Source organism: Burkholderia sp. IO2 (genome assembly GCF_029522185.1).
GTDB classification, from domain to species: domain Bacteria; phylum Pseudomonadota; class Gammaproteobacteria; order Burkholderiales; family Burkholderiaceae; genus Burkholderia; species Burkholderia cenocepacia.
Genome location: NZ_JAKWFH010000048.1, coordinates 1 through 56,957, shown reverse-complemented (window position 1 = coordinate 56,957; position 56,957 = coordinate 1). Strand labels below are relative to the sequence as shown.

At 68.1% G+C, this 56,957-nt stretch carries 53 protein-coding genes (1 of these 53 running past the window's edge); 36 read left to right on the top strand and 17 right to left on the bottom strand.

Going from position 1 to position 56,957, the window contains the following annotated elements; all coding sequences use genetic code 11:
* The 15 genes from MMB92_RS26535 to MMB92_RS26465 form a co-directional block, all read left to right on the top strand.
* Positions 1-457, top strand: partial view of a DUF389 domain-containing protein gene (locus MMB92_RS26535; RefSeq protein ID WP_006485862.1) — the end only. It extends 941 nt beyond the left edge of the window; only the last 457 of its 1,398 coding nucleotides appear in the window; the start codon falls outside the window, past its left edge; the stop codon is at positions 455-457.
* Positions 458-517: 60 nt separating this feature from the next.
* Positions 518-1,435, top strand: coding sequence for a LysR substrate-binding domain-containing protein (locus MMB92_RS26530; protein ID WP_006497915.1), 918 nt, complete (start codon positions 518-520; stop codon positions 1,433-1,435).
* 183 nt (positions 1,436-1,618) lie between these two features.
* Complete coding sequence (locus MMB92_RS26525) at positions 1,619-2,947, top strand: MFS transporter (protein ID WP_200061840.1); 1,329 nt, start codon at positions 1,619-1,621, stop codon at positions 2,945-2,947.
* A 90-nt stretch (positions 2,948-3,037) separates the two neighbouring features.
* Positions 3,038-4,021 carry a succinylglutamate desuccinylase/aspartoacylase family protein gene (locus tag MMB92_RS26520; protein WP_006484839.1) on the top strand — a complete coding sequence of 328 codons (984 nt, stop codon included), beginning with the start codon at positions 3,038-3,040 and terminating at the stop codon, positions 4,019-4,021.
* A 363-nt stretch (positions 4,022-4,384) separates the two neighbouring features.
* Positions 4,385-5,245, top strand: coding sequence for a transporter substrate-binding domain-containing protein (locus MMB92_RS26515; RefSeq protein ID WP_058903821.1), 861 nt, complete (start codon positions 4,385-4,387; stop codon positions 5,243-5,245).
* 92 nt (positions 5,246-5,337) lie between these two features.
* Positions 5,338-6,060: an ABC transporter permease subunit gene (locus MMB92_RS26510; protein ID WP_006481063.1), complete on the top strand. Its 723-nt coding sequence runs from the start codon at positions 5,338-5,340 to the stop codon at positions 6,058-6,060.
* A gap of 12 nt (positions 6,061-6,072) precedes the next feature.
* A complete protein-coding gene (locus tag MMB92_RS26505; RefSeq protein ID WP_006484844.1) occupies positions 6,073-6,819 on the top strand; it encodes an ABC transporter permease subunit in 747 nt (248 codons plus the stop codon).
* A gap of 27 nt (positions 6,820-6,846) precedes the next feature.
* A complete protein-coding gene (locus tag MMB92_RS26500) occupies positions 6,847-7,638 on the top strand; it encodes an ATP-binding cassette domain-containing protein (RefSeq protein ID WP_006484818.1) in 792 nt (263 codons plus the stop codon).
* A gap of 7 nt (positions 7,639-7,645) precedes the next feature.
* Positions 7,646-9,139, top strand: coding sequence for a histidine ammonia-lyase (gene hutH, locus MMB92_RS26495; RefSeq protein WP_006484825.1), 1,494 nt, complete (start codon positions 7,646-7,648; stop codon positions 9,137-9,139).
* 50 nt (positions 9,140-9,189) lie between these two features.
* Complete coding sequence (gene hutC / locus MMB92_RS26490) at positions 9,190-9,945, top strand: histidine utilization repressor (protein ID WP_277563039.1); 756 nt, start codon at positions 9,190-9,192, stop codon at positions 9,943-9,945.
* Between the two features lie 234 nt (positions 9,946-10,179).
* The gene (locus tag MMB92_RS26485) at positions 10,180-10,752 is read left to right on the top strand and encodes a hypothetical protein (protein WP_062911526.1); all 573 of its coding nucleotides are present in this window, start codon (positions 10,180-10,182) and stop codon (positions 10,750-10,752) included.
* A gap of 253 nt (positions 10,753-11,005) precedes the next feature.
* Positions 11,006-12,355, top strand: a complete 1,350-nt coding sequence (locus MMB92_RS26480; RefSeq protein WP_200061841.1) for a reverse transcriptase family protein — start codon at positions 11,006-11,008, stop codon at positions 12,353-12,355.
* A 325-nt stretch (positions 12,356-12,680) separates the two neighbouring features.
* Positions 12,681-13,010: an H-NS histone family protein gene (locus tag MMB92_RS26475; RefSeq protein WP_011549287.1), complete on the top strand. Its 330-nt coding sequence runs from the start codon at positions 12,681-12,683 to the stop codon at positions 13,008-13,010.
* Positions 13,011-13,296: 286 nt separating this feature from the next.
* On the top strand, positions 13,297-14,544 hold the full coding sequence (locus tag MMB92_RS26470; protein ID WP_034203911.1) for an MFS transporter: 1,248 nt from the start codon (positions 13,297-13,299) through the stop codon (positions 14,542-14,544).
* Entirely contained in the window at positions 14,541-15,146 is a 606-nt protein-coding gene (locus MMB92_RS26465; protein WP_034203912.1) for a DNA-binding protein, read from the top strand. Before MMB92_RS26470 ends, MMB92_RS26465 begins: the two co-directional genes overlap by 4 nt.
* 72 nt (positions 15,147-15,218) lie before the next feature.
* Here the strand turns inward: MMB92_RS26465 and MMB92_RS26460 are convergent, their stop codons facing one another.
* The 4 genes from MMB92_RS26460 to MMB92_RS26445 all read right to left on the bottom strand — a co-directional run bounded on the left by MMB92_RS26460 (position 15,219) and on the right by MMB92_RS26445 (position 18,956).
* Positions 15,219-16,325, bottom strand: a complete 1,107-nt coding sequence (locus MMB92_RS26460; RefSeq protein WP_058903983.1) for a polyamine ABC transporter substrate-binding protein — start codon at positions 16,323-16,325, stop codon at positions 15,219-15,221.
* A 238-nt stretch (positions 16,326-16,563) separates the two neighbouring features.
* The gene (locus MMB92_RS26455; RefSeq protein WP_077057161.1) at positions 16,564-16,785 is read right to left on the bottom strand and encodes a hypothetical protein; all 222 of its coding nucleotides are present in this window, start codon (positions 16,783-16,785) and stop codon (positions 16,564-16,566) included.
* A gap of 368 nt (positions 16,786-17,153) precedes the next feature.
* Positions 17,154-17,843, bottom strand: coding sequence for a pentapeptide repeat-containing protein (locus tag MMB92_RS26450; RefSeq protein WP_006497926.1), 690 nt, complete (start codon positions 17,841-17,843; stop codon positions 17,154-17,156).
* Positions 17,844-17,975: 132 nt separating this feature from the next.
* Positions 17,976-18,956 (bottom strand): helix-turn-helix domain-containing GNAT family N-acetyltransferase, encoded by a 981-nt coding sequence (locus MMB92_RS26445; RefSeq protein WP_043205865.1) that lies wholly within the window; start codon positions 18,954-18,956, stop codon positions 17,976-17,978.
* Between the two features lie 244 nt (positions 18,957-19,200).
* Here MMB92_RS26445 and MMB92_RS26440 point away from each other — a divergent pair, with 244 nt between their 5' ends.
* On the top strand, positions 19,201-19,578 hold the full coding sequence (locus MMB92_RS26440) for a sugar ABC transporter ATPase (protein ID WP_077056920.1): 378 nt from the start codon (positions 19,201-19,203) through the stop codon (positions 19,576-19,578).
* 81 nt (positions 19,579-19,659) lie between these two features.
* On the opposite strand, the gene MMB92_RS26435 is transcribed toward MMB92_RS26440, so the two are convergent.
* The 4 genes from MMB92_RS26435 to MMB92_RS26420 are packed head-to-tail and all read right to left on the bottom strand — an operon-like array spanning position 19,660 to position 23,120.
* A complete protein-coding gene (locus MMB92_RS26435; protein ID WP_006484826.1) occupies positions 19,660-20,835 on the bottom strand; it encodes an ABC transporter ATP-binding protein in 1,176 nt (391 codons plus the stop codon).
* Positions 20,832-21,485 carry an ABC transporter permease gene (locus tag MMB92_RS26430; RefSeq protein ID WP_059721462.1) on the bottom strand — a complete coding sequence of 218 codons (654 nt, stop codon included), beginning with the start codon at positions 21,483-21,485 and terminating at the stop codon, positions 20,832-20,834. Before MMB92_RS26430 ends, MMB92_RS26435 begins: the two co-directional genes overlap by 4 nt.
* A gap of 10 nt (positions 21,486-21,495) precedes the next feature.
* The gene (locus MMB92_RS26425) at positions 21,496-22,407 is read right to left on the bottom strand and encodes a glycine betaine ABC transporter substrate-binding protein (protein WP_200061843.1); all 912 of its coding nucleotides are present in this window, start codon (positions 22,405-22,407) and stop codon (positions 21,496-21,498) included.
* Complete coding sequence (locus tag MMB92_RS26420; protein WP_006484827.1) at positions 22,404-23,120, bottom strand: ABC transporter permease; 717 nt, start codon at positions 23,118-23,120, stop codon at positions 22,404-22,406. The genes MMB92_RS26425 and MMB92_RS26420 overlap by 4 nt, the downstream gene beginning before the upstream one ends.
* On the opposite strand from MMB92_RS26420, the gene MMB92_RS26415 reads away from it, so the two are divergent.
* Entirely contained in the window at positions 23,119-23,301 is a 183-nt protein-coding gene (locus MMB92_RS26415) for a hypothetical protein (RefSeq protein WP_006484836.1), read from the top strand. The genes MMB92_RS26420 and MMB92_RS26415 overlap by 2 nt on opposite strands.
* A gap of 382 nt (positions 23,302-23,683) precedes the next feature.
* Here MMB92_RS26415 and MMB92_RS26410 read toward each other — a convergent pair whose 3' ends face one another.
* On the bottom strand, positions 23,684-24,613 hold the full coding sequence (locus MMB92_RS26410; protein WP_006484846.1) for an agmatinase: 930 nt from the start codon (positions 24,611-24,613) through the stop codon (positions 23,684-23,686).
* Positions 24,614-24,661: 48 nt separating this feature from the next.
* Complete coding sequence (locus MMB92_RS26405; protein WP_006484820.1) at positions 24,662-25,963, bottom strand: MFS transporter; 1,302 nt, start codon at positions 25,961-25,963, stop codon at positions 24,662-24,664.
* 164 nt (positions 25,964-26,127) lie between these two features.
* Between MMB92_RS26405 and MMB92_RS26400 the strand changes: the two genes are divergently transcribed.
* Positions 26,128-27,078, top strand: a complete 951-nt coding sequence (locus MMB92_RS26400; protein ID WP_006484834.1) for a LysR substrate-binding domain-containing protein — start codon at positions 26,128-26,130, stop codon at positions 27,076-27,078.
* A gap of 10 nt (positions 27,079-27,088) precedes the next feature.
* Here MMB92_RS26400 and MMB92_RS26395 read toward each other — a convergent pair whose 3' ends face one another.
* Positions 27,089-28,183, bottom strand: coding sequence for an AraC family transcriptional regulator (locus MMB92_RS26395; RefSeq protein ID WP_006484842.1), 1,095 nt, complete (start codon positions 28,181-28,183; stop codon positions 27,089-27,091).
* Between the two features lie 252 nt (positions 28,184-28,435).
* On the opposite strand from MMB92_RS26395, the gene MMB92_RS26390 reads away from it, so the two are divergent.
* Genes MMB92_RS26390 through MMB92_RS26380 form a run of 3 tightly spaced genes read left to right on the top strand, consistent with a single transcriptional unit; the run spans position 28,436 to position 32,742 of the window.
* Positions 28,436-29,824, top strand: a complete 1,389-nt coding sequence (locus tag MMB92_RS26390; RefSeq protein WP_154641164.1) for an APC family permease — start codon at positions 28,436-28,438, stop codon at positions 29,822-29,824.
* A 50-nt stretch (positions 29,825-29,874) separates the two neighbouring features.
* The gene (locus tag MMB92_RS26385; RefSeq protein ID WP_212066641.1) at positions 29,875-31,272 is read left to right on the top strand and encodes an aspartate aminotransferase family protein; all 1,398 of its coding nucleotides are present in this window, start codon (positions 29,875-29,877) and stop codon (positions 31,270-31,272) included.
* Positions 31,273-31,302: 30 nt separating this feature from the next.
* Positions 31,303-32,742, top strand: coding sequence for an aldehyde dehydrogenase family protein (locus MMB92_RS26380; protein WP_062885936.1), 1,440 nt, complete (start codon positions 31,303-31,305; stop codon positions 32,740-32,742).
* A 78-nt stretch (positions 32,743-32,820) separates the two neighbouring features.
* Here the strand turns inward: MMB92_RS26380 and MMB92_RS26375 are convergent, their stop codons facing one another.
* Positions 32,821-33,678 (bottom strand): FCD domain-containing protein, encoded by an 858-nt coding sequence (locus tag MMB92_RS26375; protein WP_006497935.1) that lies wholly within the window; start codon positions 33,676-33,678, stop codon positions 32,821-32,823.
* Positions 33,679-33,907: 229 nt separating this feature from the next.
* Here MMB92_RS26375 and MMB92_RS26370 point away from each other — a divergent pair, with 229 nt between their 5' ends.
* The 10 genes from MMB92_RS26370 to MMB92_RS26325 all read left to right on the top strand — a co-directional run bounded on the left by MMB92_RS26370 (position 33,908) and on the right by MMB92_RS26325 (position 46,197).
* Positions 33,908-35,116, top strand: coding sequence for an ABC transporter substrate-binding protein (locus tag MMB92_RS26370; protein WP_062885938.1), 1,209 nt, complete (start codon positions 33,908-33,910; stop codon positions 35,114-35,116).
* Between the two features lie 70 nt (positions 35,117-35,186).
* Positions 35,187-36,047 carry a branched-chain amino acid ABC transporter permease gene (locus tag MMB92_RS26365; RefSeq protein WP_006497936.1) on the top strand — a complete coding sequence of 287 codons (861 nt, stop codon included), beginning with the start codon at positions 35,187-35,189 and terminating at the stop codon, positions 36,045-36,047.
* Positions 36,044-37,087: a branched-chain amino acid ABC transporter permease gene (locus tag MMB92_RS26360; RefSeq protein ID WP_058903831.1), complete on the top strand. Its 1,044-nt coding sequence runs from the start codon at positions 36,044-36,046 to the stop codon at positions 37,085-37,087. The genes MMB92_RS26365 and MMB92_RS26360 overlap by 4 nt, the downstream gene beginning before the upstream one ends.
* Positions 37,084-37,851, top strand: coding sequence for an ABC transporter ATP-binding protein (locus MMB92_RS26355; protein ID WP_034203918.1), 768 nt, complete (start codon positions 37,084-37,086; stop codon positions 37,849-37,851). The genes MMB92_RS26360 and MMB92_RS26355 overlap by 4 nt, the downstream gene beginning before the upstream one ends.
* Entirely contained in the window at positions 37,848-38,549 is a 702-nt protein-coding gene (locus MMB92_RS26350) for an ABC transporter ATP-binding protein (protein WP_006485194.1), read from the top strand. Before MMB92_RS26355 ends, MMB92_RS26350 begins: the two co-directional genes overlap by 4 nt.
* Before the next feature lie 34 nt (positions 38,550-38,583).
* Positions 38,584-39,873 (top strand): Zn-dependent hydrolase, encoded by a 1,290-nt coding sequence (locus MMB92_RS26345; protein ID WP_060213397.1) that lies wholly within the window; start codon positions 38,584-38,586, stop codon positions 39,871-39,873.
* Positions 39,870-41,372 (top strand): M81 family metallopeptidase, encoded by a 1,503-nt coding sequence (locus MMB92_RS26340; RefSeq protein WP_080322379.1) that lies wholly within the window; start codon positions 39,870-39,872, stop codon positions 41,370-41,372. The genes MMB92_RS26345 and MMB92_RS26340 overlap by 4 nt, the downstream gene beginning before the upstream one ends.
* A gap of 127 nt (positions 41,373-41,499) precedes the next feature.
* Entirely contained in the window at positions 41,500-42,687 is a 1,188-nt protein-coding gene (locus MMB92_RS26335; RefSeq protein WP_034203920.1) for a beta-propeller fold lactonase family protein, read from the top strand.
* A gap of 644 nt (positions 42,688-43,331) precedes the next feature.
* Complete coding sequence (locus MMB92_RS26330; RefSeq protein WP_200061848.1) at positions 43,332-45,827, top strand: glycoside hydrolase domain-containing protein; 2,496 nt, start codon at positions 43,332-43,334, stop codon at positions 45,825-45,827.
* Positions 45,828-45,876: 49 nt separating this feature from the next.
* On the top strand, positions 45,877-46,197 hold the full coding sequence (locus MMB92_RS26325; protein ID WP_185716441.1) for a beta-mannosidase: 321 nt from the start codon (positions 45,877-45,879) through the stop codon (positions 46,195-46,197).
* Here the strand turns inward: MMB92_RS26325 and MMB92_RS26320 are convergent.
* Entirely contained in the window at positions 46,151-46,285 is a 135-nt protein-coding gene (locus tag MMB92_RS26320; RefSeq protein ID WP_006767081.1) for a hypothetical protein, read from the bottom strand. The two genes, MMB92_RS26325 and MMB92_RS26320, sit on opposite strands and share 47 nt — an antisense overlap.
* Before the next feature lie 410 nt (positions 46,286-46,695).
* Here MMB92_RS26320 and MMB92_RS26315 point away from each other — a divergent pair, with 410 nt between their 5' ends.
* Positions 46,696-47,181 carry a hypothetical protein gene (locus MMB92_RS26315; RefSeq protein ID WP_200061849.1) on the top strand — a complete coding sequence of 162 codons (486 nt, stop codon included), beginning with the start codon at positions 46,696-46,698 and terminating at the stop codon, positions 47,179-47,181.
* Between the two features lie 72 nt (positions 47,182-47,253).
* The gene (locus MMB92_RS26310; protein WP_048988535.1) at positions 47,254-48,063 is read left to right on the top strand and encodes an alpha/beta hydrolase; all 810 of its coding nucleotides are present in this window, start codon (positions 47,254-47,256) and stop codon (positions 48,061-48,063) included.
* Positions 48,064-48,109: 46 nt separating this feature from the next.
* Here MMB92_RS26310 and MMB92_RS26305 read toward each other — a convergent pair whose 3' ends face one another.
* The 3 genes from MMB92_RS26305 to MMB92_RS26295 are packed head-to-tail and all read right to left on the bottom strand — an operon-like array spanning position 48,110 to position 52,196.
* Positions 48,110-50,098, bottom strand: a complete 1,989-nt coding sequence (locus tag MMB92_RS26305; protein WP_233633718.1) for a DUF4034 domain-containing protein — start codon at positions 50,096-50,098, stop codon at positions 48,110-48,112.
* Between the two features lie 14 nt (positions 50,099-50,112).
* A complete protein-coding gene (locus tag MMB92_RS26300) occupies positions 50,113-50,895 on the bottom strand; it encodes a DUF1266 domain-containing protein (protein WP_200061852.1) in 783 nt (260 codons plus the stop codon).
* The gene (locus MMB92_RS26295; RefSeq protein WP_163122446.1) at positions 50,889-52,196 is read right to left on the bottom strand and encodes a hypothetical protein; all 1,308 of its coding nucleotides are present in this window, start codon (positions 52,194-52,196) and stop codon (positions 50,889-50,891) included. The genes MMB92_RS26300 and MMB92_RS26295 overlap by 7 nt, the downstream gene beginning before the upstream one ends.
* 611 nt (positions 52,197-52,807) lie before the next feature.
* Here MMB92_RS26295 and ampC point away from each other — a divergent pair.
* The 3 genes from ampC to MMB92_RS26280 all read left to right on the top strand — a co-directional run bounded on the left by ampC (position 52,808) and on the right by MMB92_RS26280 (position 56,255).
* Complete coding sequence (gene ampC, locus MMB92_RS26290) at positions 52,808-53,977, top strand: class C beta-lactamase (protein ID WP_006485212.1); 1,170 nt, start codon at positions 52,808-52,810, stop codon at positions 53,975-53,977.
* 264 nt (positions 53,978-54,241) lie between these two features.
* Positions 54,242-55,153, top strand: a complete 912-nt coding sequence (locus MMB92_RS26285) for an NAD-dependent epimerase/dehydratase family protein (protein ID WP_006497951.1) — start codon at positions 54,242-54,244, stop codon at positions 55,151-55,153.
* A 199-nt stretch (positions 55,154-55,352) separates the two neighbouring features.
* Positions 55,353-56,255, top strand: a complete 903-nt coding sequence (locus MMB92_RS26280; protein WP_200061853.1) for a LysR substrate-binding domain-containing protein — start codon at positions 55,353-55,355, stop codon at positions 56,253-56,255.
* Between the two features lie 104 nt (positions 56,256-56,359).
* Here MMB92_RS26280 and MMB92_RS26275 read toward each other — a convergent pair.
* Positions 56,360-56,957, bottom strand: a 598-nt coding sequence (locus tag MMB92_RS26275; protein WP_277563038.1) for a TolC family protein, incomplete at its 5' end; no start/stop codon positions are given.

Here is a 56,957-nt window from a genome sequence, read left to right as displayed (position 1 = left end):
GGCGGACAAACTGCCGGCCTACGGTTTGCCGAACAGCCGGCTCGTCGTGCGGCAGGCCGGCGACGAACGCATCGACACCGGGGCGCTCGCGTCGTCGCTGAAGGCGAGCATCGCGCAGGACCTGATCGCCGCGAACCATGCCACGCGCACCGAGATGGACGTGAAGGACCAGACCATCGCGCGCCTGCAGCACGAAATCGACGGCCGGGCGGCGCAGCAGGCCGAACTGGCGCGCGTCGCGCGCGAACTGCGCACGCAGTATCCGCAGATCCGCGAGATCCTGTATGGCGCGACCGATGCGTGGGACAGCGGCGCAAGCGCGCCGGACGCCGAGCCGCTCGTGACCTTCGTGGTGTCGACCGCGAAGCCGCTGCCGCGCACCGACCGGCAGCGAATCGAGCGCTGGCTGAGCGTGCGGCTCGATTCGCCGCGCGTGCGGGTCGTGACGGCCGGCTGATGCGACGCGCATGCCGATGATTCAGCGTCGCCCCGTGCCGTTGACTGCAGGAGCCCTGCCATGCAACTGAAATGGCTCGAAGACTTCGTTGAACTCGCGCGCACGCGCAGCTTCACGCGTGCAGCGGAAAACCGCTTCGTCACGCACCCGGCGTTCGGCCGCCGCATCCGTTCGCTCGAGGAATGGGTCGGCACGCGCCTGATCGCGCGCACGAAGCCGCTCGAACTGACGGCGGCCGGCACCGTGTTCCTCGATGCCGCATCGAACGCGCTCGACATCCTGCATGGTGCGCGCACGCAACTGCAGGAAGCGTCGCCGGTGCCGGAAAACACCCTCCGGATCGCGACCGGCCGCACGCTGTCGGCCACCTTCTTCCCCGACTGGTACGACGAGACGGTTGCGCGCGCAGGCTTTTTCACGGCGACCGTGTCGACCGGCAGCGCGGAGGAGGCGATCCTGCAGCTGACGGCCGGCGAGGCCGACATGCTGATCGTCTATTCGAGCCCGCACACGCGGCTGCTGATCGACCGCGACCGCTTCGACTGGCTGTCAGTCGCGCGCGAGGTGCTGGTGCCCGTCAGCGCGCTCGATGCGCGCGGCAGCGCGCGCTACCGGCTGCCGGCCGGGCAGGCGCCGGTGCCGTGGCTCGCGTTCGCCCGTACGCTGACGCTGCGCGCGGTGCTCGCGCGCCATCTCGCCGAAATGCCGAACCGGCCGACGTTGCGCCCGGTGTACCAGGCCGACTCCTACGAAGCGATCCTCGCGATGGCGCGGCGCGGGCTCGGCCTCGCGTGGCTGCCGCAGCGGCTCGTCGCGGACGACGTGCGGCGCGGCGAACTCGCGATCGTCGGCGGCGCGGACTGGCAGATCGGTTTCGACGTCGCGCTGTATCGCCGCCGGAACGAATCGCATCCGGTCCTCGACGCGATCTGGCGCACCGCGCCGTCCCGCGATGACGGCGGAGCGCCGGCCGGCTGAACCCGCGGCCCGGGTTGCCCCGGCGCGCGACGCACCGATCAGCACGATCGCGTGCCGAAACGGCACGAACGCACGCGCCGCGGTGCCTACACTCCGCGCTTGACTGGCCCGGACGCACGCCGGCAACCGCCGCGCGCCGTCTTTCACAATCCTGACGGCCAGCATCAACGGAGGAGCACAGGCATGACCCGCAACCCGCACGCCGCGCAGCCGGCCCCGCACAATCCGTGGCGCGAGATCTGCGCCGCGAGCATCGGCAACGCGCTGGAGTTCTACGATCTGCTGATCTACGGCTATTTCGCGATCGTCATCGGTCAACTGTTTTTCCCGACGCATGACGCGGCCACCTCGCTGCTGCTGTCGGTCGGCACGTTCGGCATCTCGTTCGTCACGCGGCCGCTCGGCTCGATCGTGCTCGGCAGCTATGCGGATCGCGCGGGCCGCAAGGCATCGCTGACGATTTCGATCGGGCTGATGATGCTCGGCACCGCGATGATCGCGTTCGCGCCGACGTATGCGCAGATCGGCATCGCGTCGCCGCTGCTGATCATCGTCGCGCGGATGCTGCAAGGCTTCTCGACGGGCGGCGAATTCGGCGCGGCGACCGCGTTCATGGTCGAGCAGGCCGACGCGAAGCGGCGCGGCTTCTTCGCGAGCTGGCAGATGTCGACGCAGGGGCTCGCGACGGTGCTCGCGGCCGGCGTGTCCGCGCTGCTGAGCCTGCTGCTGACCACCGACCAGCTGCATGCGTGGGGCTGGCGCGTCGCGTTCGCGGTCGGGCTGCTGATCGGCCCGGTCGGGCTGTATATCCGCCGCAACATCGACGAACCGGCCGATTTCCGCCGGCTCGGCGAGGCGGGGCGCGCGAAATCGCCGCTGCGCGACGTGTTCGTGCGCGACCGCGCGAACATGCTGCTCGGCGCGGGCGTGGTCGCGACGGCCACGGCGTTCAACTACGTGCACAAGCTCTACATGCCGACGTACGCGGTGAAGCAGCTGCATATCCCGGCTACGTCGTCGTATCTCGGCGCGGTCGTCACGGGCGCGATGCTGATGATCGCGGCGCCGGTCGTCGGGCACCTGTCGGATCGGTTCGGCCGTATTCGCGTGATGCTGATCGCGCTGATTCTCGTGGGCGTGACGACGTGGCCGCTGTTCGTCCTGCTGAACCGCTATCCGACGGTCGAAACGCTGCTCGCGGTGCAGGCGCTGGTCGGGCTGCTGATCGCGGTGAGCCTGGCGCCGCTGCCGGCGCTGCTCGCGGACATCTTCCCGACCAGTACGCGCGGCACGGGCCTCGCGCTGTCGTACAACTTCTCGGTGACGCTGTTCGGCGGCTTCGCGCCGCTGATCGTGACCTGGCTGATCGACGCGACGCACGAAAAGCTGGCGCCGAGTTTCTACGTGATGGCGACGGCCGTGCTCGGCATCACGTCGGTGATCTCGCTCGGCCGCCGGATGCGCGGCGCGGCGGCCGGTTCCGCGCCGGCGACGCGCGCGACCGAGGCGTGATCCGTCATGCCCGAACCCGATTCCGGCGCAGCCGGCCGACGCCGGTCGCGCCTTTCCCGAACCCTGACGAATCCTTCCGACACTTCCGACATGACCACGCTTGAAGCCATCCGCGCCGCGCTGCCGGCCTATCCGATCGAAGTGACGTTCCCGGACATCTCGCGCTGGCGCGCGGGCAACACGGGCATCGACTATCTGCACACGTTCGACAGCGGCAAGCCCGGCAAGCACGTGATGATCCTCGCGCTGACGCACGGCAACGAAGTCAGCGGCGCGATCGCGGTGGACGCGCTGCTGACGGCCGGCCTGCGGCCGGTCGCGGGCCGGCTGTCGCTCGGCTTCGGCAACGTCGGCGCGTACGAGCATTTCAGCGCGGAGAATGCCGACGCGACGCGCTACCTCGACGAAGACATGAACCGCGTATGGACGCCGGCCGCGCTCGACGGCACGCGCGACAGCCGCGAGCTCGCGCGGGCGCGGGCGATGCGGCCGCTGCTGGATACGGTCGACCTGCTGCTCGACATTCATTCGATGCACGAAGCATCCGCGCCGCTGATGATGACGGGGCCGCTCGACAAGGCGATCGCGCTGGCCGCCGCGCTCGGCACACCGGAGCACGTGATCGTCGATCGCGGCCATGCGAACGGCACGCGGCTGCGCGACTACGGCGGCTTCGGCGATCCGGCGAGCGCGAAGAACGCGCTGCTGATCGAGACGGGCCAGCACTTCGCGGCGAGCGCGCGCGCGGTCGCGCTCGACAGCGCCGCGCGCTTCCTGCTGCACGCGGGCGTCGTCGCACGCGACGACGTCGCGGCGTTCCTGACGCAGGCCGCGCCGGTGCGGCAGAAGTTCATCGAGATCACGCAGCCGGTCGTCGCGCGCTCGATGGATTTCCGGTTCTCGCAGCCGTTCACCGGGCTCGAAGTGATCGCGAAGGCGGGCACCGAGATCGCCCGCGACGGCGACGACGTGATCGTCACGCCGTACGACGACTGCGTGATCGTGCAGCCGTCGATGCGCCATCTCGGCGTGAACGTCACGATGATGCGGCTCGGGCGCCTGCTCGAACGCTGAGCCGGGCGGGTCGGCGCCGGCCCGTGTCGACATGCTGCAATGCAGCGCTTGCGATGCTCCCGGCAAGCGCGCATTTGTCGTCGGGTCGAAAAGCGGCCGCAGGGGCATGGCCTGACGATCGAATTCGGAATTTGTCTAGTCATCCTTGCGATTCGGCCACCCGAACTGCACCAAACATGTGCCGGAATTCCCCGCGACGGCGCACGCCGGATGCCTGTAATTAGGGGATTTCCCGCGTTTGCTTCGTTTTTATTGATCGCTGCTTGTCGCGCTGTTTTTCTTCTTGCATGCTTGTATAGACAAATTCCTGAGGCGGCTTGCTGCACCGAAGGGATGGCGAACTTCAACGCAAGGAGAAATCTCGTGAACGGCAAGCGCATCAAGTGGGCAATCAGGACGATCGGCATCATCGCGGCTGCGGCGGCCACGCTCGCGGCGCCGGTGCAGGCAAAGGAATGGAAGACGGTGACGGTCGCGCTCGAAGGCGGCTACGCGCCGTGGAACCTCACGCTGCCGGGCGGCAAGCTGGGCGGTTTCGAACCGGAGCTGCTCGCCAACGTGTGCGAGCGCATCAAGGTGCAGTGCAACATGGTCGCGCAGGACTGGGACGGGATGATCCCCGGCCTGCAAGCCGGCAAGTTCGATGTCCTGATGGATGCGATTTCCATCACGCCGGAGCGCGAAAAGATCCTGCTGTTCTCGCGCCCGTATGCGGCGACGCCGGCGACGTTCGCCGTCACCGATACGAAGATCCTGCCGAAGGCCGCGCCCGGCGCGCCGATCGTCAAGCTGACGGGTGACGCCAACGCGGACAAGCCGACCGTCGACACGCTGCGCAAGCAGCTGAAGGGCAAGACGATCGGCATCCAGTCGGGCACCGTCTACACGAAATTCATCAACGACAGCTTCAAGGACATCGCGTCGATTCGCGTATACAAGACGTCGCCCGAACGCGATCTCGATCTGGTCGCCGGGCGCATCGACGCATCGTTCGACGACGTCACGTACTACGCGGCGAACAACGCGAAGAAGGACAACGCGTCGATCGTGCTCGCGGGGCCGAAGCTCGGCGGCCCGATCTGGGGGCCGGGCGAGGGGCTCGCGTTCCGCAAGCAGGATGCCGACCTGAAGACGAAGTTCGATACGGCGATCGCCGCGGCGCTCGCGGACGGCACCGTGAAGAAGCTCGCCGACAAGTGGTTCAGGACCGACGTCACGCCGTAAGCGCGTGTTCGGCTGCCGCCGCGTGAGCCGGTCGAACGGCACACGGCGGCACGCATCCAGTGGCTTCACCCAACGCATGCCGGGAGGCACGCATGGCGATTCTTGAAATGCTCGGTTTCGGAACCGAAGGCTGGGGCGGTGTGCTGCTGCTCGCCGCACTGATGACGGTCGCGCTGACGCTTGCCGCGCTCGCGGTCGGGGCGGTGATCGGCGCGGCGATCGCGGCCGCGAAGCTGTCGCGCTACCGCACCCTCCGCCTGCTCGGCGATCTGTATACGACGGTATTTCGCGGCGTGCCCGAACTGCTCGTCATCTATCTGTTCTACTTCGGCGGCTCGACGCTCGTGACGGCCGTCGGCCAGTGGTTCGGCGCGGAAGGCTTCATCGGCGTACCGCCGTTCGTGATCGGTGCGCTCGCGGTCGGGATGATCTCGGGCGCCTATCAGGCAGAGGTCTATCGCGCGGCGGTGCTCGCCGTGTCGAAAGGCGAGCTCGAGGCGGCGCGCTCGATCGGCATGCCGCGCAGCATGGTGCTGCGGCGCATCCTGGTTCCCCAGGTGCTGCGCTTCGCGTTGCCCGGGATCGGCAACGTGTGGCAACTGAGCCTGAAGGATTCCGCACTGATCTCGGTCACCGGTCTTGCCGAGTTGCTCCGCACGAGCCAGATCGCGGCCAATTCGACGCACCAGTACTTCGTGTTCTTCGTCGCGGGCGGTGCGTTGTATCTGCTGATGACGGGTTTGTCGAACCGCGTGTTCAACCGGGCGGAAGCGATCGTCGGCCGGTCGTTCCGCCGCAATTTCGCGCGCAACTGACGGAGAACGGGCATGTCCATCGATTTCGCTTTTCTCGTCGATACGCTGCGCCAGTTGCTCGCGGCCGTGCCGACCACGCTCGGCCTGTTCTTCGCGTCGCTCGTGCTCGGCGGCCTGCTGTCGCTCGTGATCGTCACGATGCGCGTATCGCCGCGCTGGTTGCCGAACCGTTTCGCGCGTGCCTATATCCTCGTGTTTCGCGGCTCGCCGCTGCTGATCCAGATGTTCCTCGTGTATTACGGGCTCGGCCAGTTCGGCGTGATCCGCGAGAGCTTCATGTGGCCGCTGCTGCGCGAGCCGTACGTTTGCGCGGTATTGTCGCTCGCGCTGTGCACGGCCGGCTACACGGCCGAAATCCTGCGCGGCGGGCTGATGGCCGTGCCGATCGGGCAGATCGAGGCCGGTTATTCGATCGGCCTGTCGGGCTTCGCGCTGCTGCGGCGCGTGATCGGCCCGATCGCGCTGCGCCAGTGTCTGCCCGCGTATTCGACCGAAGCCGTGCTGCTGGTCAAGTCGACCGCGCTGGCGAGCCTCGTCACCGTATGGGAAGTGACGGGCGTCGCGCAGCAGATCATCCAGCAAACCTACCGGACGACCGAAGTGTTCGTCTGCGCGGCCGTCATCTATCTGGGCCTGAACTTCATCGTCGTGCGCCTGCTCGGCGCGCTCGAATGGCGGCTCTCGGGGCACCTGCGTGCGCCGAAGCCGTCCGGTGCGCCAGCCGCCGCGACCCGAAATGCCCGGCGCGTCGCGTCCTGAGCGCGCCATTCCTTCCAGGAGAATCCGATGAACACCGCTGCTCCCGTTGCGCTGTCGGTCAGAAACATCCACAAGTCGTTCGGCGATCATCATGTGCTGAAGGGCATTTCGCTCGACGCGCACGAGGGCGACGTCATCTCGATCCTCGGTGCGAGCGGATCGGGCAAGAGTACGTTCCTGCGTTGCCTGAACCTGCTCGAGACCCCCGATGACGGTTCCGTCGCCCTGGCCGGGGAGGAACTGGCGATGAAGCGCGCGCGCGACGGCAAGCTGCATCCGCGCGACCGGCGCCAGGTCGACCGGATCCGCTCGCAGCTCGGGATGGTGTTCCAGAACTTCAATCTGTGGTCCCACATGACGGTGCTCGACAACCTCGTCGAGGGGCCGCTGCGCGTGCAGAAGCGCAGTCGCGCGGAAGCGGTGGAGGAGGCCGAGGCGCTGCTGGCGCGCGTGGGCCTCGCGGACAAGCGTGGCTACTATCCCGCGCACCTGTCGGGCGGCCAGCAGCAGCGGGTCGCGATTGCACGCGCGCTCGCGATGCATCCGAAAGTGATGCTGTTCGACGAACCGACGTCGGCGCTGGACCCGGAACTGGTGGGCGAGGTGCTGCGCGTGATGCGCTCGCTCGCGGAGGAGGGGCGCACGATGCTGGTCGTCACGCATGAAATGGGATTCGCGCGCCACGTGTCGAATCGCGTGATGTTCCTGCATCAGGGCGAGGTCGATACGGACGGCACACCCGACGAAGTCTTCGGCGGCCAGACGTCCGAGCGCTTCCGGCAATTCGTGTCGAGCCACCACGACCGCACCGCGAACTGAGGCTGCCATGACTGTATTCCGTGCGGCTCGGCCGCTTGACTGGCGGCAGGTTGCGGCGGTGGCGGCCGGCGCGCCGCTGGCGTTGGCCGACGATACGCGCGCGCGCGTCGTGGCCGCTCGCGAACTCGTCGACGAGATCGTCGCGCGCGGGATTCGCGCCTACGGCGTCAATACCGGCGTCGGTGCGCTGTGCGACGTGATCGTGTCGCCGGCGCAGCAGAGCACGCTGTCGCACAACATCCTGATGAGTCACGCGGTGGGCGTCGGCATGCCGCTCGGCGCAGCCGAAACCCGCGCGATCATCGCGGCCGCGATCAACAACTATGCGCACGGGCATTCGGGCGTCCGTCCCGATGTCGTCGAACAGCTCGTCGCGCTGCTCGAGCACGATTGCCTGCCGGAAGTGCCGGCGCACGGCTCGGTCGGGTACTTGACCCACATGGCGCATGTCGCGCTCGTGTGCGTCGGGCACGGCCATGCGCGCCATCGCGGCGAACGCATGCGCGGCGACGAGGCGCTGCGGCGTATCGGCCGCGAACCGCTGGTGCTCGGCGCGAAGGAGGGGTTGAGCCTGGTCAACGGAACGCCGTGCGTCACGGGGCTGGCTGCGCTCGCGCTCGCCCGCGCCGAACGGTTGCTCGACTGGGCCGACTGGATCGCGGCGATGAGCTTCGAGAACCTGGGCGGGCAACTCGCCGCATTCGATCCGGCTTCGCTCGCGCTGCGGATTTCCCCCGGTATCGGGCAGGTCGGCGCCCGTGTGCGTGCGCTGCTGGCGGACAGCGGCATGCTTGCCGCGGCGAGCGGCCGGCATACGCAGGATCCGCTCAGCCTGCGCACGATTCCGCACGTGCATGGCGCGGCGCGCGACGTGTTCGACGTCACGGCGGAGGTCGTCGATCGCGAACTCGCATCCGTGACCGACAATCCGGTCGTGGCCGGCACGCGAGACGCGCCGGCCGTGCATTCGCAGGCGCACGCGGTCGGCGCCGGCATCGCGCTCGCGATGGACAGCCTCGCGGCGGCGATGGCGCAAGTCGCCGCGATCGCCGAGCGGCGTCTCGACCGGCTCGTGAATCCGCTCGTCAGCGGGCTGCCGGCGTTTCTTGCCGCGCCGGGCGGCAGCTGTTCGGGTTTCATGATCGCGCAGTACACGGCGGTCGCGCTGGTCGCGCAGAATCAGCGGCTTGCCGCGCCGGCGAGTCTCGACGGCGGCATCACGTCGGGGCTGCAGGAAGATCACCTGTGTCATGCGACGCCGGCCGCGCTGAAGGCGCTCGACATCATCGAGAATACGACCCGCGTGCTCGCGATCGAGCTATTGGCCGCCGCGCAGGCGTACGACCTGCAGCCGGGCGACACCGCGCGGGCCGCATCGACGGACGCGCTGTGGCGGCATGTGCGCACGCGCGTGCCGGTCTATCGCGACGACCGGCCGCTCGCGGACGATATCGCGATCGCGGCCGGCATCGTCGCAGGCGTGCCGCCTTCGTTGCAGTGACGACAGGCGAGGACGGGCCGATTACCCAACATTCATTCGGTCGAGGGCGCATGAGCGAAACGGAACGCAAGCTTTTCGCACGGCAGGCGCAGGCGTCGGCCGACACCGTGCCGGCGCGGGCACTGCCGGCCTATCAGCAGATCAAGCGCTACGTCGTCGAGCGAATCGCGAAGGGCGACTGGAAGCCCGGCGCCGCGATCCCGACCGAGGCCGAACTGGTCAAGGAATTCGGCGTGGCCCGGATGACGGTGTCGCGCGCGCTGCGCGAACTGACGGCCGAGCGCGTGCTGACCCGCATCCAGGGGGCCGGCACGTTCGTCGAGCGTCGGCATTACGAGTCGACGGTGCTGGAGATCCGCAACATCGCGGACGAGATCGCCGAGCGCGGCCATCGGCACAGCGCGCGCGTGCTGCTGATCGAGCGCAGCGTCGAGCCGGACGCGATCGATGCGCTCGGACTGCGCGCCGGGCCCGTGTTTCATTCGCGTATCGTGCATTACGAGGAAGACGAGCCGATCCAGTTCGAGGATCGCTACGTCAATCCGGCCTTGTTTCCCGCGTATCTGGAGCAGGACTTCACGCTCGAGACGCCGAATCATTACATGGTGCGACTCGCGCCGATCCAGCGGGCGGAGTTCCGGATCTACGCGGAGAAGCCCAACGCGCAGGTGCGTCGGCATCTCGTGATGGAAATCGGTGAACCGTGTTTGCTGCTACGACGCCGCACGTGGGTCGGCGAGCATGTCGCCACGTCGGTCAGGCTGTGGCATCCGGCGTCGCGGTTTCATCTGGCGGGCAAGATGTAGGGACGTGCGGCGGCCCTGGGCGGGACGCACATTTGCCGCTGCGGCCGGCGCTGGCGATGTACCCGTATGGGTCGTGATGGCGCGATGTCGCACCTGCATCGAAAGGCGATACACTGCGCGGGTTCCCGATCCGGTCGGGAGCGTCGGGGAACCGGGCGACCGCATCGCGGCACCCGCGCGGAGCACGCCACGGGCCCGGACTCATTCGAAAAAATCGAGAGAAAGAGAGGGCCCATGCTGACACGTCTTCGTAACGGCATCCTTCGTGCACAGGACCTGCGCGAATCCGGAGCCGATTCACCCACCCAGCGCCCGTCGATGGCGTGCGAACTGGTCGAGCTGAGCGCGAAGCGCGCGACGTGGCGCGTCCCCGTGCCGAATCAGGCGGACTGCTATCTGAAGGCCGAGCCGGGTGGACCCGAGCGGTTTGTCGTCCATATCGACGCGGAGACGTTCTATCGCCGCTGGCTCGAGACGAGCCCCACGTTCCCGAAACAGAATTCGCAGGATTGCGTACCGCGCCGGGCCATGTCGCTCGACAGCAAGTTCGCGGTAGCGGCCACCGCGTTCAGGGGCGGCCGCGACGCACCTGTGACGCTGCCGTCGGTCGGCTACTGGGCGGCGGCAAGCGGCTACGAGGTCGCGATGAGCGACGGCATGACGCGCACCTTCTGGCTGCTCGCCCATCGCGTGCGGTCGTTTCCCGTCAGCGTGGCCGACGCGAGCTGGGCGACGATACTGAACGGCATGGCCGGCATCGGCGTGGCGCCGATCGCGTTCAGCGAGCTGTTCGCCCGGCGCGCATAAGCGCGACGCCGCCGCGCAGCGCGCATCGTCCGGCTCGATTTGACACCTGGCGTCGCCGCCCATTAAAGTCGCGACGCGGGGCGGTGGGTCAAGCACACGCCCGGAACAGGCAGCCGATGTTCCAGGACTACGGGGCTACCCCGTGGATCAGATCGATACGCCGATGCGTCGCAAGTGCGCAAGTTGCGCGTTGCGCAACGACCGCTCTCGCAGCACCAGCCACGTTGGCTCATCGTCCCGCCTTCCTTTTCCCATGCACTCATCCCTGCGCGATACCACCCGCACGATTGCCGAGGCGATGCTCGCCGGTCCGCCCGAACGCGACGGCGTCGTCGCGCGGATGGCCGCCGTGCTCGGCGAGGCACAGCCGTGGACGCCCGAATGCGCGGGCACCGCGCTCGCCCGCTTCGGCGCGAACTGGGCCGATACCGACACCGACGCGCTCGCTGCGCTCCTGGCCGAGGCGCCCGCGTTCGTGCGCGCATGGTATGGCGAGCGTCGGCCGGTGGTGATCCGCATCGTGCGGCGGCCGCTGGTCCAGCGACCGTTGCCGGCGCCGCTCGCGGGCTGCGATGTGCCGCAATGGCCGACGCCCGGCGATCTCGCCGGCTGGCTCGGGGTGAGCGCGCCGGAACTCGACTGGCTGTCCGACCACTGGCGCGTCGACGCGCGCAGCGGCGCCACGCCGCTGCATCACTACACATACGTCGCGGTCGACAAGCGCAGCGGCGGGTGCCGCCTCGTCGAAATCCCGAAGGGGCGGCTGCGCGAAGCGCAGCGCCGCATCCTGCACGGGCTGCTCGATCGCATCGCGCCGCATGGGGCGGTCCACGGTTTTCGCAAGGGGCACGGGATCGTGTCGTTCGCGACGCCGCATGCGGATCGCGATGTCGTCGTGCGTTTCGATCTCGCGGACTTCTTCGTGTCGGTGCGCGCCGCGCGCGTCCATGCGCTGTTCGCGACGCTCGGCTATCCGGCCGAAGTCGCGCGGATCCTCACCGGGCTCTGCACCAATCGCGTGCCGTCGGCGCGGCTGCTCGCGCCGGACCTGCGCGACCGGTTCGACTGGATCGGCCGTCAGCGCTATCGCGAACGGCATCTGCCGCAGGGCGCGCCGACGTCGCCGGCGCTCGCGAACCTGTGCGCGTTCCGGCTCGACCTGCGGCTCGCCGCGCTCGCGCGTTCGGTCGATGCGACCTATACGCGCTATGCGGACGATCTCGCGTTTTCCGGCGGCGGCGCGCTCGCGCGCGACGTCGCGCGGCTGCAAGTCCGGGTCGCCGCGATCGCGCTCGAGGAAGGGTTTGCGCTGCAATTGCGCAAGACCCGCGTGATGCGGCGGGGCACGCGGCAGCAACTGGCCGGCGTGGTCGTCAACCGGCATCCGAACCTGTCGCGCGACGCATTCGATCGACTGAAAGCGATCCTGACCAACTGCATCCGGCGCGGCCCGGCGTCGCAGAATCGCGATGCGCATCCGGATTTCCGTGCGCATCTGGCCGGGCGCGTCGCGCATGCGACGGCGCTGAATGCGGCGCGCGGCGCGAAGCTGCGCGCGCTGTTCGACCGGATCGTGTGGGACGCCGGCGGCGCGGGCCGCTGACCCGTCGGCCCGCGTCGACGCCGGTCGGCAGACTTCTGCAACACGACGCCGCGCACTGCTATCATTCGCGCCATGCCGCGCCCGTGCCAGGGGCGGCGAATCACTTGCCGCCGCCGTTCGCTTCATGCATGCGTACGCGGCGTGCCGCCCGTTGCCGGCTTGGTTCAAGCTGCCAGTGACGCACGACGTCGTTTAGTGCGCATCGCGCAAATCATGCCGGCTCAGGTGGACGATTCACCTATTTGACAGCCCCGATCGGCGGAACTTCGTGGTAGGTTCGGCCATCGGAGCTTTTTGCAAAAACATGCCCAAAGAGGATGAATACATGACCCAGGCCCTGCAGGAACTCGAAGCACAACTTCGGGACCTGAACATCAAGCTGTCAGAGGCGAAGCAGAAGGAGAAGCAAGCCGCGCTCGCGGCCTTCAAGGAACAGGTCGAGCTTTTGGGAATTTCGCAGCAGGAAGTGCTGAGCGCGCTCGGCTACATCGTCCAGCGCAAGCGCAAGGCGCCTGCCAAGTACTACGATCCGTCGACCGGCCGCTCGTGGTCGGGGCGCGGCCCGCGGCCGAAATGGCTCGAAGGCAAGGATCTCGAAACGCTGGCGGTCGATCGCGAGGCCAAGACCTGGTGGCCCGGGGACGATCAGGGCTGAATCCCGGCGCGCCGCAAGGCGACCGGGCGCCGTCCGGTTCGCGCAGGCGGGCCGGCCGGCAATCCGCCGCCTGCCCGCCGTCTTTCATTCGGTGTCCGGCCTGATCGCGACATCGCCGGCCTCGCCGCCGACACCGGATCGACGTTTTCCCTTTTCTTTTCCTTTTCCCGCTCGTTGCCTCCGTTGCCCGCGCGCCGTCCGGCCAGCGCGGGCGCGACGCGCGTCCGCCGCCGTCGTTCGCCGGCACAGGCCTTAGAATGTCGCCGGACATTCGTGGCAGGACACCATGGCAGCAAACATGAAATCTTCGACGCTCGGCGGCCCGTCGGCCCCGCGCGTGGAGCAGGTCGGCGCGTACGCGTGGAAAGCGCTGGCCGGATCGGCGATCGGCTACGCGATGGACGGCTTCGACCTGCTGATCCTCGGCTTCATGCTGCCGGCGATCACGGCGGCGCTGCACCTGACGCCCGGACAGGGCGGCGCGCTGGTCACGTGGACATTGATCGGCGCGGTTGCGGGCGGCATCGTGTTCGGCGCGCTGAGCGATCGCTACGGGCGCGTGCGCGTGCTGACCTGGACGATCCTGCTGTTCGCGATCTTCACGGGCCTGTGCGCATTCGCGCGCGGCTTCGAGGATCTGCTCGTCTATCGCACCATCGCGGGCATCGGCCTCGGCGGCGAATTTGGGATCGGCATGGCCCTCGCGGCCGAAGCGTGGCCTGCAGCCAAGCGCGCCCGCGTGTCGTGCTACGTCGCGCTCGGCTGGCAGGCCGGCGTGCTGCTGGCCGCGCTGCTGACGCCGTTTCTGCTGCTCCATATCGGCTGGCGCGGCATGTTCGTGGTCGGCGTGCTGCCCGCGCTGCTCGCGTGGGTGATGCGCAACAAGCTGCACGAGCCGGAAGCGTTCGTGCAGCGCGCGACGCAGCCCACGTCCAACGCGTTCCGCATGCTCGTCGCCGACGGCCGCACCGCGCGCACGAGCCTCGGCATCGTGATCCTGTGTTCGGTCCAGAATTTCGGCTACTACGGGATCATGATCTGGCTGCCGACCTTCCTGTCGAAGCAGATGGGCTTCTCGTTGACGAAATCGGGGCTGTGGACGGCGGCGACCGTCGTCGGGATGATGATCGGCGTCTGGGTGTTCGGCCAACTGGCCGATCGCATCGGCCGCAAGCCGACGTTCCTGCTGTATCAGCTCGGCTCGGTCGTGACGGTCATCGCGTATGCGCGGCTGTCGGACCCGACGACGATGCTGTGGGCCGGCGCGCTGATGGGGATGTTCGTCAACGGGATGGTCGGCGGCTACGGGACGCTGATGTCGGAAGGCTATCCGACGGCCGCACGCGCGACCGCGCAGAACGTGCTGTGGAACATCGGCCGCGCAGTCGGCGGCTTCGGCCCGGTCGCGGTCGGCGCGCTCGCCGCGCACTACGGGTTCCAGACGGCCATCGCGCTGCTCGCCGGCCTGTACGTGCTCGACATGATCGCGACGCTGTTCCTGATCCCCGAGCTCAAGGGCGTCGAGCTCGAATGAGCGCGGCGCGCGTACGCGCCGCCACGATTTCACCGGAAACCACGATGCAACGGAAAACCAGGACGATTGGCGTGATGGGCTCGGGCAAGGAGCCGTGGGCCGCATTTTCGGAACCGCTCGGCGCGTGGCTCGCGCAGGCCGGGTTCAATCTGCTGACGGGCGGCGGGCAGGGCGTGATGCTGGCGGTCGCGCGCGCGTTCGCCGGCGTGCCCGGTCGAGCCGGACGATCGATCGGCATCGTGCCGACGCAGGCCGATCCGGTCGCGGGCTTCGTGCCGCTCGACGGCTATCCGCATCCGTTCGTCGACATTCCGGTCCTCACGCCGCTGCCGCGCCGCGAGCCGGGCGCGGCTCCGGACACGATCAACCGCAACTACGTGAACGTGCTGAGCAGCGACCTGATCGTGGCCCTGCCGGGCGGGCACGGGACGGCGGAAGAGATCGCGCTCGCGCAGCGCTGGCGCAAGCCGCTCGTCTGCTTCGGGCCGGACGGTGCGTTTCGGTCGCTTGCCGCGGACGCGGTGTGCACGTCGTCGCTCGACGACGTGATCCGGTTCGTTGGCGATGCGTTTGCGGCGGAGCGGGGGCAGGCGTTGCGGTAGGTCGCTCGACGTTCGATGGCGTGCCTGCGGCTCGCGCCGCCGCAGGCAGGGTTCAAGCGCGTCGCCCCGCGCTCACCGCCCCGTTTTCAACTGCGCCCACAACCGGTTCTGCAGCCGGCGAATCTCGGGCGGCATCGGCTTGAGCAACGTCATCCTGCTCAATACCTCGTCGGACGGATACACCGACGGATCGCGCGCGATCGCGGGCTTCACGTACTGACGCGCGGCCTTGTTCGCGGTCGGGTAGAACACCGCGTTGGTGATGCCCGCATTGACCTTCGGGTCCTGCAGGTAGTTGATCCACTTCAGCGCGGCATCGCGGTTCGGCGCGTCCTTCGGGATCACCATCATGTCGAACCACAGCAGGCCGCCTTCCTTCGGATTCGCGAAGCGGATCTCGTACGGGCGTTTCGCTTCGGCCGCGCGGCGGTGCGCGATGCCGACGTCGCCCGAGTAGCCGAACGACACGCACAGGTCGTTGTTCGCGAGATCGTTGATGTAGCCCGACGAGTTGAACTGCGTGATGTACGGGCGCACCTTCTTCAGCACGTCGTAGGCGGCGCGGTAGTCGGCCGGGTTCGTGCTGTTCGGGTCCTTGCCCATGTACTGCAGCGTCGCGGCGAACACGTCGACGGCCTGGTCGAGGAACGACACGCCGCACCCATTCAGCTTCGCCATGTTGGCCGGATCGAACACCAGCGCCCAACTGTCGACCGGCGCCTTGTCGCCGAGCGCCTTCTTCACGGCTTGCACGTTGTAGCCGATGCCGTCGGTGCCGTAGGCCCACGGCACGCCGTACTGGTTGCCCGGGTCGGCGTCGGCGACCATCTTCATCAGCAGCGGGTCGAGATGCGACAGGTTCGGCAGCTTCGATTTGTCGAGCGGCTGGTAGACGCTCGCCTGAATCTGCTTGGCCATGTAGTTCGACGTCGGCACGACGATGTCGTAGCCGGAGTTGCCGGACAGCAGCTTCGCCTGCAGCGTGTCGTCGCTGTCGTAGTTGTCGTAGCGAACGTGAAGGCCGGTCTGTTTCTGGAAGTTCGGGATCGTGTCCGGCGCGATGTAGTCGGACCAGTTGTAGATGTTCAGTTCGCCGGCTGCGCGGGCGGCAGTGCCGGCGGCGGCGATCGACAGGATGGCGGCGGCTGAAAGGGTACGGTGGAGCGGGCGGATTCGCATGACGAAGTCTTTCCTGGCGGAGCGCGTCGAGCCCGGTGTGCGGGCCGTCGCGCGACGGTTCATCGGATGGAACAGGCGTGCGTGATCCGTGCTGTCGACGAGCACGGGCAGTGCAATGCAATCAGGAGTGCGTTCGATGTCGCGCGGGCTTGCGGCCAAACGCGGCGCGAGCCGATCCCGTCGCCGCTCAGGCGACACGATGCGCAGGTCGAACGGAACGAAGAAGGGGAAAGGCGCGCTAAGGCAGCAGCGACGCCACGTCGTCGGTATGGATCGCGACGGACGCACGGGCGGCGACGGCGTTGTGACGGCGAACGGAACGGCGGGACAGGATGGTGTAGATCGACAGAGACAGGCGAGGACTTCGCCAGCCGTCACGGTCGTCGAGGGACGGCGGCGCGGCGCGCAGGTTTCGCGCATCGCCTCGTCTCCATCGCACCAGCGGGCCACGGATTCTCACGATTACTCTCGACCGGGTTGTTGAAAGTATTGAACACCCGACGCTTCGCCAACGGCTACCGTTTCAGGCTGCGGTCATCGCGATTGCCGCGGGGCGGCATCGGCTGCATGGCGCGGACTGAAAGCTTGGCATTCAGCGAAATCGCCGAAATATGACGCTCCCGTGAATCATCGGATAAATCGCTGTAAGGATGTCTCCGGATTTTCCCTAGTGATGGGCAGGGTGGCGACGCGGTGCGGCAGCGTGCATGTCGCGCTTGCGAGCGTACTGGCGGCGGCCGGAATGCGGTCGAAGTGATGAGAATATTAGACGGCGGGATGACCCGCGCCGTCTCGCGACGACGAAGCCGGCGCGGTTGTGGCGGCGCGTTATGCGACCCGAATCCCGAAGTTCTCGATCAGCATGGCCGCCTGATCGTAGGAGACGGTCGCGCCGCGCAGCACGCCGGACGCGAGCAGCCTGGGCGTGCCGCCCAGATCCACGTCGCGCAGGTCGGCACCCTCGAAGCGGGCGTCGTTCAGATGTGCGTTGCGCAGGCTGCCGCCTTCGAACACGGCATCGCGGAAGTCCGCGCCGGCGAGATCGGCGTCCGAGAAATCGAGCGCCACGAGCCGGGTTTTACGGAACGAAAAGCGCCGCAGGCTCGCACCGACCAGCAGCGTGCTGGCGAATTCGAGCCCAAGCGATTTGCATTCCTCAAAATCGGCACCGGTCAGCCGGCATTCGTTGAAGCGGACCGATCCGAGCTTGCTGCGCCGCCAGCTCGTATTGTTGAGGTCGCACGACCGGAACGCGGCGTCCTCGAGATCCGACGACGCAAAGTCGGTTTGGCGGGCCCGGCAGCGAATCCACGTGGTGTGTGCGAGCGTGGCGCCGACGAACGACGCTTCCGCGAGCGCGCAGCGCTCGAATCGCGCGCCGCGCAGATCCAGGCGCGACAGATCGGCGCTTTCGAGGTCGCAATCCTCCAGGTGGAGGGGCGCAGGTGAGCCTTCGATGAGCTGCATCAATTCGGCGCGATCCAGCGTGCGGCCGGTCACGAGGACACCGGGAGTCATGAGCGGATCCATTGTCGGGCGAATGTTCGGGGCAGACATTATCCGGATTTCGCGCGCGTCGTGCATCGGGCGGCGTGCGACAGCTAACGCCGGGCTGCTGCCCCCCACGCACGGCGAAGCTGTCCGCCGATATCAATCGCCGGACGGCCCGGGCCGGCTGAAGCGCTGCTCGACGACCTTGGTTCCCCAGTGCGTGCCTGCCGACTCGTTCGTCAACGCAAAGCCGAACGACTCGTACAGATGGCGCGCCGCATCGAGCCCCTTGAAGGTCCACAGGTAGGTTTCGCGAAACCGGTGTTCGTCGACGAAACGCATCGCCAGCGTCATCAATTGACGCCCGACGCCCGAGCCGCGCAACGCGTCGTTGACGATGAACCAGCGCAGGTGCGCGACGCCCGTCGCCGGGTCGCCGTCGATCGCGAGCGACGCGAGTGTCCGGCCGTCTTCCTGGCACAGCCACAGCGCCTTGCCGGCGGCCGGCAGCGTGCCCGCGAAGGCGGCCAGCTCGGTCGCCACCCGCTGTTCGAAGAAGGCGCCGAAACCCCAGTGTTCCGCATAGAAGCGCGCATGCAGGCTCGCGATGTCGCCGATGCAGCCCGGCTGATAGCCTTCGCGAATCGACGGCGCGTCGGCGGGTGCGACGGGCGCGCGGGCCGCGTTGTCCTGGGCGAGTGCATCGGCATACAGCGCGAGCGAACGCAGCAGCGCCTGCTGGTCGGCCGGAATCATCCGGCGCAGCGCGTTCGACACCTGATCGGTCGCGAACGTATCGATTCTTTTTCGGAGCTTTTTGCCTTCGGCGGTCAGGTACAGCTCGATCGCCCGCGCGTCTTCGCTCGACACGCGCCGCTCCACGATACCGGCGGCTTCGAGCCGCGCGAGTTGCCGGCTCGTGTTCGATTTGTCGAGCCGCAGGATGGCGCCCAGATCCTTCGCGTTGATGCCGGGCGCCATCCCGATCTCGAGGATCGCGTGCACGGCCGACGGCGCCCAGTCGCTGTCGGCCAGCGTCGCGCGCATGAAGCCGAGCTCGCGTACCAGTTTGCGCGAGAAGTCGCGCAATTCGAGGATGGTCGCGTCGCGCGGCTTGGCCGGCGCGTCGATGAGGTCCATGGTCTGCCCCTGAAAAGGTTGCGTATCGCAATCGATAATAGTTGCGGGTCGCAACTTGATCAAGGCGGATTTTCACGTAATCGATTGCTTCGGGGCGGCGCATCCGTGCGGCCGCCACCGCGACGGGTACTGAAGCGGATGGCCGGGCGCGGCGAAGTGGCTGCATACTGGGCGGCGTTGGCAGAGCTGCGAGCAGGGGCATCGGCCGACCCTCGATCGACGACCGCGGACCACGGAGATCACCATGAACAAGCTGTTGCCGATGACGATCGCGTTGCTGGCCGGGAGTGGCCTCGGCGCGGCGCCGCTCCATGCGGCCGGCGCGATGGATGCGGCGCCGTGCAGCGCCGCGCATGCGGCGGATCAGCGCGGCGGGAACGCCGCGATGCCGGGCACGTCGGTCCGCAGCTTCTCGACCGCCGGTTGTTCGGGCGCGGTTTTGCAGGGCGACCGGGCCACGGCGACCGTCAACGGCGACAGGGTGGAGTTGCTCGACGGCGTCGTCTATGTGAACGGCCGATCGTATGGTGCCGTCACGCCCGCGCAGACCGTCGAATACGAAGTCGCGCGCGATCGGCGCACATTGAAGGTCGACGGAAAAACGCGAGCGCCGCTGCGCTGATGCGTCTGGTTGCTTTCTGCAACGCGCGATGTCGATTCACTTCCCGAAGCCGGTGCAACGAAGCACCGTCCCGGGCGCGACTCAGGACGTGGCGACCGAGGCGACCGTCTCGGCCGGGCTGCCCGGCGGCTGGCCGGTTTGCCGGCGCGAGCGGCCCGAGCTGAGGTACGCGGCGATCGAGTCCTGCGTGATCTCGCCGAGCCACGCACCGTCGGGGTCGAGCACCGGCATCCACGACGCGCTGTACTGGTACATCTTCGACAGCACGATGCGCAGGTTGTCGTCCGCCGCGACGCCGGCCGGGAACGGCGTCACGCGTTCGCCGCACACGCCGCCGTCGGTGCGTGCCGCGCGGCGCGTCACGTAGCCGAGCGCCCGGCCCGCGTCGTCGAGCACGGTCAGGTAGCGGCAGTCGGTTTCGTCCATCACCGCCAGTGCGTGTGCGAGCGGCGTATCGACGCGCGCGGTTTCGGGTTGCGTGGCGGCGTCGCCGGCCTTCACGAGCAGCAGGCGCTTGAGCGTGCTGTCCTGGCCGACGAACTGCGCGACGAATTCGTCGCGCGGGCGGGCGAGCAGCGTGTCGGGGTGATCGTACTGAACGAGCTGGCCGCGCCGGAACACGGCGATGCGATCGCCGAGCTTGATCGCTTCGTCGATGTCGTGGCTCACCATGATCACGGTCTTGTTCAGTTGCCGCTGCATCTGGAAGAACTCGTTCTGGATCGATTCGCGATTGATCGGATCGACCGCGCCGAACGGCTCGTCCATCAGCAGCACGGGCGGATCGGCGGCCAGCGCGCGAATCACGCCGATGCGCTGCTGCTGCCCGCCCGACAGCTCGCGCGGATAGCGCTTCAGGTACAGCTTCGGATCGAGCGCGACCATCGACATCAGGTCGCGCGCGCGTTCGGCGCAGCGCTTCTTGTCCCAGCCGAGCAGGCGCGGCACGACGGTGATGTTCTCCTCGATCGTCATGTTCGGGAACAGGCCGATCTGCTGGATCACGTAGCCGATGTGGCGCCGCAGGTCGACTTCGTTCAGCTGCGCCGTGTCCTCGCCGTTGATGAGCACGCGGCCCGACGTGGCGGCGATGAGCCGGTTGATCATCTTGAGCGTGGTGGTCTTGCCGCAGCCCGACGGGCCGAGGAACACGCAGATTTCCCCTTCGGGCACCGACAGGCTCACGGAGTCGACCGCGCGCACGGCCTGGCCGTCCTTGCGCGTGAAGGTCTTGGTCAGTTGGTCGAGTTCGATCATGTCTTCTGCACTCCCTTCGGTGTCAATGCACGTTGCAGCATCTGCAGCAGCCGGTCGGCGACGATCGCGAGCAGGCTCACGAGCACCGCGCCCACCAGCAGTTTCATCATGCTGCTCTGCCCGATCGCACGCAGGATCAGCGTGCCGAGGCCGCCCGCGCCGATCACGGCGGCGATCGTCATCACGCCGATGTTCATCACGACCGCGGTGCGCACGCCCGCGAGAATCACCGGCACCGCGAGCGGCAAGTCGACGAGACGCAGGCGCTGCCACGACGTCATCCCGATGCCGGTGCCGGCTTCCTTGATCCCCGCATCCACGTTGTGCAAGGCCAGGTACGTGTTGCGCATGATCGGCAGCAGCGAGTAGAGGAATACGGCCGTGATCGCGGGCGCGGCGCCGATGCCCTGGCCGAAGCGCGAGAAGAACGGGATCATCAGGCCGAACAGCGCGATGGACGGCAGCGTGAGCACGAGCGTGGCGATGCCGAGCAGCGGCCCGGCGAGCCATTCGTGGCGATTGATCAGGATGCCGAGCGGTACGCCGGCGACGATCGCGCAACCTACGGCGATCGCGACGAGCCACACGTGCTGCAGCGTGAGCTGCAGCAACTCGGGCCAGCTCGAAGCGAGATAGTCGAATACGCTCATCGGTCCTCCTTCAGGGCAGCGGGTGGTTGCGCAGGAACGCATCGGCGACGTCGCGCGGCGACTTGCCGTCGAGATCGACGGCCTTGGCCATCGCCTGCATCGCGTCGTTGTCGAGCGCGGCCGACAGCGCGTTGAGCTGCGTCGCGAGCTTCGGATTGCTTTCAAGCGTGCCCTTGCGGACCACGGGCGTCGCGTTGTACGGCGGGAAGAAGTGCTTGTCGTCCTCGAGCGGCACGATGCCGAAGCCCTTCACGCGGCCGTCGGTCGTGTAGACGAGGCCGATCTTCAACTGATTGTTGTGCAGGGCCGTATAGACGAGCCCCGGATCCATCTGCTTCAGTTGCGCGCGGCTGAACTGCATGCCGTAGGCGGCGAGCAGCGGCTTCAGGCCGTCGGGGCGATTCGCGAATTCCGCATCCATGCCGAATACGTAATGCTTCGCGGCGGGATCGTTCTTCAGGTGCTCGGCGAGCTGCGACACCGTGCGGATGCCGGTGGCCTGCGCGAGTTCGCTCGGCAGGCCGATCGCGTAGGTGTCGTTGAGCGGCGACGCATCGAGCCACACGAGCCCGCGCGGCACGTCGAGCGCCTTGACGCGCCGGTACATCTCCTCGGGCGACAGCTTGTCCTGGATCTTGTTGTAGACGAGCGCCGCCGTGCCCGTGTAGTCCCACATCAGGTCGAACTGGCCGTTCTCCAGCGCGCTGCGCGCGAGCGTGCTGCCGAGCCCGGCGCGGACTTCGACGTCGTAGCCGCGCGAGCGCAGGTATTGCGACGTGAGTTCCGCCAGCACGTACTGCTCGGTGAAGTTCTTCGCGCCCAGCACGAGCTTCGCGGCGAACGCCGGCGTGCTCGCGGCGACGCACAGCGCGCCGACGGTGCACAGGCGTGCGAACGATCGAAGGATGCGATGAAGCGTCATGCGGCACCTCCGTGGCGTGCCAGCCAGTGACGGCTGCCGGCCGCGACGATGCCGTCCAGCACCAGTGCCAGGATCGCCGTGAGCGATGCGCCGAGCAGCAGCAGCGGCTGGTTGTCGAGGTAGATGCCGGGGAAGATCAGCGAGCCGAGACTGTCCGCGCCGATCAGGTACGCGAGCGGCGCCGTGCCGACGTTGATCGCGAGCGCGGTGCGCACGCCGCCGACGATGATCGGCAAGGCGTTGGGCAATTCCACGCGAACCAGCGATTGCCAGCCCGTCATGCCGATGCCCTTGGCGGCTTCGCGCAGCGCGGCCGGTACGTTCTTCATCCCTTCGTAGGCGTTACGCGTGACGGGCAGCAGCGAGGCGAGAAACAGCGCGACGATCGCCGGCACGTTGCCGATGCCGAAGATGCCGAGCGCGATGGCGAGCACCGCGAGCGACGGGATCGTATTGCCGATGTTGAAGACCTGCATGAAGCGCTCGGCCTGGCGCTGGAATCGCGGCCGGCTCAGCAGTACGCCGGCCGGCACGCCCACGGCGATGGCCAGTGTCATCGAATAGACGACCAGCAGCATGTGCTGGCCCGCGTAGTAGGCGAGATCGTCCGAGCGCTGCTTGAACGTCTCGGCGCCGATGCCGCGCGCCAATGCCCATCCCACGGCGATGATGGCCACCAGGCTGCCCACCAGCTGGACAGTGCGTCGAGTCATGAAGATACGCCTCCTCGATTCGGTGCGGCGCGCGCAGGCGCACGCCGCGATGACGCCGCATGGCGTCGCGATGGAAGTTCGTGATCCCGGCATGGCCGCGATTGAACTGACGGAAACAGTGCTGCCGGCTGCACCGAGGTGCGGCTGGCGGTCGGTTGAACGCGACGACGCGTTCGTCTGATTGTCAGGTTCAGCCCGGCGGCGCCGTAACGGCGAGGCGCGTTCGAGCAGGGCACCGTCCCGTGAAGACGGCATGGATGCGGGCGGCTTGGCGCCGACCGCTGGGGCCGGAGGCCCCTTTGACGTGGCGAAACGGATGCATGCGCAACGAAGTGCGAAATGACATCACGTTGCGCACGAGATCATGCGTTTTGTGATGAAGTTGAGGCGAGTATAGAACAATCGATCGAACGCGTCTACCGTGGGGAGCGATCGCGGCGATGCGTGGCCGGTCGTGCGAGGGCCACGAGCAGGGTGCGTGAAAATTGATTCGAAGCCCGAATCAGTGGACGAGACCGGCGTGGCGACGGGCGATGCGCGAGCGGTCTCGCCGCATGAAATCGTTACCGCGCGATGCGGCGCGCGGTGGTGCCGATCACGTTGGTCAGCAGCCGCACGATCGTCAGCGCGGTCATCTCGCGCACATCGAGCGCCGGGTGATATTCGACGACGTCGATTCCCGCGAGCCGCGTGTTCGCGCACAGGTGCCGCAGTACGCCGCGCGTCTGGTGGAACGTCAGGCCGCCCGGCATCGGCGCGACCACGCCCGGCGCGATGCTCGGGTCGAGGCCGTCGATGTCGACGGTCACGAACCACGGCGCGTCGTCCACGAGGTGCCGCGTGACGGCTTCGATGCCTTCATCGTGCACGACGTCGGCCGGCACGAGCACGTTGCCCGAGCGCAGCGCGTCCTCCACGTCGCTCGGGCGCGCGCTGCCGCTGCCGCGCAGGCCGACCTGGACGATCCGCCTGACGAACGGCATCTCGCGGATGCGCCGGATCGGGCTCGAATAGCCGTGCCGTTCGCCGTTCACCTCGTCGCGGAAGTCGAGATGCGCGTCGAACTGCAGCACGTTCAGCGGTCCGTACGCGTCGAACGCGCGCACGCACAGCGCCGGAATCGAATCGTCGCCGCCGAGCACCACCGGAATCGCGCCGCGCTCGAGCAGCGACGCGACGGCGGACGTCACGGCCGCCGCGTTGCGCGCGACGTCCAGCGTGCCGGGCAGGTTGCCGCAATCGACGCAGGTCGCGCCCGTGTCGCCGAACAGCGTGCCCTGCAGGTCGAAGTCATAGTGTCCGATCTGGCGCCCGTAGCGGAAGCTGCGCTCGCGCACCTTGTCGGGCGCGTTGGACGCGTCGCAGTGCAGCAGCGCCGGGCCGTACGGCACGCCGTACGGCGCGCCGAGGACGGCGAACGTGGCGGAGACTCGCTCCGTATCCGGCTCGCAACCCTGAGCAAGAAACGGCACCTTCGGTGAATCGCAAAGCATGTTTTCCTCGTTGAATAAGCGGGCCGAACGCGTGTGAACGTGTGACCGTCAGTCGGCGACCACGTGTTCGAGCACGTCGGAGCGGATCGGCCCGAGCATGAAGATGTAGATCAGGCATCCGATGATCGCCATGATCGACGCCGAGATCAGGCCGGGCGTGAACGAGCCGGTCGCGTCCTTCAGCAGGCCGATCACGGCCGGGCTCGCGATGCCCGCGAGATTGGAGATGCAGTTCTGGAACCCGGCGACCGTGCCGGCCACCGAGCGTTCGCCGCGTGCGGACACGTCGGCCGGCAGCGCGAGAATGCTCGACGTGGCGACCGACACGCCGAAGAACGCGATCGACAGGAGCAGCAGCGCGAGCCAAGCCTGCGACGCGAGCCCCGCCAGACCGATCGTCGCGCTCAGCGCCATCCCGACGACGATGCAGAACTTGCGCGCAAAGTTCAGGCCGTAGTGGCTTGCCGCGATGCGGTCGGAGATCCAGCCGCCGACCCACGAGCCGACCAGCCCCGCGAGGCCGGGCAGGATGCCGTAGAAACCGAGCTGCAGCAGGCTGAAACCGCGTTCCTTCACCAGGTAGGTCGGGTACCACGTGATGAAGAAGTAGACGACGTAGCCCTGGCAGGCGAAGCCGAGCGACATTGCCCACACCACACGCGACGTGAACAGCCGGCCCCACTTGATGCGGACCGGTGCGTGCTTTTCGGTGGGTGCGTCCTGGTCGACGTGCTTGGCTTCGGCCGCGTTGACGAAGCGGTTCTGCGACGGAAACTCGCTCGCGACCAGCAGCCAGACGACGACCCACACGAGGCCGATCGCGCCGGTGAAGATGAACGACGCGCGCCAGCCGTACGCGGTGATGATCGCGGTGCAGATCGGCAGCGCGATCAGTGTGCCGCCGCGCGCGCCGCAATCGTAGATGCCGGACGCGAGGCCGCGTTCGGTCGGCGGGAACCAGCGCTCGACGAATTTCGTCGCGGACGGGAACGCGCCGGCTTCGCCGACGCCGAGCAGGAAACGCAGGCCGAGCAGCGACGCGCCGCCGCGCGCGAGGCTCGTCGCCATCGTGAATGCCGACCACCACACGACCGCGCCCGCGAACACGAGTTTCGCGCCGAACCGGTCGACGAGCATGCCGGCCGGGATCTGGCAGGCAGCATAAGTCCAGAAGAACGCGCCGAGGATCAGGCCCGATTCGGCGGACGACAGGTGCAGCTCCGTATTCATGTACGGCAGCGCGACCGCCAGGTTGGCGCGGTCCATGTAGTTGGTGACGATCGCGAGAAACGCGAGGAACACCATGAACCAGCGGAATTTGGTGGGCTTGTGCGCCCGTGAGCTCGACATTGTCTGCATCGTTGTGTCCCCTGACCTGCCCGTTGCGGCCGCTTTTGTGTTCAAAGCCGTGATTTCATCGAATTCCGGCCTGTTCCGCCAATACATTGTCGGACCGCGACCTATAACCGTGGGTTATGCTCTCGCGATCGCGCGGCGTCGAAAGGAGGCGGAACATGGCAAGGCGAACGCTGAACTATCACCAGGTCGAACTGCTGTACGAGGTGGTCCGGTGCCGGACGCTGACGGCGGCGGCGCGCAATCTGCACATCTCTCAGCCGGCGGTCACGAAGCAGTTGAAGGTGCTGGAAGAAAGCCTCGGCGTCGAGCTGTTCAAGCGCGAGAAAGGCCGGTTGCTGCCGACGGCCGAAGCGATCCTGCTGTTCGAGCAGACCGAGCGGACCAACGCGAGCCTGCATGCGCTCAACGAACTCGCGGACGGCTTGCGCGCGGGCACGCTCGGCCGCCTCGGCATCTGCGCGTATCCGGCGGTCACCGAACGGCTGCTGCCGGAAGCGATCACCGTGTTCCAGGCGAAGTACCCGAAGGTGTTCGTCGAAGTCGCGATCGAGAACGCGGAGCGGATGCTCGATCTCGTCGAGAGCCAGCAAGTGGATCTCGGCATCTGCGCGCCGTTTCGCGCGATGCGCAACGTCACCGAACAGCATCTGCTCGACTCGACGATCGTCTGCGCGATGCGCGCCGACGATCCGCTGGCCGTGCGGCAGACGGTGACGCTCGCCGATCTCGAAGCCGGCGGGCTGACGAGCGTCGATGCGCTGGAAGGCATCCCCGAACTGGAGGCGCTGCTGTCGGCGTCCGAGAACCGGCACACGATTCACGCGCGCGTGTCGAGTTCGGCGCTCGCGTGCCGGATGGTGCAACTGGCCGGGCGGCGCGCGATCGTCGACAGCCTGACCGCCGCGTCGATCGATGCGGCCGGCCTCGCGTTCGTGCCGATCGACACGATTCCGCCGCGCCGTATCGCGATGCTGCGCCCGTCGCTGCGGCCGGGTAGTGCGTTCACCGAAGCGTTCTGCCGGATCCTCGAAAGCCAGGCGAAGCGACTTCAGGTCGACATGACGCGCCGGTGCGCGAGCCGGCGGCGCGTCAGGGCGAAGCGGTAACGCATCCGCGTCACGCGTCGGTGTCCGACGCCGAGCGCGGCGTTTTGCCGGTCCAGCGCCGGTACGCGTGACGAAAGCTGCGCGGTTCGCTGTAACCGAGTCGCTCGGCGATCGCGGCGACGCTCAACGCATGATCGTCGAGCAACCGCACGGCTTCGTCGCGACGCACGTCGTCGAGCAACGACTGGAACGTGATGCCGTCCTTGTCGAGCCGCCGGCGCAGCGTGCGTTCGGTCAGGTGCAGCGCGCCGGCGAGCGCCGTCATCGACTTGAACCGCACGAGGTCGCGCGCCATCAATTCCTTCGCGCGATCGGCGAAGCGCGTGCCGACCGACGCGGCCCACTGCCGTTCGAGCACCTCGCACTGGCCGTGCAGCGCATTGAAGCTGACTTCGTTCGCGAGGCGCGGCGCTTCCGTGCCGTTCACCGACGTGAACACGAGCCGGTTGTCGGCCGCATTGAAGACGACCGGGCAGCCGAAGTGGCGCGCGTAGTCGGCCGCGTTGCGCGGCGTGCGGCGCGCGAGCTGCACCTGCTCGGGCCACACCGGCTTGCCGACGAGGTCGGACACGATCAGGCGCAGGCTCGACAGGCACATGTCGGCCTGGAACACCTCGAGATCGGGCTCGCCGTTGTAGCGGCCGATGGTCACGCTCATGCCGCCGGCATGCGCGTCGATACGCACGTCGAAATACAGCCCCATGAATAGCGGAAACTGGCCCATGCAGCGGAACGCCTGCATCACCGAGCCGCTGATCAGCATCGCGTAGCCGGCGAGACCCAGCGTCGACACATGCAGCCGCGCGCCGATCGACAGCCCGATCGACGGCACGCCGCTGCAGCGCAGCAGGTTGCGAAAGCAACGTTGCTCCTGGCCGCGATTCACGTGCAGGTTCGGCGATGCGACTTCGTCCGCGCCGAGCCCCGTGCCTTCGAGCAGTGCGGCGCCGTCGATGCGCCGCACGCGGCACTCGTCCAGCGCGACCGCGATCGCGTGAACCGTGGCGGGAATATCCTCCTGGCGTCCGGCCGGACGCGCGAGGCCGAGCGCCGAACGCAGGCTGCGTTCGGCCCGGCTCTGGTTTCGTTGGGAACGGCTGTCCATGGTGCCGATGCGGTGACGGGGTCGCACAGAACATAGCCGGAATGTCCGCAAAACGCCAGTGCCGCACAGCAGCATGCAGGGCGGCAGGGCACCATGCCCGACGATGTGTCCGGAAATATCCCTCGATTACGTCCGCTTTTCTCATTCGTCGTCGATTTTTTTGGCGCACCACACTTTCTTCCAGTCGTGCCCCGCCGGCAGCGCCGGACGCACGCGTGTTGAAGTCATGGACGCCACCCACGTGAGGACAGCATGGACAACGACAGGCCAGGTCGAACCGCATCAGCCGCCGCGATGCACGAGTTCGAGGCGTACGCGCCGCGCGGCGACACCGACGCACGCAAGCCGCACCTGCTCGGACTCTCGACGCTGGTGATCTTCGGCCTCGCGTACATGCTGCCGATGACGGTGTTCACGACCTACGGCCTCGTCACGAGCGAGACGAACGGGCATCTGACGGCCGCGTACGCGGTCACGCTGATCGCGATGCTGTTTACCGCGCGCAGCTACGGCCACATGGCGCGGCTGATGCCGAGCGCCGGCTCGGCCTACACGTTCGCGAGCCGCAACTTCGGCACGTCGGCCGGTTTCATGGTCGGCTGGGCGTTGCTGATGGATTACCTGTTCATTCCGATGATCAGCTATCTCGCGATCGGCATCTACATGAAACAGATTTTTCCGACGGTGCCGGCCAGCGTGTGGATCATCGGCAGCATCGCGCTGATCACCGGGCTGAACATCGTCGGCATCCGGCTCGTCAATCGCGTGAACCTGATCCTGATCGCGAGCCAGCTCGTGTTCATCGCGGTCTTCGTGATCGCGTCGGCGCACGTCGCGGCGGGCGAAGGGCTGTCGATTGCCATCGCGTTGCCGTCGTCCGGCGATGCACGCGCGATCTTCGCCGGCGCCGCGATTTTGTGCCTGTCGTTCCTCGGCTTCGATGCGGTCACCACGCTGTCGGAGGAAACGCGCGAGCCGCGGCGCACGGTGCCGCGCGCGATCCTGCTCTGCACGCTCGCGAGCGGCCTGCTGTTCATGCTGATCGCGTATGTCGGTCAAGTGGTGTTTCCCGACTGGCATGCGTTCAAGGATCTCGATTCGGCGAGCCTCGAACTGATGCGGCGGGTCGGCGGCCGCACGCTGTCGGCGTTCTTCGTCGCGGTGTACGTGGCCGGCTGCTTCGCGAGCGCGATGGCGGGCCAGGCGAGCGTGACGCGCGTGCTGTTCGCGATGGGCCGCGACCGCGTGCTGCCCGAATGCGTGTTCGGCCATCTGCATGCGCGGTTGCATACGCCGGTGCGGGCGACGCTCGCGGTCGGCGTCGTGTCGCTGTCCGCGCTGTTCATCACGCTCGATCTCGCGTCGACGATGATCAGTTTCGGCGCGCTCGTCGCGTTCGCGATCGTGAACCTGTGCGTGATGCGCAGCTATCTGAGCCGGCCCGAGCATCGCCACGCAGCGGGCTGGATTGCATACGGCCTGATGCCGGCGATCGGCTTCGCGATGAACGTGTGGCTCTGGTCGGGGCTGTCGCGCCAGACGTTCTACGTCGGCATCGGCTGGCTCGTGGTCGGGCTCTGCCAGCTCGTCTGGCTGACGCGCGGTTTCACGCGGCCGGCGCCGACGCTGTCGATGAATTGAAGGACCGGCTGCGCGATGCCGGTTTTGAAACCCTGAAGGAGGAGTGATCCATGCACGCTGTTGACGTCAATCTCGATGCGGACCTGCAGGCGCTCGGCAAGCGCCATCTGCTGATGCACTTCACGCATGCCGATGCATACCGCGAGAACGCGCTGACCGTGTTCGACCGCGGCGAAGGCTGCTGGCTCGTCGACCGCAGCGGCAAGCGCTATTTCGACGGGCTGGCCGGGCTGTACTGCGTGCAGGTCGGCTACAACCACGGCGCGGAGATTGGCGATGCGATTCGCGAGCAGATGGTGCGGCTGCCATTCGCGACCAACTGGGGCTACGGGCACGAACCGGCGATCCGGCTCGCGCACCGGCTCGCGGCGCTCGCGCCCGAGGGCCTGAACCGCGTGTTCTTCACGTCGAGCGGCTCGGAGTCGAACGAATCGGCGATCAAGCTGGTGCGCCAGTATCACCAGTCGCGCGGCGAGCCGCAGCGGCGCAAGTTCATCGCGCGGCGCGTCGCGTATCACGGCACGTCGTTCGGCGCGCTCGCGCTGAACGGGATGACGAACTTCCGCAAGCATTTCGAGCCGCTGATGTCGGGCGTGCGGCACGTGGGCAACACGAAACGCTACGGCCGCCCGGCGGGCGAGACGGAGGCGCAGTTCACGCGCCATCTGCTCGACGAAATCGAATCGCTGATCGTGCAGGAGGGGCCGGACACGGTCGCCGCGATCGTCGTCGAGCCGCTGCAGAACGCGGGCGGCAGCCTGACGCCGCCGGCCGGCTACGCGGCCGGGCTGCGCGACATCTGCGACCGGCACGGCGTGCTGCTCGTCGCCGACGAGGTGATCTGCGGGTTCGGCCGGCTCGGCGAGTATTTCGGGTCGGCGCGCTACGGGCTGAAGCCGGACATCATCACGTTCGCGAAGGGCATCGCGTCGGGCTACGTGCCGCTCGGCGGCGTGATCGCGAGCGACGCGGTCGTCGACACGGTGCTCGACGGGCCGCAGCAGATGTTCCTGCACGGCGCGACCTACGGCGGCCATCCGGTCGCGTGCACGGCCGCGCTCGCGAACCTCGCGATCATGGAGCGCGAAGGGGTGCTCGCGAACGTTCGCGACAACGAAGCGGTGTTTCGCCGGACGCTCGACGGGCTGCTCGAACTGCCGTGCGTCGGCGACGTGCGCGGCGACGGCTATCACTACTCGCTCGAGCTCGTGACCGACAAGGTCGCGCGCCGCTGGGCGGCCGGCATCAGCGCGCAGGCGTTCGTGTCGACGCTGCTCGCGCCGGCGATCTTCGACGCGGGGCTGCTGTGCCGCGCGGGCGTGGATCACGAAGGCACGCCGATCGTGCAGTTTTCGCCGCCGCTGGTGATGTCGCGCGACGAGATCGCATGGTTCGTCGCGCAGATCCGCGACATCCTCGTCGAGACCTACGCGCGGGCGACGCGCTGAGCGCGGCATCCGTCATTCCGGGAGCATTCGATGCGAACCTCACAGCAGTCCTATATCGACGGCCAGTGGCGCGATCCGGCCGAGGCGCGATCGATCGACGTGATCGATCCGGCCACCGCGCGGCCGTATGCACGGCTCGCGATCGGCGGCGCGACCGAGGTCGACCGTGCGGTCGGCGCGGCGAAGCACGCGTTCGACACGTATTCGCGCTGGTCGGTGGACGAGCGCGTCGCGTTGCTGAAGCGCGTCCTCGAGATCTACCAGCGCCGCTACGAAGAAGTCGCGCAGACGATCAGCCAGGAGATGGGCGCGCCGATCGCGTTCGCGCGGGCGATGCAGGCGGCGGTCGGCACCGCGCATCTCGAACAGACGATCCGCGCGCTGCAGTCGTTCCGCTTCAGCACGCAGACCGGCTCGCTGCTGGTGTCGCACGAGCCGATCGGCGTGTGCGCGCTGATCACGCCGTGGAACTGGCCGATCAACCAGATCGTGTGCAAGGTCGCGCCGGCGCTCGCGGCCTGCTGCACGATGGTGCTCAAGCCAAGCGAGATCGCGCCGTTCAGCGCGATCCTGTTCGCGGAGATCCTGCACGAAGCCGGTGTGCCGGCCGGCGTGTTCAACCTCGTGCACGGCTACGGACAGGAAGTGGGCGACGCGCTGTCGCGGCATCCGGACGTCGACATGGTGTCGTTCACGGGCTCGACGCGCGCGGGCGTCGAGGTCGCGAAGGCGGCGGCCGATACCGTGAAGCGCGTGCACCAGGAGCTCGGCAGCAAGAGCCCGAACCTGATCCTGCCCGATGCCGACATCGAGGATGCCGTCACGCGCGGCGCGCGCAGCTGCTTCAGCAACAGCGGCCAGTCGTGCAACGCGCCGACGCGCATGCTGGTACACGTCGATCATCTGGCGCGGGCCGAGCAGGCGGCGCGCCGGGAAGCGGAACGCACCGTCGTCGGCGATCCGCGTTCGACGGAAACCGGCATCGGGCCGGTGGTCAGCCGCACGCAGTTCGAGCGCATCCAGCACTTCATCCGGCTCGGGATCGAAGAGGGCGCGACGCTCGTCGCCGGCGGCCCCGGCCGGCCGGAGGGGCTCGCGGACGGGTTCTACGTGCGGCCGACGGTGTTTTCGAACGTCACGCCGGGCATGACGATCGCCACGGAGGAAATCTTCGGACCGGTGCTGTCGATCATGACCTACCGGACCGAGGACGAGGCCGTCGCGCTCGCGAACGATTCGGTCTACGGGCTCGCGGCGTACGTGCAGTCGAAGGATCTCGAGCGCGCGCGCCGGATCGCCGCGCGGTTGCGCGTCGGCAACGTCCACATCAACTACCCGGCATGGAACCCGGCCGCGCCGTTCGGCGGCTACAAGCGCTCGGGGAACGGGCGCGAGTACGCGGAGTTCGGCCTCGTCGAGTATCTGGAAACGAAGGGCACGACCGGGTACACGGAAGGCGACGCGCGATGATGGCCTGAGCGCGCGGAAGAAGTCCGCGGGGTCGCCGCGCAGCGGCCGGCCCCGACGCCACGCCGCCGGTGCCGCGGCTCAGCGCTCTTCCGCGTCCGCCTCGGCCGCATCGGGTCCCGCAACCGGCGCGGCGGCGGCCCGCCGGCGAATCTCGGAATCGAGGATCAACCGCCCGCGCAGCTTCCCTTTCATCCGCTTCACATGCTTGGGCGCCTCGGTCATGTGCTCGACCATCAGCGCCCGGACGCGCTCGGCGTCGCGCTCGCGCGCGGCCTGCAGGATCGCCTTGTGAATCGACACGTTCGCTTCGCCGAAGCGCTTGTGCTCGACGAGCGGCGTATCGTTCCGGAACTCGATCAACTGCCGGATCATCTCGTTGATCAGTTCGCAACTGAAGCGCAGGAACGGATTCGGATTCGCGGCCGCGAGGATGTCGTGGAACGTCGTGTCCTCCTGCCGCTGACGCAGCATGTGGCCGCGATCGTGCACGCCCGACGCGCCGTCGCAGCACGCGATGTTCGCTTCCAGCGCCGCGAAGTCGCGCTCCGTCAGGTGCGGCACGGCGCCGGCGGCCAGCTCGGGTTCGAGCAGCTTGCGCACCGTATAGATGTCGTCGATCGTCACGTCCTTGAAGAACAGGTAGTTCTGCAACAACTGAAGCGTGCGGTCGAGCGGCACCTCGACGACCATCCCGCCGCCCGACGGCCCCGTCGTGACCTTGATGAGCCCCTGCACCTCGAGCGACTTCAGCGCTTCCCGGATCGTGCTCTTGCTCACCGCATAGAGCTGCTGCAGCTCGGCTTCGCGCGGCAGGCGGTCGCCCGGCTTCAGGTCCTTCTCGGTGATCAGCCGCTTGATCTCCTCGGCGACGAGGTCGGCCCGCTTCGGCTGCTTGATTTCGACCGCGAGGCCCGCCCTGGCTCGGTCCATGACCATCTTCACGACTCCTTTGTCTGACCGCGCGCCGCGTCATCGTCGACGATCGGTCCCGGCGCGGGTACGGAATTTTGCCTGATTGACACCAATTTTGATCAACTCTAGCATCAGGTTCATTCTATTTATCATGATAAATAGAATGAACCGGCGGCGCGTATCCAGGAGTGGCGTGGGCACGGTTTGGCAGTCGGTCGTATCGCGTGTGTCCCCCATCATGAGGAGCGTCAACTTGAATCGCCGAGAACTGTTGAAACTGGCCGCGCTGTCGGCCGTGCCGGGCGCGCTCGGCAGCATGTCGTCCCGTGTCGCGTTCGCGCAGGGCTCGCCCATCGAGCTCGCCTGCCCGGTGCCGATGTCCGGCCCGTTCGCCGCCAACGGCAAGTACGCCGATCTCGGCATGCAACTGGTCGTCAAGCAATACGGCAAGGTGCTCGGCGCGCCGCTCGCCTATACGGCGCTCGATACCGAGGGCAAGCCCGCGACCGCCGTGCGGCGCGTGCAGGAGATCGCGCAGCAGAAGGGTGTGCGGTTCTTCGCGGGCGGCATCCTGTCGTCCGAATCGCTGGCGATGGGCAAGGAAGTCCAGAAGGCGGGCGGCGTGTTCATCACGACGGCCGGCGCGGACGAGATCACCGGCAAGGATTGCAACGCGGCGACCTTCCGCTGGTCGGTGCCGACCTTCGGCGCGATCGAGCAGACGGTGCGCCCGTTGATCCAGATGCTGCCGAAGGCGAAGCGCTGGTACACGATCACGCCGCAATACGTGTTCGGCGACGGGCTGCTGTCGGCCGCGAAGGCGATCTTCAAGGAAAAGGGCATCGAGCACGTCGGCAACAGCTACCACTCGCTCGCCGAGAAGGAGTTCAGCGGCTACCTGACGAACGCGGCCGCCGCGCAGCCCGACGTGCTGCTGATCCTGAACTTCGGCTCGCAATCGTCGGACACGCTGCGCCAGGCCGTCAGCTTCGGGATGAAGCGCAACTGCACGATCCTGCTCGCGTGGGCGTCGGGCCTCGAACAGTTCGAGGCGCTCGGGCCGGACATCTGCGACGGCGTGTATTTCGGCGCGCAGTACTGGCACGGCATCGATTCGCCGCTGAACCGCGATCTGGTGAAGCGCGCGAACGCCGCGTTCAAGGCGAACCCGAACTACAGCCTCGCGGGTTCGTACATCTGCTCGAAGATCCTGATCGACGCGATGGTGAAGGCCGGCAGCACCGATCCGAAGAAGGTCGTCGCCGCGATGGAAGGGATGAAGTACGACGGCCTCACGGGCCCGGAGGAAATCCGCAAGGGCGACCACCAGGTGCTGAAGAACTACTACCTGCTGAAAGGCAAGCCGAAGGCCCGGATGAAGAACGCGGACGACTATGCGGACATCGTCAGCTCGGGCCAGTCGTTCCTGCCGCTCGACAAGACGGGCTGCAAGCTCGCTTGACGCCGTGCATGCGTTCGCGGCGCATCGCGCGCCGCGGGCGTCCGTTACCTTCCTTTCCGACACGGAAGCCATGAACGTCTATCTGCTGCAGATCGTCAACGGCATCGGCGTGGGCATGCTGTATTTCCTGCTCGCCGTCGGCCTGTCGATCGTGTTCGGCCTGCTGCGCTTCGTGAATTTCGCTCACGGCGCGTTCTATTTGCTCGGTGCGTATCTCTGCTACCAGGCGCTGCAATGGTCGGCGAATTTCTGGGTCGCGCTCGCGATCGTGCCGCTCGTGGTCGGCGCGTTCGCGTGGGGCGTCGAAAAACTCGTGCTGCGCCACGTGTACGCGCAGCAGCACGAATTCCACATCCTCGCGACGGTGGGGCTCGCGCTCGTGCTGCAGGAGTGCGCGATCCTCGCGTGGGGGCCGCTCGGCGACAACGTGCCGCCGCCCGACGCACTGAACGGCGTCGTGATCTGGGGCGGCTTCGTCTATCCGAAGTACCGGCTGTTCGTGATCGGGTTCACGGCCGTGCTCGCCGCGCTGCTGTGGTGGGTGCTCGACGGCACGCGGCTCGGCAGTACGGTGCGCGCGGGCAGCGAGTCGACGGAGATGGTGTCGCTGCTCGGCATCAACGTGACGCGCGTGTTCAGCCTCGTGTTCGCGCTCGGCGCGGCGACGGCCGCGCTGGCCGGCGTGCTCGCCGCGCCGATCCGCGGCGTCGATCCGTTCATGGGGATCGAGGCGCTCGGCGTTGCATTCGTCGTGGTGGTCGTCGGCGGAATGGGGAATTTTCTCGGCGCGCTCGTCGGCGGCCTGCTGGTCGGCATCGTGCAGAGCCTGATGAGCACGCTGTGGCCAGAAGGCGCGCGGCTGATGATCTATGTCGCGATGGCCGCCGTGCTGCTGCTGCGTCCGAACGGTTTGCTGGGGAGGGCCGCATGATCGAATCGTCGAAACCGCTGCCGCCGGGCGCGGCGGCGTCGCAACGCCCGCGGCCGTGGCGCGGAGCGCTGCAGCGGCCGGAAGGCTGGCTCGCGGTGGTGGCCGCGTGCGTGTTGCCGCTCGTGTTGAGTTCGGGCTCGCTCGCGACCGAAGTGCTGGTGTTCGCGCTCGCCGCGCTCGGCTGCAACCTGCTGCTCGGCTACACGGGGCTGCTGTCGTTCGGGCAGGGCATCTTCTTCGGGCTCGGCAGTTACACGGCGGGGCTGGTGCTGACGCGCGGCGTCGCGTCCGTGACGGCCGCGCTGGTCGCGGCCGCGGTGCTCGGCGCGATCGCGGCCGCACTCGTCGGCTGGTTCTCGATCCGGCAGCGCGGTACGTACTTCGTGATGCTGACGCTGGCGTTCGGGCAACTGTTCTACTTCCTCGCGTATACGACGCCGGATGTGACGGGCGGCGACAACGGGTTGCTCGACATCCCGCGTCCGGCGCTGTCCGCGTTTGGCCATCCGCTCGTGTCGCTCGATTCGCCGTGGCGCTACTACGGCTTCGTCGCGGTGCTGTTCGTCGCGGTGTTCTGGCTGCTGCTGCGCGTATCGCGCTCGGTATTCGGCCGGACGCTGCTCGCGATTCGCGACAACGAGGCGCGCGCGGCGGCGGCCGGCTACGACGTGAAGCGCTTCAAGCTCGCGGCGTTCGTGATCTCGGGCGCGGTCACGGGCCTTGCGGGCGCGCTGCACGCGCTGATGACGGGCATCGCGCCGCTGTCGAACATCGACTACCACACGAGCGAGATGATCCTCGTGATGACGGTGATCGGCGGCACGGGCAACCTGTTCGCGTCGGTGCTCGGCGCGGCGTTCTACGTGCTGTTCGCGGACTGGCTGTCGACGCTGTGGCCGCGCTGGCTGCTGCTGCTCGGCCTCGTGCTGATCGCGGTCAGCCTGTTCATGCAGCGCGGGTTGTGGGGGCTGGGCGAACGCGTCGTGGCGTCGCTGCGGCGTGGCGATCGCACGGCGGTCACGGTCAAGGAGCGGCAATGAGCGAAGCGATTCTCGAAGCGCGCGGCATCGTCAAGCGCTACGGCAAGTTCACCGCGCTGGGCGGCGTCGATCTGCGCATCATGCCGCGCACCGTGCATTCGGTGATCGGCCCGAACGGCGCGGGCAAGACGACGCTGTTCCATACGCTGACCGGCACGCTGCCGATCACGTCGGGCTCGATCCTGTTCGACGGGCACGACGTGTCGCACGAACCCGATCACAAGCGCGTGCGGCGCGGCATCGCCCGCTCGTTCCAGGTGACGAGCCTGTTTCCGAACCTGAGCGTGCGCGAAAACCTGCGCGTCGCCGCGCAGGGCGTCGAATCGCGGCGGGCGCTCAATCCGTGGACGCCGCCGCGCGGGGCGCTCGCGCACGAAGGCATCGTCGACGACGTACTCGAGCGGCTCGGCCTGCAGCGCTTCGCCGACACGGCTTCCGGCGTGCTGTCGCATGGGCAGCAGCGCCGGCTCGAGGTCGGCATGGCGCTGGCGGCGCGGCCGCGCGCGATCTTTCTCGACGAGCCGACGTCGGGCATGGGCATCGACGATCTTGACGACATGAAGGCGCTGATCCGCGGCCTGCGCGACGACTACACGGTCGTGCTGATCGAACACAACATGGGCATCGTGATGGACATCTCGGACACGATCACGGTGATGCAGCAGGGGCGCGTGCTGGTCGAAGGCCGACCCGATGCGATTCGCGGCGACGCGCGCGTGCGCAGCGCCTATCTCGGCAACATGATCACCGGAGGCCGCGCATGATGCTCGACGTGAAGGAGGTGCATGCCTGCTACGGCAAGAGCCACGTGCTGCAGGGCATTTCGCTGAACGTGAACGAAGGCGAGACGGTGACGCTGCTCGGCCGCAACGGCGCGGGCAAGTCGACGACGCTCAAGACGATCGCGGGCGTCGTCGCGCCGACCGGCGGCACGGTGACGTTCGCGGGCCGGCCGGTGTCCGGGCAGCCGGCGCACCGGATCGCCGCGCGCGGCCTGTGCTTCGTGCCCGAGCATCGCGGGATTTTCCGGCTGCTGTCGGTCGAGGAAAACCTGCGGCTCGGCGCGCGTCGCGATTCGCCGTGGCAGCTCGACGACATCTACCGGATCTTTCCGCGGCTGAAGGAGCGTCGCCGCAACGGCGGCGCGCAGTTGTCGGGCGGCGAGCAGCAGATGCTCGCGATCGGCCGCGCGCTGATGAATCATCCGCGGCTGCTGATGCTCGACGAACCGGTCGAGGGGCTTGCGCCGGTGATCGTCGAGGAGATCGTCGCGCAGTTGAAGCAGATCAAGGCGGCCGGTGTCGCGATCCTGCTCGTCGAACAGAACCTCGAAGTGTGCACGCAGCTCGCGGATCGCCACTTCGTGATCGAACAGGGCGTGATCGTCTACGAAGGCAGCAACGCGGCGTTCGCGGCCGACCATGACGTGAAGGACCGCTACCTGGGCGTCGGTGTCGCATGAGCGCCGGGCCCTTTCAATGCGAGGAATGGCAACGATGCAAGTACAGGATGTGACTCCGGGCGTCGCGGCGTCCGGCTTGCGCGTCGATGGCGCGCGGCTGTGGGACAGCCTGATGCGGCTCGCGCGGATCGGCGCGACCGACAAGGGCGGCGTGTGCCGCCTCGCGCTCACGGACCTCGATCGCCAGGCGCGCGACCTGTTCGTCGCGTGGGCGAAGGACATCGGTTGCACGGTGCGCGTCGATGCGATCGGCAATATCTTCGCGCGGCGCGCGGGCGAGCGGGACGACCTGCCGCCCGTGGCGACGGGCAGCCACATCGACACGCAGCCGACCGGCGGCAAGTTCGACGGCAACTACGGCGTGCTGGCCGGCCTCGAGGTGCTGCGTACGCTCGCCGCCGCCGGGGTGCGCACGCGCGCGCCGCTCGAGGTGGCCGTCTGGACCAACGAAGAAGGGTCGCGCTTCGTCCCGGTGATGATGGGCTCCGGCGTATTCGCGGGCGCGTTCACGCTCGACCATGCGCTCGCGCAATGCGATCGCGACGGCGTGTCGGTGCGCGATGCGCTGGCCGCGATCGGGTACGCGGGCAGTGCGGACGACGGGCGCGGCGCGTATCCCGTCGGCGCGTATTTCGAAGCGCATATCGAGCAGGGGCCGGTGCTGGAGGCGCACGACACGACGATCGGCGTGGTCGAGGGCGCGCTCGGACAACGCTGGTACGACGTGACCGTGCACGGGATGGAGGCGCATGCCGGCCCCACGCCGATGGAACTGCGCCGCGATGCGCTGCTGGTCGCGGCCGATCTCGTGCGCGCCGTGAACGGCATCGCGCGCGCGCATCCGCCGCACGGACGCGGCACGGTCGGCTGGGTCGACGTGCACCCGAATTCGCGCAACGTGATTCCCGGCCGCGTGACGCTGACCGTCGACCTGCGCGCGGCCGACGACGCGACGCTGACGGCGATGGACGCGCAACTGCGCGCGGCATGCGCCGACCTGGGCGCGGCGGCCGGGATGCGGATCGATATCGAGCCGGTCGTGTATTTTCCGCCGCAGCCGTTCGATCCGGCGCTGGTCGAGCAGGTCCGCGCCGGCGCGCGCGCGCTCGGGCTGTCGTCGATGAACGTGATCAGCGGCGCGGGCCACGATGCGGTGTATCTCGCGCGTGTGGCGCCGACCGCGATGATCTTCGTGCCGTGCAAGGACGGGATCAGCCACAACGAGATCGAGGACGCCGATCCGGCACATCTGGAAGCCGGCTGCAACGTGCTGCTGCATGCGATGCTGGGCGCGGCCGGGATTGCGGAGGGCCGTGCACGATGAAGATCCTGATCGCCCGGATGAACCACGAGACCAATACGTTCTCGCCGGTGCCGACGCCGCTCGCCGCGTTCGGCCGTAACGGCCCCGACTGGGGCGACGATGCGTATCGCGCGAATCGCGGGATGCGCACCGCGATGGCCGCGTTCATCGACGCGGCCGAGCGCGAAGGCGCCGATATCGTGACGCCGGTGTCGGCCGCCGCGAACCCGAGCGGGCCGGTCGCGGCCGACGCGTATGCGGCGATCTGCGATGCGATCGTCGCCGCCGCGCCGGGCTGCGACGCGGTGATGCTTGACCTGCACGGCGCGATGGTCGCCGAGCAGAGCGCGGACGGCGAGGGCGACCTGCTCGCGCGGGTGCGTGCGGCGCTGCCGGCTGCGCCGATCGCGGTCGCGCTCGACCTGCATGCGAACGTCACGCAGAAGATGATCGACAACGCGGACGTGATCGTCAGTTTCAAGACGTATCCGCACGTCGACATGTACGAGACCGGCGAGCATGCGGCGCGGCTGCTGCTGGACCGACTGCACGGCCGCGCGCGGCCCGTGCTCGCGTGGCGGCAGCCGCCGCTGATGACGTCGACGCTGCGCAGCGCGAGCGCCGAAGGCGCGATGCGGCGCGCGGTGGAAGCCGCATGCGCGGCCGAGGCGGACGGCATGCTCGCGGTCTCGGTGCTGCCCGGTTTCTCGCTCGCAGATATTCCCGCGCCGTGCATCAGCGTGGTCGTGGTAGCCGACGGTGACCGCGCCGCGGCCGACGCCGTCGCCGAACGCATCGCGCGGCAGATCTGGGATGCGCGCGACGAATTCGTCTATCGCAGCGCGCCGCTCACCGAATCGGTCGCGCAGGCCGCGGCGCTCGCCGACGGTGCGGACCGCCCGGTGCTGATGCTCGATCACGGCGACAACTGCATGTCGGGCGGCCCGTGCGACACGATGGACCTGCTCGAAGCCGCTCTCGCGCACGGGCTCGACGGGATCGTCAGCGGGCCGTTGTGCGACCCCGAAGCCGTCGCGGCGCTGATCGACGCGGGCGTCGGCGCTACCGTCACGGTGCCGGTCGGCAACCGTCTGCCGTCGCACGGCGGCGTGCGGCGCGAACCGTTCCGCGCGACGGGCATCGTGCGCGCGATCACCGACGGCGAGTACGTGATCACGGGGCCGACGTACACCGGGCAGCGTGCGTACATGGGCCGCGCGGCGGTGCTCGACATCGGCACGGCCACGCTCGTCGTCACCGAGCGCACGCAGGAGCCATGGGATCTCGGCGTGTTCGAGAGCGTGGGTGTCGATCCGCGGCGCGCGCGCTTCCTGCTGCTGAAGTCGCGGATGTATTGCCGGCCGGTGTTCGTGCCGATTTCGTCCGCGCTGGTCGAATGCGACAGCCGCGGCGTGACGGGCTCGGACTTCGGGCTGTTTCGCTACGCGCGGCTCGCGCGGCCGGTGTATCCGCTCGACGACGTCGTCGAGTGGTCATCGGGGACGCGACGCACGGATTGACGGAACCGGACCGGGCGCGAGACGCCGGGTCGGCCCGCTTTCGGGCATCATCCGATAGCGCCGGCCCGTCGAGCAGCAGGGCCGGGCAATCCATTGCGTCCGCAACCGATCCGGAGAACCGACCGCCATGCATTCGAATCCTTTCCGCCTGCGCAGCGCGCGCCTGCTCGCCGCGCTGACCCTCGCCACGACGGCCGTTGCCGTGCACGCCGCCGACTGGATCGTGTCCGGCAACGACGGCAAGTACCAGCGCGTCGAGGGCCGCGACACCTATCTGCCTGCCCCGCCCGCCGACACGCTGACGCTGCTCGACGCCAGCACCTTCCCGCCGAAGGTCGCACTGCAGGTCGACGTCGAGAACGGTATCCAGGGGCCGCCGCAGGCCGTCGCGATCACGCCCGATGCGAAGCTCGCGCTCGTCGGTGCGCCGACGCGCTACGACACGGCCGCGAAGCAGCTCGTATTCGACACGTTTCTACAAGTCGTGAATCTCGACAGCGCGCCGCCGGCGATCACGCGCATCGAACTCGGCACGCATCCGCAAGGGATCGCGATCGACCGCTCGGGCCGGCTCGCGCTCGTCGCCAACGTCGACGGCAGCGTGTCGATCGTGCGTATCGACGGCACCCACGTGACGCTCGACGGCAACCTGAAAATCGGCAAGAAGCGGCTGGCCGGGATCAGCTTCACGCACGACGGCAAGCATGCGCTCGTGTCGCTGCGCGACGAGCAGGGCATCGCGGTACTGAACGTCGACGACGGCAAGGTGACCGACAGCGGCACGCGCCTGAGCACCGGTGTCGCGCCGTACACGATCGACGTGTCGAGCGACAACCGCTGGGCCGTCGTCAGCAACGTCGGGCTCGCCGGGCTGCCCGGTTACTCCGGCACGCTCGCGGGCGACGCCGATTCGGTCGCGCTGATCGACGTGTCGCGCGTGCCGTTCCGCACGGTCCAGTACCTGACGGTGCCGTCGCTGCCGGAAGGCGTCGCGATTTCGCCGAACGGCAAGTGGATCGCCGTGCAGGCGATGGACGGTTCGAACCTGACGGCCGACAACCCGGGCCGCCACAAGCTCGGCAAAGTGCTGCTGTTCGAGATCCGCGACGGGCAGGCCGTGAAGGTGAGCGAGGCGCCCGGCGGCGAAGCCGCGCAGGGCATCGTGTTTACCGCCGACAGCCGGCACGTGATCGTGCAGTTCAACGTCGAACGGCAGCTTGCGCTGTATGCGGTCGACGGCGGCAAGCTGCGCGATACGGGCAAGCGGATCGCGCTGACCGGCGGCCCGTCTTCGCTGAGGACGTTGCCGCGCTGACGCGCCGCCGCGCGCTTCGTCAATTCTTTCGCATCCCTGAGTGAACGGGGCGCCCGGAGTCGCCGGACGCCCGTCGCCGCACATCCCGCTCCGGCTGGTTGCAACGCAACAAACGCCGGCAATTTGTGCTCAAAGCCACTTAAATCCCAATTGTTTAGTTAAACAAACTGAAAATTCGGGAAACTTCTTGTGGTGAATAAACAGTCGTTACGGCACTGTTAAGTCCCCGGGAAGGGAGCGCCGGATGCGGTGGCGATTCGGTGGGCAGCACGCCCGCGCCCGCCGCGGTAGCGGCAGGCGCCGGAAATTCGCAAGCGGAAGTCTGCGCGGCGCCGATTGGGGGGCAGCCGGCGTCGCGCCGCGCAAGGTGGCAAGCCTGGCGGCGCGTCGGAACATCGTCGACGCCGGATGATTCGTTTAATTAACGGTACTAAACGAAAATGAAAAATCCACGACTCTTGATCGTCGCTGCACTGACGTGTGCGGCGCTCGCCGCGTGTGGCGGCGATGACGTGAACGGTACGTCGACCGCCGGCAACGGCGGCACGGACGGGCCATCGACATCGGGTCCATCGCAACCGGGACAACCGGGGCAGCCAGCGCAACCGGGCCAGCCGTCCACGCCGACGCCCACGCGTACCAACATGCAATTGACCCAGTTCGTCAACCCGCTGATCGGCACGCAGGTCAACGGCGACTCCGGCTACGCGGGCAACGTGAACCCGGGCGCCACGGTGCCGTTCGGGATGGTCGATTTCGGGCCGAACACGCCGCGCTACAACTTCAACGGGTCGGGCGGCTACCTGTCGTCGGGCGGATCGACCGGTACGATCGATTTCTTCAGCGTCACGCACTTGAGCGGCGTCGGCTGCCCGGGGCAGGGCGCAGTCGCGATGCTGCCCACCGACGGGGCGAACGCCATCGCGCCGGGCGGCAGACCGGCCGGCGTCGGATACAGCTATGCGGATGAAGTGGCTCAACCGGGCTACTACAAGGTGCGCCTCGCGAACGGCATCACGACGGAACTGAGCGCGACCGCGCGTTCCGGCCTCGCGCGCTTCACGTACACGGACAAGAACAAGGGCTTTTTCTCGATCGATGCGAAGCTGAACGGCAACAGCGATTCGGGCAGCACGAGCATCACCGCGAACAACGTGGCGCTCGCGCTCGCCAGCGACGGCCGGTCGATGAGCGGGCAGGCGGTCGCGCCGGCGTTCTGCACGCCGTACGGCACGATCTGGAATGCTCCCGTGTATTTCTATGCGACCTTCGACAAGCCGCTGCGCAAGCAAACGGGTACGTCGTCGGTGAATACCGCGAGCAACGGTGCAGCGACACTGCAGTTCGACCTGACCGATGCGGACAAGACCGTGACCGTGAAGGTCGGCATCTCGTCCGTCAGCGTGTCGAATGCGCAGGCCAACCTCGCGGCCGAGGGCGAAAAACTGGCGTTCGACGATGCGCGGACGAAGGCCTCCGCGGCGTGGAACGACCGGCTCAACACGATCCAGATCGATCAGGCGAAGGACCCGGCTGCGCTGAACGCCACGCAGAAGGCGAATCTCACGAAGTTCTACACGGCGCTGTATCACGTGTTCAGCGCGCCGACGCTCTACAGCGACACGAATGGCGAGTTCCGCAGCATGCGTCAGCCGAAGAACGCGAACGGCAGCTATCCGACCTCGGTGGACCGGACCGGCACCGTCCCGCAGCGTGCCACCGCGAACGTCAAGGACTATGCGTACAAACGTCCGGACGGCTCGCAAGGCGGCGGCGCCAATCACTACACGGGTTTCTCGCTGTGGGATACGTATCGTTCCCAGGCGCAGTTGCTCGCGATGCTCGCGCCACAGGAAGCGAGCGACATGATGCAGTCGCTCGTCGTCGACGGGCTGCAGTGCGGCGCGTTTCCGCACTGGGTCGACGGCAGTGACGATTCGACGCCGATGGCGGGCGACAACGCGCTGAACGTGATTGCCGGTTCCTACAAGTTCGGCGCGACCGATTTCGATCTGGTGTCGGCCGCGCGCCTGACGAAGCAGTCGGTGTTCGATCCGTCGAGCGCGTGCAACGACCGCGCGAGCGCGCCGGGGCTCGCCAATTTCCTGACGGCCCATTATCTGTCGCAGAGCGACGACGGCCACTCGTCGTCGGCGACCATCGAGCGCGTGCTGAGCGACCGCTCGGCGGCCGCGTTCCTGCAGGCGCTGCCTGCCAGCGTGCTGAACGCGCCGTCGGTCGGCGTGACGGCGGACAACATCGGCACGCTGTACACGCGCGCATCGTGGTGGCGCAACATCTTCGACTACCCGAACAAGGTGATCGCCGCGCGTAACGCGCCGCCGGCCGGTGCGGCGCCCGGCACGCTGGGCACGCTCGTGCCGGGTTCGTTCCACGAATCGACGGAGCCGAACTACTTCTGGTCCTTCGCGCAGGACTGGTCCGCGCTGATCGATGCGATCGGCGGCAAGCAGGCGGCCGTCGCGCGGCTGAACAAGCTGTTCGCGATCACGACGCCGTATTCGACGGTGCCGACTTCGGGCAGCCTGAACGGCGGCGAATCGTCGAACGGCCTCTATATCGGCAACGAACCGTCGTTCCAGTCGCCATGGGGCTACAACTGGGCCGGGCAACCGAGCGGGGCGCAGTACATCCTGCCGATCATCATGGCGCAGACGTTCGGCACCGGCCGCGACGGCCTGCCGGGCAACGACGACATGGGCGCGACGTCGAGCTGGTACGTGTGGGCGACGCTCGGCATGTTCCCGGTCATTCCGTCGGAAGCGGGTCTTGCGTTGTCCACGCCGCAATTCAGCGGCATCACGGTCTGGCTCGGCAACGGCAAGACGCTGCGGCTCGAAAGCGATCAGCAGGTCGCGGCGGACGATACCGGCCGTGCCGCGTTCCCGTATATCCAGTCGCTGAAGGTCAATGGAGCCGACTATGCCGGGTCATGGCTGCCGCTGGGCAAGATCGCCAACGGTGGGACGATGCGCTACGCGCTGTCCGCGACGCCGACGCAATGGGCGGCCGCCGACAACCTGACGCCGCCGTCCGGGCCGAACGCGGACTATACGCAGATGACCGCCGGCGGCGCGTCGACTGCGATGCGCACGCAGCGCCAGGTCGGCGCGCGATAAAGGCAGGGATGCCCGCAGGGCAGCTGCGCTGCGCGCATCCGCGGAGACGATGCCATCATGGAGGACAACTACAATCCTGCCGGCGTTCTGCAGCGACAACTATCTGAACCTGATGCCGGGCGCGAAGCGGCAGATCACGATCGACCTGCCGCATGCGAACGGCGCCCCGATATCGCGCGTCGCGTTGCGGATCGACGGGTGGCGACTCGATCGGCCGAACTGCAGGCTCGGGCTCGGCGGTGTGCCGGTCGGGTTCAACGAGCGCGCGCTGACGGTCGATCAGGCGGTGGCGACGTTCGCGAGTGCCCGCGTCGCGACGTGCGTCAGGGACGCAGCAGATCGAACCCGCCGAAGACCACGACACCGCTGAGCACGATCATCGCGACGGAGTGCTGGCCGAAGTAGAGAATCGCGGCGGCAAGCCACGTCGTGATGCAGAAGGCGCCGATGCGGGCCATCGTGTGTTCCTCGAATGCGTGATGAAGCGAATGCATGCCGCACGGCGTTGGCCGCTCGCGTGGATGAGCGGGGGGACGCAGGGCAGACGAACGGAAAAGGCGACCCGGAAAGCCGCGATTGCGGCGTCGGCACAGGGTGCATGCCGCGTGCAACGGGGCGGAGAGTCGAAGCCGGCGGCCGTGGCGCGTTCGGGTCCGACGGAGCGTTCGACGTGCGTATCCAACCGGCGAAGCAGCGATTCTACCAGCGCCGCCCGCCTGCCAATCTGGCCCTTTCGCGGTCGATTGAAGTGCGCGCGGGGCAATCCACCCGGCCCCGATATTCAAGTTTCGTGTGACGAATGCCGTAAACGAACTGGAAGGCAATTTTCGCCCTTGTCACTTCGTTTACCGACACACGGACCGACACGATGCAGATCGATTTCTCCACGACCGCGCGATCCCCGCTCGCGGACAGCGGCGTGACCGCGAACGCACCCGCCGCGACGTCGTCCAGCGGCGGCGCGACGGATGCAGCGAGCACGACGGGCACGACGGGCACGACCGGCGCCACGGGCGCGACCGACACGACCCGTACCACCGGCACGAAGGATTCGACCGGCGCCACCGGCGAAACGCTCGGCGCGGCGGGCGCATCGTCGGAAGACCCGGCGGTCGCGCAGTTGAAGGCGCTGATCGAGCGGCTGCAGAAGCAGCTCGCGACGCTGGAGCGGCAGATGGCCACCGCGGCGCAGCGCGCGAAGGACGACCCGGCCGCGGCCGTCGAACAGCAGTCGCTGAGCGCGGAAGCCAGCGCGATTTCGGCTGCGCTCGCGACGGCCATCTCGCAACTCGCGGCGGCGCTCGAAAAATCCGGCGGCTCGCCGTCGGGCGGGCTGGTGTCGACGCAGGCCTGAGCGCCCGCGGCGGCACGTCGGCCGCCCGCATTACAATCGCAAGCTCGTCTCCCTCTCGAGGACGGCTGAACGATGCATGCGGAACCCGACGACGAACTCGTTCGCTTCGACGCGCACGGCGGCACGCCGCTGCCGGCGGCCGACGCGGAAGGATGGATCGACCACGACGGCGCACGCATGTGGCACGCGTCGTTCGGCCAGGGGCCGGCGGTCGTGCTGCTGCACGGCGGCCTCGGCCACGGCGGCAACTGGGGCAACCAGGTGCCGGCGCTGCTCGCGGCCGGCTACCGCGCGATCGTGATCGACAGCCGCGGGCACGGTCGCAGCACGCGCGACGACCGACCCTATTCGTACGAACGCATGGCATCGGACGTGCTGGCCGTGCTCGACGCGCTGCACGTCGACCGTGCACGCTTCGTCGGCTGGAGCGACGGCGCGTGCATCGCGCTCGTGCTGGCCGCCCGCGCACCGGAACGCGCGGCCGGCGTGTTCTTCTTCGCGTGCAACATGGATCCGGGCGGCACGAAGGAGATGGTGCCGAGCCCGCTGATCGACCGTTGTTTCGCGCGGCATCGCAAGGACTATGCGCGACTGTCCGCGACACCGGACCAGTTCGATGCGTTCGTCGCGGCCGTCAGCGAAATGATGCGCACGCAACCCGATTACACCGCGCAGGACCTCGCGGCGATCGCCGTGCCGGTGGCGATCGTGCAAGGCGAGCACGACGAATTCATCCGGCCCGAGCATGCGGCGTACTTGGCACGCACGATCCCCGGCGCGACGCTGACGATCCTGCCCGGCGTGAGCCATTTCGCGCCGCTGCAGCGGCCCGAACGGTTCAACGCGGCGATGCTGGCGTTTCTCGAGCGGCTGCCGGGATGATGCACGCACGGCCCGCCGGCGAGCGGGCGCGTGCGTCGGCCCGGGTTCAGACCATCGCGTTGTCGGCGCCCGGAATTTCGTGCGCCTTGATCTGCTTGCGCTGCAGCTTGTAGCGCAGCTTCCCGAGCATGCCGTCCTCGTGGCTGACGCGCGTGATGTTCTGCACGTATTCGTCGTCCGGTGCGATGGCCTGCGCGCCCATGATCCATCGCACGCTTTCGCGATAGTCGTACAGCGACTTGTCGTTGATGTCCGCAAGGAAGAACGACAGCGCGGCCATCGCGGCAGGGTGACCGGCTTCGGCATGTCGGCGCAGTTCGTCGACGTAGCGATGGCGCGACGGATAATCCTCGATGTCGCCGATGAACATCAGCATGCACTCGAGGCCGTCCGTATGCCCCATCTCGTGTGCCTTGCGCGCGGCCTCGACGGCCTCGGCCTGCATGCGCACGCGTTCGGCACGGTCCGTGCTGGTCTGCCCGATGTGATGGTACGTGTAGCCGAGCCGGTACGCAGCCATGTTGCCGCCGGCCTCCATCGATTCGCGGAAGTAGTGGGCGGCGCGGTACGGGTCGGCCTCGACATGCGTGCCGTCCTTGTAGAAGCAGCCGAGCAGGTAGCCGCACGAATCGCCGCCCGCCTCGTAGCCGAGCTTGCAGATGGCAAGGGCATCGGCGGGGCGCCGGTTCTCATACTCGAACGCGGTGGCGATCTGGTTCCATGCGAGCGAGCCGGGCTCGTTCTCGCGCGCGGCTTCGAGCCAGGCGTCGCCGCGCGCGTCGTCCCGCGCGAAGCCGAACGTGCCGGTGCGATGCGCATAACCGCGCAGGATCATCGCCGACGTGCAGGCGCGCGCGTCCGACGCACGTTCGATCGCGCGGGGCAGCCAGTCGCCCTGTGGATCGAGGCCGAGCGCCAGCCGCAAGCCCATCGCCATCGCGCGGTTGTCGTCGATCGGCTCGTTGCGTTCGGCTTCCTGCAGCCGCGCGTAGGCTTGTTCGTACTCGCTGCGCTTGAAGTGGCTGTACGCGAGCCAGTGCAGCGTTTCCCACCGGTGATACGGATGCAGCGCGGCCTGCGCACGCGCGAGCGTCGCGGTCATCGCGTGGCGTGCGTCGTCTTCGTCGTCGTTCGCATCGAGCGTGTTGCCGGCGTAGTCGTCGCGCCAGATCTCGTGCAGCAGCCGGTCCTTCTCGACCGCATCGAGGTGCGCGCACGCGTCGGACGCGACGAACGCGCGGATGTGATCGTGCGAGCCGCCCCAGCGCGGCTGCATGTACCAGATGAACGTGCGCATCGGGAAGAACAGCTTCGGGTGGACGTGCAGCGTCGCCTCCATCCAGTACCACTTCTCCTTGCGCAGCTTCTTGCCCTGGACCGGGCCCGGCAACGCGTCCGGAAATGCCGGCGGGCAGGCGACCGGCACGTCGGGATTCAGCCCCGAACGCGCGAACATCTGCTGCAGTTCGGCGCGCGTGGCTTCGTCGTCGGCGCCGGCGTTCAGCTGCAGTTCGGTGACGGGCCAGCGGCGCTCGCGCACGAGCTGCGCCAGCCACTCGGGTTCGCCGAACGACGACACGCTCGTGAAGATCACCATTGGCGCGCTCCACATCGTCGGCGCGAGCGCCAGCGCGCGCAGCGCGGCGACGAGCGTCAACGTCGCGCACGCATGCGCGCCGATCCAGCCGGCTTCGGTCACCGTTTCGGCCCAGCCGCCGCCGCGGTATTCGTAGGCCCAGTGGTGCCAGTAATGCGCTTCGCACAGCCACGCGTGCGCGGAGCGCGGGTTCGCGGCCTGCCACGCGCGCAGGCGCGCGAGGCCCTCGGCGCCGGCGTCGAGGCACGACTGCACGTCGGCCGGCAGCGCGTCGACGTACCGCCCTTCGGCGATGCGATCGTCGAAGCTCGCGGCGAGCGCGGCATCGAGTTGCGCGTCGAGCGCGGCGAACTCGCCCGCGCGCAGCAGCGCGTCGACGTCGCAAATGAACCAGCGGGATGTCGCGGGCGGAATCAGGTCGGCGGAAGCGGAGGACATGTCGGTATCGGCGGTCATGACGAAACGGGTTGAGGATCGAAGATGCGGTAGCGCTTCCACGGCAGCGAAAGCCAGTTTCCGGACGGATTGCGCAGGTACTCGCGCACTTCCTGCGTGGCGCGCGACGACGCGGGGCCGTCCTGGCCGCTGCCGCGCAGCCACTGCTGGCGCGCCCGCGCATACGCGAGTCCGAAGTCTTCCCAGCTGTCGAAGCTGTCCTGCGCGCGCTGGGCGTTGAGCAGCAGCACGACCCACGCGTGCTGTTCGGACGTCCAGCCGAGCAGCGCGATGCAGCGCACGAGAAATGCGGTGCGCGCGCAGTCGAACGCGAGTGCGTCGCGCACGCGCCCGACGGCGGCGAGTTGTTCGTAGAAGCCGTCGTGCGAGCGGCCGACGCCGCGGATCCAGCCCGCGAGGATCGACGGCACGCGCTGCACGATCTGCCACTCGGGCAGGTCGGCCGGCAGGTCGAGTTCGCGCCTGACCTGGCGCGCGAGCCGTTCGCGCTGCGAATCGGGCAGCGCATGGACGAGATCGTCGCAATCGCAGCGCAGCCCGTTGCGGATCAACAGGATGTCGGCCAGCGCGAGCGCCCAGCGACGGCGGTTCGGCGGCGCCTGATCGGCCTGCGCATGCGCGAGACGAACGGCCGTGGTTTGCCGCACCGGCACCGCGCTGTCGGCGCCCGCGGCCTGGTCGGCGTCGACTTCGCGCACCATCCGCGCGGCGACCCGGAACGAGCGCCACACGTACCACACGAGCCACAGCGCGACCGCGCCGAGCAGCAGTTTCAGCATGACGGGCTCCCGTCCGCCGGCACGGGCAACGCGAACGCCGCGCACAGCGCGGGATCGATCGCGATGCCTTCGATCTCGAATGCGGTCGTGGCCGGTGGTGCATTCGGTGCGCGCGCGGCCGGCAGCGCATCGGCCGGCAATGCGTGGCGCGCGGCCGCCGCGACGGCCGGATCGATCTGCCGCAGCTGGCCGAGCGCATAGGGCGCGTTGCGCAGCAGCAGCCATTGCAGCACGGCCGGCGGCTGCTCGAAATGCTCGATCAGGTGGAAGTTGTCGCTCATCACGCTCAGCAGATGGTCGGGCGAGCGCACGTCGGTGACGAAGGTCCAGGCGCCGGTGGCCGCGCCCGGCGCGTCCGGCTCGAACACGAGGCCCATGCCCTCGCAATCCGGATGGCGCTCGCCGCGCGGCGCGAGCGCGCGCAGGAACTGGCGGACGTCGTCGGCATAGCGGCGCACCGGATGACGATTCTGCTTGCCCTTGATCTGGTCGATGCGCAGGCCGTCGCCGCTGACCTGCAGGCTGATCGTCACGTGCGGCTGGTTGCCCGCGCCGCGCAGCGTGAACAGGCGCAGCCGGCCGTCCTGCGCGGCTTGCGCGTACTGCTCGCCGTAGCCGCCGCGCAACCGGCGGCGATCCGCGAACTGGCCGAGGCAGTGCTGCATGTAGTACGACTCGTACGCGAGCTCCTCGCGCAGCGCCGCATGGCTGCCGACGAATTCGAACACGATTCCGTTCGGCGTGCGCAGCACCTCGCGCAGCGCGAGGCCGCTGCTCGGCACCCAGCCCTTGTCGCGGCGCGCCTGCATCCGCTGGTGCTCGCGTTCCCACATGTCGAGCGCCATCGCGCAGGTGATGCGCTGCAGTTTCTGCGCGAGCCGCGTGCCGGCGCGCGAGCGCAGGAATTCGACCAGCACGCGTTCGCGGTCGATCAGCAGCATGTGCTCGGGATCGATGAAGTAGAGCGGCGCGGGCTCGGCGGCGGGTAGCGGCACAGCGTTGGCCGCCGGGCCGGGAGCGGCAGACGCCGCGGACGCCGGTTGCGCGCGAAACCGGCGCACGAGCCATTCGGGCGCCGGCCGGTCGGCGCCGGCGAGTGCGCGGTAATCGGCGAGCGAATCGAGCGGCTGCGCCTGCTCGAACGCACCGACGACCCAGCGGAAGAAATGGTTGCCGAGCCACGCACGGATCTCGGCGGGATCGTCGCGCTCGGTGCTGCGGCGGGCGATCGCTGCCTTGATGTCGGGTGCATTGACGACGTCGCGCGGCCGATAGGCCGACGCGGCCACGGTTTCGGTCACGGGCTCACTCTCCGGTCGGGCAGGGCGTGCGCGGGCGGTGCGCGCAGGACCCTGACGGTTCTTTTGGCTCAACGGCGAAACGGCGAACATGCGCGCGCAAGAACGCGCTGGCGTCGCGTATTCCGGTTCAGGTCGATCAGTGCGTGAACGTCACGCGAGCGCGCGGGAGCCGATGACGCGGGAGCGGGCGAGCGGGATAGGGCGATTCATGGATTCTCTCAGGTCGGATTTTATTTTTGGCTTTCGCGAGTCTACTTCGATCCGTGCGGATGAATCAATCACGCGGCTGGCCGGCGCCGCTGGATCTGACAAGACTTATCTCTTTTTCATCGATTTTCGACGCGGCGCCACCCGGCCGCCGGATTCGATGCTGTTAAAACCGGCAGGTTTTCCCGGAAAACGGGTGAGTGGCCCGGCCATGACGGCGGCCTCGTTCCCGCCTTCCACTTATCTCATAAGTTTTTCTTTCGGCTCGCGCAACATATCGTCGATTGTTGGCGGCCGGGCGGTAGCGGATAGTCCTGCTTCGACAGGCCGGTCGCCACCTTTTTCGCGCGGCGCGGCCGGATCTGTTGTCCATGCAACCATCGGAAAGAGAAGGAACCGCCCCCATGCGATTCAATGCGACACGCTTCGCCGCGACCCTGCTGGTCGCCGCATGCGCGACCGCCACGGCCGGTCGCGCGGCCGCCGTCACGCAGGACGACCTCCGCGACACCGTCACGCGCCAGATCGCGCCGCTGATGAAGCAGTACGCGATTCCCGGCATGGCGATCGGCATCGTCGCCGACGGCAAGCCGTACGTGTTCGACTACGGTGTGATGTCCAAGCAAACCGGCAAGCCGGTGACCGGCGACACGCTGTTCGAGATCGGCTCGGTCAGCAAGACGCTGACCGCGACATTGGCGTCGGACGCGCAGGAGGGCGGCGAACTGTCGCTCGCGGACCCTGCAGGCAAATATCTGCCCGAGCTGCAGGGCAAGCCGTTCGGCGTCGTGACGCTGCTCCAGCTCGGCACGCACACGCCCGGCGGAACGCCCCTGCAGGTGCCGGACAGCATCCGCGACGACGCGGGCCTGATCCGCTATCTCGACGCGTGGCGGCCCGCGTATGCGCCGGGCACGCACCGCAAGTATTCGAACGTCGCGATCGGCATGCTCGGCTGGCTCACCGCGAAGGCGATGCACCAGGATTTCGCGACGCTGATGGAGCAGCGGCTCTTTCCCGCGATCGGGATGACGCATACGTACATCAACGTGCCCGCCGCGCGCATGGCCGACTATGCGCAGGGCTACACGAAGGACGGCAAGCCGGTGCGGATGACGGAAGGCATGCTGTGGCAACCGGCTTACGGCGTGCGGACCACGGCGGCCGACCTGCTGCGCTTCGTGCAGGCGAACATGGGGATGATCCACACCGCGCCGCGCTTGCAGCGCGCGATCGAACGCACGCACACCGGCTACTTCCGCGCGGGGCCGCTGACGCAGGACCTGATCTGGGAACAGTACCCGTACCCGGTCGCGCTGCCGACGCTGCTGGCGGGCAACGCGCCGAAGATGCTGTTCGATGCGGTGCCGGCCAGCGCGATCCAGCCGCCGCTCGCGCCGAACCCGGCGACCTGGATCAACAAGACGGGCTCGACCGGCGGTTTCAGCACGTACGTCGCGTTCGTTCCCGCGAAGCGGATCGGGATCGTGATGCTCGCGAACGGCAACGTGCCGATCGAGGAGCGCGTGAAGGCCGCCTACCGGATTCTCGGGTCGCTCGGCGACGCGCGGTAACGTTGTCGCGCCCGCCCGTCGGGAAGCGTTCATGACGGGCGGGCGAGCCCGTGGTCGGCGGCTCGGGCCGGCGGCACGAGATCGCGGCCGACGGCTGCACGCCGGTCGAAGCGGGCTTCGCCTGACGCGGCCCATCATCCCGCCGCGCGCAAAACTGTTTTAGCGATTCACGCCTTCCGCCGTCGGCACCGGCCGTCGATACTGCGACGCACGACATTTCGCGGGACGGGCGCCGCATGGCCCGTTTCGCCTCCGGAGCAGCGGATGAAAGGCATCAGGATATTCGTGACGGGCGCGACCGGCTACATCGGCGGCTCGGTGGCCGCGCGGCTCGTCGCGGCAGGGCACGTCGTCACGGGGCTCACGCGCGATGGCAGCCACGCCGCGAAGCTCGCGGCGGCCGGCATCATGCCGGTCGTCGGCACGCTCGACGACACGGCGCTGCTGTACGCGTTCGCGCGCGACGCGGACTGCGTCGTCAACGCGGCGAGCAGCGATCACCGCGAGGCCGTCGAAACGATCATCGCGGCGCTGAGCGGCTCGGGCAAGACGTTCCTGCACACGAGCGGCACGAGCGTGATCGCGGACGATGCGCAAGGCGCACACGGCGACGCGATCGTGTTCGACGAAACGACGCCGATCGTCGAGCCTGCGAAGGCCGAGCGCCGCGCGATCGACCGGCTCGTGATGTCGGCCGCGTCCCTCGGCATCCGCTCGGCCGTGATCTGCAACAGCATGATCTACGGCGACGGCCTCGGCCTGCGTCGCGACAGCGCGCAACTGCCGCTGCTCGCGGCCATCGCGCGCGATGCCGGCGCGGTGCGCGTGATCGGCAAGGGGCTGAACCGCTGGTCGAACGTGCACGTCGCCGACGTCGCCGATCTGTATCTGCGTGCGGTCCATGCGGCGCCACCGGGTGGGTTCTACTACGCGGAAAACGGCGAAGCGTCGTTCGCGCAGATCGGCCGTGCGCTCGCCGCGCGGCTCGGGTTGCGCTCGGTCGTCGAATGGGACGTCGCCGATGCCGCGCAGGCGCTCGGTCACTCGCGTGCGCATTTCTCGCTCGCGTCGAACAGCCGCGTGAAGGCGCTGCGTGCGCGGCGGGAACTCGGATGGGCGCCGAAGCACGGCGCGATGCTGGACTGGATTCGCGACGAGATGCCCGTCGCGGCCTGACACGGCCGCTTCGCGTCGTCTGACGAAAAGCTGCGCGTGTTGGCGTGGCCGGCCTCCCGCTTCACCCCCGATTGTTCGGACAATATTCGCCGCGAATTATTGAATCGAAATCAACTGTGATTCGCACGCGCGCCCGCTTATCAAACCGGCGCGGCGGCACTATCGTGGCGGTTCCTGACACCGCTGACGACTGCCGACCATGAAGACGACCCTCGACGAGATGCTCGCGTTCGTGACCATCGCCGATACCGGTTCGTTGACGGGGGCGGCGGACAAACTGCACCAGCCGACCTCGGTGATGAGCCGGATCCTGCGACGCCTCGAGGAAAAACTCGATACCACGCTGATCCGCCGCACCACGCGCCGCCTCGAAGTGACCGAGGAGGGCAAGCTCTTTCTCGACTACGCGCGCGAAATCATCGCGTCGGTCGAATTCGCCGAGGAACAGATCGTCAGCCAGCGCGAGACGCCGGCCGGGCGGCTGCGGATCAATGCGGCGATGCCGTTCATGCAGCACGTGATCGCGCCGATGATGCCGGGCTTTCGCGACGCGTACCCGGCGATCGAGGTCGAACTGCATACGAGCGACGAGATCATCGACCTGCTCGAACAGCGCACCGACGTCGCAATCCGGATCGGCGAGCTGCGCGATTCGACGCTGCATGCACGCCGGCTCGGCAGCAGCCGGCTGCGCATTCTGGCGAGTCCGGCTTATCTGGAGAAAGCCGGCGTGCCGACGCGTGTCGCCGATCTCGCGAACCATACGCTGCTCGGTTTCGTGCAGCCGGAGACGCTGAACCACTGGCCGCTGCGCACCGCGGACGGCGACGTGTACCGCATTCATCCGGCGCTGCAGGCGTCGAGCGGCGAGACGTTGCTGACGCTCGCGCTCAATGGCGCGGGCATCGTATGCCTCGCCGACTACATGACGGGCACGCATCGCCGCGATGGCAGCCTCGTCGAACTGCTCGTCGACGACACCATCGAGTTTCGCCAGCCGATTCACGCGGTGTTCTATCGCAACACGACGCTGTCGTCGCGCATCGTCAGCTTTCTCGACTATGTGAGCGCGCCGTTGAAGGCAGGCGGCGACATCGATTGACGTCGATGCCGCCCGCACGGGTTCACGCGACGTAAAAAGGGCGGCGGGTTCGCATGACATCGAACCCGTCGCCCTTTGCGCATCGCTCGAAGCGAACCGCGTGCTTACTGCCCCAGCGCACTCATCAGCCTGACCCGGCTCAACGTTTCCTCGGTGCGCGCCTGGGCGAGCGAATCCTCGGCCGCGAGCAGCGTACGCTGCACCTCCAGCGTATCGATGAACGCCGATTCGCCGCTGCGCCACGACCGGTTGATCTGCGTATACGCATCACGCGCATTCGACACCGCGCGCTCGAGGCGCTCGGTCCGGCCGTGATTCCGGGCGGTCGCGGCCGCCGATGTCTCGACGTCGCCGACGGCCGTCAGCACCGCCGTGCGATAGGCGGCGAGTGCCTGGTCGGCCTGTGCGCGCCGCAACGCGACGACGCTGCGGCGCCGGCCGCCGTCGAACAACGGCGCGCTCGCGCCGGCGCCGGCCATCCACGCGAGCGAACGCGCGAGCGACGCGCCCGAGAAACCGTCGATCGCCGCGCCGATCACGCCGATCAGTTGCAGGTGCGGCTTCAGGTCGGCCTCGGCGACGCCGATGCGCGCATAGGCCGCGACGACGCGCGCCTCGGCCGCGCGCACGTCGGGCCGCCGGCGCAGCAGGTCGGCCGGCGTGCCGATGCCCGGCGCGGCGGCGGTCCACACCGGCGCGGGC

Bases quoted from the DNA above. Each gene is read 5' to 3' on its own strand.
- MMB92_RS26350 (WP_006485194.1), top strand. From the start codon at position 37,848: ATGATGCTCGACGTGAAGGAGGTGCATGCCTGCTACGGCAAGAGCCAC.
- MMB92_RS26480 (WP_200061841.1), top strand. From the start codon at position 11,006: ATGCACTCATCCCTGCGCGATACCACCCGCACGATTGCCGAGGCGATG.
- MMB92_RS26335 (WP_034203920.1), top strand. From the start codon at position 41,500: ATGCATTCGAATCCTTTCCGCCTGCGCAGCGCGCGCCTGCTCGCCGCG.
- MMB92_RS26470 (WP_034203911.1), top strand. From the start codon at position 13,297: ATGGCAGCAAACATGAAATCTTCGACGCTCGGCGGCCCGTCGGCCCCG.
- MMB92_RS26445 (WP_043205865.1), bottom strand. From the start codon at position 18,956: ATGGACCTCATCGACGCGCCGGCCAAGCCGCGCGACGCGACCATCCTC.
- MMB92_RS26340 (WP_080322379.1), top strand. From the start codon at position 39,870: ATGAAGATCCTGATCGCCCGGATGAACCACGAGACCAATACGTTCTCG.
- MMB92_RS26360 (WP_058903831.1), top strand. From the start codon at position 36,044: ATGATCGAATCGTCGAAACCGCTGCCGCCGGGCGCGGCGGCGTCGCAA.
- MMB92_RS26400 (WP_006484834.1), top strand. From the start codon at position 26,128: ATGGCAAGGCGAACGCTGAACTATCACCAGGTCGAACTGCTGTACGAG.
- MMB92_RS26280 (WP_200061853.1), top strand. From the start codon at position 55,353: ATGAAGACGACCCTCGACGAGATGCTCGCGTTCGTGACCATCGCCGAT.
- hutC (WP_277563039.1), top strand. From the start codon at position 9,190: ATGAGCGAAACGGAACGCAAGCTTTTCGCACGGCAGGCGCAGGCGTCG.
- MMB92_RS26530 (WP_006497915.1), top strand. From the start codon at position 518: ATGCAACTGAAATGGCTCGAAGACTTCGTTGAACTCGCGCGCACGCGC.
- MMB92_RS26420 (WP_006484827.1), bottom strand. From the start codon at position 23,120: ATGACTCGACGCACTGTCCAGCTGGTGGGCAGCCTGGTGGCCATCATC.
- MMB92_RS26330 (WP_200061848.1), top strand. From the start codon at position 43,332: ATGCAATTGACCCAGTTCGTCAACCCGCTGATCGGCACGCAGGTCAAC.
- MMB92_RS26440 (WP_077056920.1), top strand. From the start codon at position 19,201: ATGAACAAGCTGTTGCCGATGACGATCGCGTTGCTGGCCGGGAGTGGC.
- MMB92_RS26525 (WP_200061840.1), top strand. From the start codon at position 1,619: ATGACCCGCAACCCGCACGCCGCGCAGCCGGCCCCGCACAATCCGTGG.
- ampC (WP_006485212.1), top strand. From the start codon at position 52,808: ATGCGATTCAATGCGACACGCTTCGCCGCGACCCTGCTGGTCGCCGCA.
- MMB92_RS26300 (WP_200061852.1), bottom strand. From the start codon at position 50,895: ATGCTGAAACTGCTGCTCGGCGCGGTCGCGCTGTGGCTCGTGTGGTAC.
- MMB92_RS26285 (WP_006497951.1), top strand. From the start codon at position 54,242: ATGAAAGGCATCAGGATATTCGTGACGGGCGCGACCGGCTACATCGGC.
- MMB92_RS26305 (WP_233633718.1), bottom strand. From the start codon at position 50,098: ATGTCCTCCGCTTCCGCCGACCTGATTCCGCCCGCGACATCCCGCTGG.
- MMB92_RS26500 (WP_006484818.1), top strand. From the start codon at position 6,847: ATGAACACCGCTGCTCCCGTTGCGCTGTCGGTCAGAAACATCCACAAG.
- MMB92_RS26375 (WP_006497935.1), bottom strand. From the start codon at position 33,678: ATGGTCATGGACCGAGCCAGGGCGGGCCTCGCGGTCGAAATCAAGCAG.
- MMB92_RS26320 (WP_006767081.1), bottom strand. From the start codon at position 46,285: ATGGCCCGCATCGGCGCCTTCTGCATCACGACGTGGCTTGCCGCCGCG.
- MMB92_RS26475 (WP_011549287.1), top strand. From the start codon at position 12,681: ATGACCCAGGCCCTGCAGGAACTCGAAGCACAACTTCGGGACCTGAAC.
- MMB92_RS26355 (WP_034203918.1), top strand. From the start codon at position 37,084: ATGAGCGAAGCGATTCTCGAAGCGCGCGGCATCGTCAAGCGCTACGGC.
- MMB92_RS26450 (WP_006497926.1), bottom strand. From the start codon at position 17,843: ATGACTCCCGGTGTCCTCGTGACCGGCCGCACGCTGGATCGCGCCGAA.
- MMB92_RS26465 (WP_034203912.1), top strand. From the start codon at position 14,541: ATGAGCGCGGCGCGCGTACGCGCCGCCACGATTTCACCGGAAACCACG.
- MMB92_RS26430 (WP_059721462.1), bottom strand. From the start codon at position 21,485: ATGAGCGTATTCGACTATCTCGCTTCGAGCTGGCCCGAGTTGCTGCAG.
- MMB92_RS26415 (WP_006484836.1), top strand. From the start codon at position 23,119: ATGAAGATACGCCTCCTCGATTCGGTGCGGCGCGCGCAGGCGCACGCC.
- MMB92_RS26410 (WP_006484846.1), bottom strand. From the start codon at position 24,613: ATGCTTTGCGATTCACCGAAGGTGCCGTTTCTTGCTCAGGGTTGCGAG.
- MMB92_RS26385 (WP_212066641.1), top strand. From the start codon at position 29,875: ATGCACGCTGTTGACGTCAATCTCGATGCGGACCTGCAGGCGCTCGGC.
- MMB92_RS26485 (WP_062911526.1), top strand. From the start codon at position 10,180: ATGCTGACACGTCTTCGTAACGGCATCCTTCGTGCACAGGACCTGCGC.
- MMB92_RS26345 (WP_060213397.1), top strand. From the start codon at position 38,584: ATGCAAGTACAGGATGTGACTCCGGGCGTCGCGGCGTCCGGCTTGCGC.
- MMB92_RS26505 (WP_006484844.1), top strand. From the start codon at position 6,073: ATGTCCATCGATTTCGCTTTTCTCGTCGATACGCTGCGCCAGTTGCTC.
- MMB92_RS26380 (WP_062885936.1), top strand. From the start codon at position 31,303: ATGCGAACCTCACAGCAGTCCTATATCGACGGCCAGTGGCGCGATCCG.
- MMB92_RS26395 (WP_006484842.1), bottom strand. From the start codon at position 28,183: ATGGACAGCCGTTCCCAACGAAACCAGAGCCGGGCCGAACGCAGCCTG.
- hutH (WP_006484825.1), top strand. From the start codon at position 7,646: ATGACTGTATTCCGTGCGGCTCGGCCGCTTGACTGGCGGCAGGTTGCG.
- MMB92_RS26310 (WP_048988535.1), top strand. From the start codon at position 47,254: ATGCATGCGGAACCCGACGACGAACTCGTTCGCTTCGACGCGCACGGC.
- MMB92_RS26520 (WP_006484839.1), top strand. From the start codon at position 3,038: ATGACCACGCTTGAAGCCATCCGCGCCGCGCTGCCGGCCTATCCGATC.
- MMB92_RS26325 (WP_185716441.1), top strand. From the start codon at position 45,877: ATGCCATCATGGAGGACAACTACAATCCTGCCGGCGTTCTGCAGCGAC.
- MMB92_RS26435 (WP_006484826.1), bottom strand. From the start codon at position 20,835: ATGATCGAACTCGACCAACTGACCAAGACCTTCACGCGCAAGGACGGC.
- MMB92_RS26425 (WP_200061843.1), bottom strand. From the start codon at position 22,407: ATGACGCTTCATCGCATCCTTCGATCGTTCGCACGCCTGTGCACCGTC.
- MMB92_RS26460 (WP_058903983.1), bottom strand. From the start codon at position 16,325: ATGCGAATCCGCCCGCTCCACCGTACCCTTTCAGCCGCCGCCATCCTG.
- MMB92_RS26390 (WP_154641164.1), top strand. From the start codon at position 28,436: ATGGACAACGACAGGCCAGGTCGAACCGCATCAGCCGCCGCGATGCAC.
- MMB92_RS26315 (WP_200061849.1), top strand. From the start codon at position 46,696: ATGCAGATCGATTTCTCCACGACCGCGCGATCCCCGCTCGCGGACAGC.
- MMB92_RS26510 (WP_006481063.1), top strand. From the start codon at position 5,338: ATGGCGATTCTTGAAATGCTCGGTTTCGGAACCGAAGGCTGGGGCGGT.
- MMB92_RS26365 (WP_006497936.1), top strand. From the start codon at position 35,187: ATGAACGTCTATCTGCTGCAGATCGTCAACGGCATCGGCGTGGGCATG.
- MMB92_RS26405 (WP_006484820.1), bottom strand. From the start codon at position 25,963: ATGTCGAGCTCACGGGCGCACAAGCCCACCAAATTCCGCTGGTTCATG.